Origin of the sequence: Listeria sp. PSOL-1 (assembly GCF_902806445.1) — a bacterium.
GTDB lineage: Bacteria > Bacillota > Bacilli > Lactobacillales > Listeriaceae > Listeria.
In genome coordinates this window covers 1,268,771-1,326,441 of sequence record NZ_LR760298.1, presented here as the reverse complement: position 1 = coordinate 1,326,441, position 57,671 = coordinate 1,268,771, and the positions used below count along the sequence as shown (strand labels likewise).

The 57,671-nt window shown below is 37.5% G+C and carries 56 protein-coding genes and 1 other annotated feature (1 of these 57 cut by a window edge); of the genes, 33 read left to right on the top strand and 23 right to left on the bottom strand.

Features of this window, described 5'->3' with window-relative positions:
- On the bottom strand, nucleotides 1-1,281 hold the 5' portion of the coding sequence (gene hcp / locus G6Q10_RS06445) for a hydroxylamine reductase (protein ID WP_163654384.1). It extends 294 nt beyond the left edge of the window; only the first 1,281 of its 1,575 coding nucleotides appear in the window; the start codon lies at nucleotides 1,279-1,281; its stop codon lies beyond the left edge, outside the window.
- A gap of 101 nt (nucleotides 1,282-1,382) precedes the next feature.
- On the opposite strand from hcp, the gene G6Q10_RS06440 reads away from it, so the two are divergent.
- Nucleotides 1,383-2,045 (top strand): Crp/Fnr family transcriptional regulator, encoded by a 663-nt coding sequence (locus tag G6Q10_RS06440; RefSeq protein ID WP_163654382.1) that lies wholly within the window; start codon nucleotides 1,383-1,385, stop codon nucleotides 2,043-2,045.
- 13 nt (nucleotides 2,046-2,058) lie between these two features.
- Here G6Q10_RS06440 and G6Q10_RS06435 read toward each other — a convergent pair whose 3' ends face one another.
- Nucleotides 2,059-3,225 (bottom strand): nucleotidyltransferase, encoded by a 1,167-nt coding sequence (locus tag G6Q10_RS06435; protein WP_163654379.1) that lies wholly within the window; start codon nucleotides 3,223-3,225, stop codon nucleotides 2,059-2,061.
- Between the two features lie 272 nt (nucleotides 3,226-3,497).
- Here G6Q10_RS06435 and G6Q10_RS06430 point away from each other — a divergent pair, with 272 nt between their 5' ends.
- From G6Q10_RS06430 to G6Q10_RS06305, 26 genes are all read left to right on the top strand, one after another.
- A complete protein-coding gene (locus G6Q10_RS06430; protein WP_163655783.1) occupies nucleotides 3,498-4,034 on the top strand; it encodes a YceD family protein in 537 nt (178 codons plus the stop codon).
- A gap of 75 nt (nucleotides 4,035-4,109) precedes the next feature.
- The gene (rpmF, locus tag G6Q10_RS06425) at nucleotides 4,110-4,286 is read left to right on the top strand and encodes a 50S ribosomal protein L32 (protein WP_163654377.1); all 177 of its coding nucleotides are present in this window, start codon (nucleotides 4,110-4,112) and stop codon (nucleotides 4,284-4,286) included.
- Between the two features lie 110 nt (nucleotides 4,287-4,396).
- The gene (locus G6Q10_RS06420; RefSeq protein ID WP_163654375.1) at nucleotides 4,397-5,272 is read left to right on the top strand and encodes a 2-dehydropantoate 2-reductase; all 876 of its coding nucleotides are present in this window, start codon (nucleotides 4,397-4,399) and stop codon (nucleotides 5,270-5,272) included.
- Nucleotides 5,266-5,655, top strand: a complete 390-nt coding sequence (locus G6Q10_RS06415; RefSeq protein WP_163654374.1) for a DUF3397 domain-containing protein — start codon at nucleotides 5,266-5,268, stop codon at nucleotides 5,653-5,655. The genes G6Q10_RS06420 and G6Q10_RS06415 overlap by 7 nt, the downstream gene beginning before the upstream one ends.
- A 294-nt stretch (nucleotides 5,656-5,949) precedes the next feature.
- Nucleotides 5,950-6,381: a division/cell wall cluster transcriptional repressor MraZ gene (gene mraZ, locus G6Q10_RS06410; protein ID WP_163654372.1), complete on the top strand. Its 432-nt coding sequence runs from the start codon at nucleotides 5,950-5,952 to the stop codon at nucleotides 6,379-6,381.
- A 14-nt stretch (nucleotides 6,382-6,395) separates the two neighbouring features.
- A complete protein-coding gene (gene rsmH / locus G6Q10_RS06405; RefSeq protein WP_163654370.1) occupies nucleotides 6,396-7,325 on the top strand; it encodes a 16S rRNA (cytosine(1402)-N(4))-methyltransferase RsmH in 930 nt (309 codons plus the stop codon).
- Between the two features lie 19 nt (nucleotides 7,326-7,344).
- On the top strand, nucleotides 7,345-7,701 hold the full coding sequence (ftsL, locus tag G6Q10_RS06400; RefSeq protein ID WP_163654368.1) for a cell division protein FtsL: 357 nt from the start codon (nucleotides 7,345-7,347) through the stop codon (nucleotides 7,699-7,701).
- On the top strand, nucleotides 7,698-9,965 hold the full coding sequence (locus G6Q10_RS06395) for a penicillin-binding protein (RefSeq protein WP_163654366.1): 2,268 nt from the start codon (nucleotides 7,698-7,700) through the stop codon (nucleotides 9,963-9,965). The genes ftsL and G6Q10_RS06395 overlap by 4 nt, the downstream gene beginning before the upstream one ends.
- Before the next feature lie 217 nt (nucleotides 9,966-10,182).
- Nucleotides 10,183-11,655: a UDP-N-acetylmuramoyl-L-alanyl-D-glutamate--2,6-diaminopimelate ligase gene (locus tag G6Q10_RS06390; protein WP_163654364.1), complete on the top strand. Its 1,473-nt coding sequence runs from the start codon at nucleotides 10,183-10,185 to the stop codon at nucleotides 11,653-11,655.
- An 81-nt stretch (nucleotides 11,656-11,736) separates the two neighbouring features.
- Entirely contained in the window at nucleotides 11,737-12,717 is a 981-nt protein-coding gene (gene mraY / locus G6Q10_RS06385) for a phospho-N-acetylmuramoyl-pentapeptide-transferase (RefSeq protein WP_232057794.1), read from the top strand.
- Between the two features lie 70 nt (nucleotides 12,718-12,787).
- Nucleotides 12,788-14,155, top strand: coding sequence for a UDP-N-acetylmuramoyl-L-alanine--D-glutamate ligase (gene murD, locus G6Q10_RS06380; protein ID WP_163654362.1), 1,368 nt, complete (start codon nucleotides 12,788-12,790; stop codon nucleotides 14,153-14,155).
- On the top strand, nucleotides 14,152-15,243 hold the full coding sequence (gene murG, locus G6Q10_RS06375; RefSeq protein WP_163654360.1) for an undecaprenyldiphospho-muramoylpentapeptide beta-N-acetylglucosaminyltransferase: 1,092 nt from the start codon (nucleotides 14,152-14,154) through the stop codon (nucleotides 15,241-15,243). Before murD ends, murG begins: the two co-directional genes overlap by 4 nt.
- Before the next feature lie 27 nt (nucleotides 15,244-15,270).
- On the top strand, nucleotides 15,271-16,059 hold the full coding sequence (locus tag G6Q10_RS06370) for a cell division protein FtsQ/DivIB (protein ID WP_163654358.1): 789 nt from the start codon (nucleotides 15,271-15,273) through the stop codon (nucleotides 16,057-16,059).
- Between the two features lie 257 nt (nucleotides 16,060-16,316).
- Complete coding sequence (gene ftsA, locus G6Q10_RS06365; protein ID WP_163654356.1) at nucleotides 16,317-17,600, top strand: cell division protein FtsA; 1,284 nt, start codon at nucleotides 16,317-16,319, stop codon at nucleotides 17,598-17,600.
- A gap of 50 nt (nucleotides 17,601-17,650) precedes the next feature.
- Entirely contained in the window at nucleotides 17,651-18,790 is a 1,140-nt protein-coding gene (gene ftsZ, locus G6Q10_RS06360; protein ID WP_163654354.1) for a cell division protein FtsZ, read from the top strand.
- 88 nt (nucleotides 18,791-18,878) lie between these two features.
- Nucleotides 18,879-19,553 (top strand): YggS family pyridoxal phosphate-dependent enzyme, encoded by a 675-nt coding sequence (locus G6Q10_RS06355; protein WP_163654352.1) that lies wholly within the window; start codon nucleotides 18,879-18,881, stop codon nucleotides 19,551-19,553.
- Nucleotides 19,554-19,571: 18 nt separating this feature from the next.
- Entirely contained in the window at nucleotides 19,572-20,024 is a 453-nt protein-coding gene (locus G6Q10_RS06350; RefSeq protein WP_163654350.1) for a cell division protein SepF, read from the top strand.
- A gap of 19 nt (nucleotides 20,025-20,043) precedes the next feature.
- On the top strand, nucleotides 20,044-20,334 hold the full coding sequence (locus G6Q10_RS06345; RefSeq protein ID WP_163654348.1) for a YggT family protein: 291 nt from the start codon (nucleotides 20,044-20,046) through the stop codon (nucleotides 20,332-20,334).
- Between the two features lie 96 nt (nucleotides 20,335-20,430).
- On the top strand, nucleotides 20,431-21,207 hold the full coding sequence (locus G6Q10_RS06340) for a YlmH family RNA-binding protein (RefSeq protein ID WP_197914103.1): 777 nt from the start codon (nucleotides 20,431-20,433) through the stop codon (nucleotides 21,205-21,207).
- 158 nt (nucleotides 21,208-21,365) lie between these two features.
- Nucleotides 21,366-21,899 (top strand): DivIVA domain-containing protein, encoded by a 534-nt coding sequence (locus G6Q10_RS06335; RefSeq protein ID WP_163654343.1) that lies wholly within the window; start codon nucleotides 21,366-21,368, stop codon nucleotides 21,897-21,899.
- Nucleotides 21,896-22,118 (top strand) — a binding site (T-box leader). Its footprint overlaps the gene before it by 4 nt.
- Nucleotides 22,119-22,169: 51 nt before the next feature.
- Nucleotides 22,170-24,935 carry an isoleucine--tRNA ligase gene (gene ileS / locus G6Q10_RS06330; protein WP_163654341.1) on the top strand — a complete coding sequence of 922 codons (2,766 nt, stop codon included), beginning with the start codon at nucleotides 22,170-22,172 and terminating at the stop codon, nucleotides 24,933-24,935.
- A 140-nt stretch (nucleotides 24,936-25,075) separates the two neighbouring features.
- Nucleotides 25,076-26,065: a diaminopimelate epimerase gene (gene dapF, locus G6Q10_RS06325; RefSeq protein WP_163654340.1), complete on the top strand. Its 990-nt coding sequence runs from the start codon at nucleotides 25,076-25,078 to the stop codon at nucleotides 26,063-26,065.
- A 10-nt stretch (nucleotides 26,066-26,075) separates the two neighbouring features.
- A complete protein-coding gene (locus G6Q10_RS06320) occupies nucleotides 26,076-26,768 on the top strand; it encodes a phosphatase PAP2 family protein (protein WP_163654338.1) in 693 nt (230 codons plus the stop codon).
- Nucleotides 26,769-27,078: 310 nt separating this feature from the next.
- A complete protein-coding gene (gene cspD, locus G6Q10_RS06315) occupies nucleotides 27,079-27,279 on the top strand; it encodes a cold-shock protein CspD (RefSeq protein ID WP_163654336.1) in 201 nt (66 codons plus the stop codon).
- 123 nt (nucleotides 27,280-27,402) lie between these two features.
- Nucleotides 27,403-28,065: a deoxyribose-phosphate aldolase gene (deoC, locus tag G6Q10_RS06310; protein WP_163654334.1), complete on the top strand. Its 663-nt coding sequence runs from the start codon at nucleotides 27,403-27,405 to the stop codon at nucleotides 28,063-28,065.
- Between the two features lie 41 nt (nucleotides 28,066-28,106).
- Nucleotides 28,107-29,411, top strand: coding sequence for a pyrimidine-nucleoside phosphorylase (locus G6Q10_RS06305; protein WP_163654332.1), 1,305 nt, complete (start codon nucleotides 28,107-28,109; stop codon nucleotides 29,409-29,411).
- A gap of 132 nt (nucleotides 29,412-29,543) precedes the next feature.
- Here the strand turns inward: G6Q10_RS06305 and budA are convergent, their stop codons facing one another.
- The 10 genes from budA to ilvD all read right to left on the bottom strand — a co-directional run bounded on the left by budA (nucleotide 29,544) and on the right by ilvD (nucleotide 41,131).
- Nucleotides 29,544-30,263, bottom strand: a complete 720-nt coding sequence (budA, locus tag G6Q10_RS06300) for an acetolactate decarboxylase (protein ID WP_163654330.1) — start codon at nucleotides 30,261-30,263, stop codon at nucleotides 29,544-29,546.
- Nucleotides 30,264-30,331: 68 nt separating this feature from the next.
- On the bottom strand, nucleotides 30,332-31,600 hold the full coding sequence (gene ilvA / locus G6Q10_RS06295; protein ID WP_163654328.1) for a threonine ammonia-lyase IlvA: 1,269 nt from the start codon (nucleotides 31,598-31,600) through the stop codon (nucleotides 30,332-30,334).
- Nucleotides 31,601-31,602: 2 nt separating this feature from the next.
- Nucleotides 31,603-32,190 carry a 3-isopropylmalate dehydratase small subunit gene (gene leuD / locus G6Q10_RS06290; RefSeq protein ID WP_163654326.1) on the bottom strand — a complete coding sequence of 196 codons (588 nt, stop codon included), beginning with the start codon at nucleotides 32,188-32,190 and terminating at the stop codon, nucleotides 31,603-31,605.
- Nucleotides 32,168-33,565, bottom strand: coding sequence for a 3-isopropylmalate dehydratase large subunit (gene leuC, locus G6Q10_RS06285; protein WP_163654324.1), 1,398 nt, complete (start codon nucleotides 33,563-33,565; stop codon nucleotides 32,168-32,170). The genes leuD and leuC overlap by 23 nt, the downstream gene beginning before the upstream one ends.
- Complete coding sequence (gene leuB, locus G6Q10_RS06280; protein ID WP_163654322.1) at nucleotides 33,546-34,622, bottom strand: 3-isopropylmalate dehydrogenase; 1,077 nt, start codon at nucleotides 34,620-34,622, stop codon at nucleotides 33,546-33,548. Before leuB ends, leuC begins: the two co-directional genes overlap by 20 nt.
- 1 nt (nucleotide 34,623) lies before the next feature.
- Nucleotides 34,624-36,150, bottom strand: a complete 1,527-nt coding sequence (locus G6Q10_RS06275) for a 2-isopropylmalate synthase (RefSeq protein ID WP_163654319.1) — start codon at nucleotides 36,148-36,150, stop codon at nucleotides 34,624-34,626.
- 33 nt (nucleotides 36,151-36,183) lie between these two features.
- A complete protein-coding gene (gene ilvC, locus G6Q10_RS06270; RefSeq protein WP_163654316.1) occupies nucleotides 36,184-37,179 on the bottom strand; it encodes a ketol-acid reductoisomerase in 996 nt (331 codons plus the stop codon).
- A 49-nt stretch (nucleotides 37,180-37,228) separates the two neighbouring features.
- On the bottom strand, nucleotides 37,229-37,717 hold the full coding sequence (gene ilvN, locus G6Q10_RS06265; protein WP_163654313.1) for an acetolactate synthase small subunit: 489 nt from the start codon (nucleotides 37,715-37,717) through the stop codon (nucleotides 37,229-37,231).
- 1 nt (nucleotide 37,718) lies between these two features.
- A complete protein-coding gene (ilvB, locus tag G6Q10_RS06260) occupies nucleotides 37,719-39,419 on the bottom strand; it encodes a biosynthetic-type acetolactate synthase large subunit (RefSeq protein ID WP_163654310.1) in 1,701 nt (566 codons plus the stop codon).
- A complete protein-coding gene (gene ilvD / locus G6Q10_RS06255; protein ID WP_163654307.1) occupies nucleotides 39,419-41,131 on the bottom strand; it encodes a dihydroxy-acid dehydratase in 1,713 nt (570 codons plus the stop codon). The genes ilvB and ilvD overlap by 1 nt, the downstream gene beginning before the upstream one ends.
- Before the next feature lie 545 nt (nucleotides 41,132-41,676).
- On the opposite strand from ilvD, the gene G6Q10_RS06250 reads away from it, so the two are divergent.
- The gene (locus G6Q10_RS06250) at nucleotides 41,677-42,216 is read left to right on the top strand and encodes a GNAT family N-acetyltransferase (protein WP_163654304.1); all 540 of its coding nucleotides are present in this window, start codon (nucleotides 41,677-41,679) and stop codon (nucleotides 42,214-42,216) included.
- Complete coding sequence (locus G6Q10_RS06245; protein ID WP_163654301.1) at nucleotides 42,210-42,692, top strand: DUF6884 domain-containing protein; 483 nt, start codon at nucleotides 42,210-42,212, stop codon at nucleotides 42,690-42,692. The genes G6Q10_RS06250 and G6Q10_RS06245 overlap by 7 nt, the downstream gene beginning before the upstream one ends.
- Here G6Q10_RS06245 and G6Q10_RS06240 read toward each other — a convergent pair.
- The 7 genes from G6Q10_RS06240 to zwf form a co-directional block, all read right to left on the bottom strand.
- Nucleotides 42,660-42,800, bottom strand: a complete 141-nt coding sequence (locus tag G6Q10_RS06240; RefSeq protein WP_163654299.1) for a hypothetical protein — start codon at nucleotides 42,798-42,800, stop codon at nucleotides 42,660-42,662. The genes G6Q10_RS06245 and G6Q10_RS06240 overlap by 33 nt on opposite strands.
- A gap of 59 nt (nucleotides 42,801-42,859) precedes the next feature.
- A complete protein-coding gene (locus tag G6Q10_RS06235) occupies nucleotides 42,860-43,243 on the bottom strand; it encodes a TIGR02328 family protein (protein ID WP_163654295.1) in 384 nt (127 codons plus the stop codon).
- A 601-nt stretch (nucleotides 43,244-43,844) separates the two neighbouring features.
- Nucleotides 43,845-44,072 carry an LPXTG cell wall anchor domain-containing protein gene (locus G6Q10_RS06230; RefSeq protein WP_163654292.1) on the bottom strand — a complete coding sequence of 76 codons (228 nt, stop codon included), beginning with the start codon at nucleotides 44,070-44,072 and terminating at the stop codon, nucleotides 43,845-43,847.
- 5 nt (nucleotides 44,073-44,077) lie between these two features.
- Nucleotides 44,078-45,112 (bottom strand): WxLIP family cell surface protein, encoded by a 1,035-nt coding sequence (locus G6Q10_RS06225; protein ID WP_163654289.1) that lies wholly within the window; start codon nucleotides 45,110-45,112, stop codon nucleotides 44,078-44,080.
- The gene (locus tag G6Q10_RS06220) at nucleotides 45,113-45,802 is read right to left on the bottom strand and encodes a WxL domain-containing protein (RefSeq protein WP_163654286.1); all 690 of its coding nucleotides are present in this window, start codon (nucleotides 45,800-45,802) and stop codon (nucleotides 45,113-45,115) included.
- Nucleotides 45,803-45,831: 29 nt separating this feature from the next.
- Complete coding sequence (locus G6Q10_RS06215; protein ID WP_163654283.1) at nucleotides 45,832-47,541, bottom strand: hypothetical protein; 1,710 nt, start codon at nucleotides 47,539-47,541, stop codon at nucleotides 45,832-45,834.
- Nucleotides 47,542-47,979: 438 nt separating this feature from the next.
- Nucleotides 47,980-49,455: a glucose-6-phosphate dehydrogenase gene (gene zwf, locus G6Q10_RS06210; RefSeq protein ID WP_163654279.1), complete on the bottom strand. Its 1,476-nt coding sequence runs from the start codon at nucleotides 49,453-49,455 to the stop codon at nucleotides 47,980-47,982.
- Nucleotides 49,456-49,665: 210 nt separating this feature from the next.
- Between zwf and rnz the strand changes: the two genes are divergently transcribed.
- The 3 genes from rnz (at nucleotide 49,666) to dinB (ending at nucleotide 52,534) form a co-directional block, all read left to right on the top strand.
- A complete protein-coding gene (rnz, locus tag G6Q10_RS06205) occupies nucleotides 49,666-50,598 on the top strand; it encodes a ribonuclease Z (protein ID WP_163654277.1) in 933 nt (310 codons plus the stop codon).
- Nucleotides 50,595-51,386, top strand: coding sequence for an SDR family NAD(P)-dependent oxidoreductase (locus tag G6Q10_RS06200; protein ID WP_163654274.1), 792 nt, complete (start codon nucleotides 50,595-50,597; stop codon nucleotides 51,384-51,386). Before rnz ends, G6Q10_RS06200 begins: the two co-directional genes overlap by 4 nt.
- Nucleotides 51,387-51,466: 80 nt before the next feature.
- Nucleotides 51,467-52,534, top strand: a complete 1,068-nt coding sequence (gene dinB / locus G6Q10_RS06195; RefSeq protein ID WP_163654271.1) for a DNA polymerase IV — start codon at nucleotides 51,467-51,469, stop codon at nucleotides 52,532-52,534.
- Nucleotides 52,535-52,649: 115 nt separating this feature from the next.
- On the opposite strand, the gene G6Q10_RS06190 is transcribed toward dinB, so the two are convergent.
- The 3 genes from G6Q10_RS06190 to G6Q10_RS06180 form a co-directional block, all read right to left on the bottom strand.
- Nucleotides 52,650-53,552: a hypothetical protein gene (locus G6Q10_RS06190; RefSeq protein ID WP_163654268.1), complete on the bottom strand. Its 903-nt coding sequence runs from the start codon at nucleotides 53,550-53,552 to the stop codon at nucleotides 52,650-52,652.
- A gap of 351 nt (nucleotides 53,553-53,903) precedes the next feature.
- Nucleotides 53,904-55,064 carry a toxic anion resistance protein gene (locus tag G6Q10_RS06185; RefSeq protein ID WP_163654265.1) on the bottom strand — a complete coding sequence of 387 codons (1,161 nt, stop codon included), beginning with the start codon at nucleotides 55,062-55,064 and terminating at the stop codon, nucleotides 53,904-53,906.
- Nucleotides 55,061-55,705, bottom strand: coding sequence for a 5-bromo-4-chloroindolyl phosphate hydrolysis family protein (locus tag G6Q10_RS06180; protein ID WP_163654262.1), 645 nt, complete (start codon nucleotides 55,703-55,705; stop codon nucleotides 55,061-55,063). The genes G6Q10_RS06185 and G6Q10_RS06180 overlap by 4 nt, the downstream gene beginning before the upstream one ends.
- Before the next feature lie 187 nt (nucleotides 55,706-55,892).
- Between G6Q10_RS06180 and G6Q10_RS06175 the strand changes: the two genes are divergently transcribed.
- Nucleotides 55,893-56,438 (top strand): NUDIX domain-containing protein, encoded by a 546-nt coding sequence (locus G6Q10_RS06175; RefSeq protein WP_163654259.1) that lies wholly within the window; start codon nucleotides 55,893-55,895, stop codon nucleotides 56,436-56,438.
- A gap of 64 nt (nucleotides 56,439-56,502) precedes the next feature.
- On the opposite strand, the gene G6Q10_RS06170 is transcribed toward G6Q10_RS06175, so the two are convergent.
- The gene (locus G6Q10_RS06170) at nucleotides 56,503-57,351 is read right to left on the bottom strand and encodes an ABC transporter ATP-binding protein (protein WP_163654256.1); all 849 of its coding nucleotides are present in this window, start codon (nucleotides 57,349-57,351) and stop codon (nucleotides 56,503-56,505) included.
- Nucleotides 57,352-57,671 lie beyond the last annotated feature (320 nt).

Here is a 57,671-nt window from a genome sequence, read left to right as displayed (position 1 = left end):
AATTCTTGGAAAAGGGCCAATTTGTCCCAAATCTAAATCGTTAAAGCGGTATTTTCCACAAGCTAAAGTTAAAATGACCGAATCTTCAGGAGCTTGTTTGACAAACTCGGTATAGTAATTACGGCCAGGATTTGCCCCGTCGCAGCCGCCAACTAAGAAAAATTGTTTGATCGCGCCACTTTTTACTGCCTCAATGATTGTTGGCGCATTATCTAAAATCGTTTGTCGGCCAAAGCCAGTGATCGTTTTTTTGCCGCCATTGATCCCGGTAAATGGTTGCTTTTCTTTAAAACCACCAAGAGCAAGCGCTTGTTCAATCATTGGTGTGAAATCTTTAGTTCCATTTTTTTCATCTGGAATATGCTTCATTTCTGGATAGGAAACGACAGACGTTGTGTAAACGCGGTCAGCATAACTACTTTTTGGTGGCATTAAACAATTTGTTGTAAATAAGATAGGTGCAGGTAAATTTTTAAATTCCTTTTGCTGGTTTTGCCAAGCTGTTCCAAAATTTCCTTTCAAATGAGGATAAGCCTTGAGCTTAGGATAAGCGTGTGCAGGAAGCATTTCGCTATGAGTGTAAATCGCTACGCCTGTATCTTTTGTTTGTTCTAAAAGCATTTTTAAGTCGTGCAAATCATGTCCAGTAACAACGATAAAAGGTCCAGGCTCTACTTCAAAAAGGACTTCTGTTGGCACTTGATCTCCGTAACTTTCTGTATTGGCACGGTCAAGAAGTGCCATACAAGAAAGGTTCGCTTTTCCGCATTCCATGAGTAGATCAAGCCAGTCCGTTGTAGAATGTTCTTTGCCTAAAGCCGCCATTCCTTTGATAAACCAATAGTCAACATCTTCATCTCGAAATCCAAGCATTCGAGCATGGTGAGCATAAGCCGCCATTCCTCTTAGGCCAAATAAAAGCGTGGATTTTAGTGAAATTTCATTTTCTTCCCCATGAAACAAATCATAGGGAGGAAGAACCTCGGTACCGTTTAATTTGTTGCGTAGCGTTTTGATTCGATTGGATAAAAGTGCTTCTGTAAAAGCGTTGAAGCTCACATTTGTTACTGTTGTAAAGAGGCCATCAACCAATAAATCTGTTACTTCTTTTTGATGAATTGAATCTCCTATTTTGCTGGCTGCGGTTGCAAGCGCAATCATTTCACAAGTTAGTAGGTCTTGCGCGTGGGAGACTTCAGGGAGTTTCCCACAAACACCTGAAGTTGTACAGGCTATTCCTTTAGCCGTTTGTTCACATTGAAAGCATAACATTTTTTCCATTATCTCATCTCCATTTGGTTATCCATGTTTGATTTGTCACTAACCAGTATACTATACTAAGAAAAGATTATTCTGTTGTTTTTGCAACGAAAGGAGCTTTTATGGAAACAGTTCAACAAATTGCGGCTCGTTCTGCCCTGTTTAAAGGAATCCCAGCTAAAGAAATTCCTGTTTTTTTTCGTAAACTAGACCCTTCTTTAAAAAGATACGATAAAAATCAGCAAATTATTACAGAAAGTTCATCAATTAAAGCCATTGGATTGGTTATTTCTGGGAAGGTTTTTGTCAAGCAGGAAGATGTTTGGGGAAATCTAGCTATTTTAGCTCAAATTGGTCAAGGAGATTTATTTGCCGAAGCTTATGCGTGTGCTGGAATCACAAAATCACCGGTTAATGTAGTAGCTAGCGAAAAAAGTGAAGTTTTATTTTTTGATTTTCATCATTTGCTCACTTGTTGCAGCAGCCAGCCACTACACACGAAGTTGATCGGCAATATGTTAAATATTATCGCTCGTAAAAACGTTTATTTAGTGGAAAAAATGTATTTTTTAACGAGGCGAACGATTCGCGAAAAAGTATTTGCTTATTTATCAAGCGAAGCAAAAAAACATAAGCAAAATACATTTAACATTCCCTTTAATCGGCAAGAATTAGCAGATTTTCTGGCCGTTGACCGTTCAGCTTTATCAAAAGAATTAGCGACTATGCAAAAAGAAGGTCTGCTTTCTTTTAATAAGAATCAATTTTGCCTGAAGCTCCTTTAAAAAAGGAAAGGCTTTACTGTTTTAAAATAATCGGGCTGCGAAAGTCTTGTTTTAAGTCAAAAGAAGGGCCCTCAAGAAGATTATAGGTACGACTAGCGCGAATATCTTTTATGACAAGGTCTTTTGGAGCTTTTGAAATGGTTGAAATGAGTGGATAGTTAAGCCCTTTTTTTATGTGAGAAAGATATCCTTGTCCGGTTCGTGTCATTCCTAAAATGTGATGATATGGCTTTTGAATATCGGCCTGCCTATTTTGTAAAATAATTTGGGTGCCAATCCGTTTAATCCGGGACGTGCTATAACGCTTCGTCGTCATAAACGATAGGAAATCAACATAGCGATTATTGTCCTTTGCTGCTTGAATTAAGCGATGTTCAATTCCTTCTGATATGCTATTAATCGATTTAAGGTGTTTTAGAGAATCAGTGATTAGTCGGTAACGAAGCAGAGGCCAAACCGCTTCTTCCGGTAGAAAGTTCCCTTGATAATGAAAAAGTTCAGAAAAAGCAAAATCAGGCATATATGTAGATATCACTCGCCAGTTTTTTGTTAAAATCATTTTTCGAAGCGCTGTTGCACTAGTGATCGAATGTTCTTTTGGCACAAGTTCATGGTAATCATTTTCGCGTTTAAGCGTTTGAATGTTGATATTTAAGCCCAGTTTTTTAATGGCTAAAGCATAATGAAAACCAAGAATGTTATTAGGATTGGTTAAGTTTAATTTTAAACGAGGAGCAATATTCGCACATGCTTTTGTAAAAGCAGTGCCGTAACTATTCTTTTTATCTTCTAGGGCTTGCTTTAATTGAAGCTGAAATTCTTTTTTCATTGTCATTTCGGCAAGATAGGTAAAGTCACTACTTATCCCATGCTCACTACCAAAAACAATATCTTGCACTTGCAAGTCACCCAGCAAACGTATCGCTTCAGTTGCAAAGATTTCGGCATGTTGTACTGTAAAGGATACAGGGAGTTCAAGAATTAAGTCTACACCGGCTTGCAGTGCCATCTTTGCTCGACTCCATTTGGAAATGATTGCTGGTTCACCACGTTGCATAAAGTTTCCGCTCATAACGGCAATGACAACATCTGCTTGTGTGCGTTTTCGTGCTTCTTTTAAGTGGTATAAGTGCCCGTTATGAAACGGATTGTATTCCACGATAATCCCTACCGCTTTCATAGTTTCACCATCCATTTTAATATGTCTTTTTCTTTTATTTTAGCATAAAATAAGTGTTAGCGTAGCAGTTTCATATTAAATGCTTGAAAGAAAGGTAGAACGCTTAGATGTTAAAATTTATTAAGGTTTAAATCCATCCAAAAAGAATGGGAAAAGACCGCTGAAAAACGCACCTCCAAACTAAAAATATATATAAAATGACTTTCTCAAAAGATTGACAAAATGGATTTAAAAAGCTATAATACTCCTTGTTGCGCTTGGGGTGATAAATGATGAAATGGTCGTTAAGTCAATTAAAAAAATCAGCTGATGACCGGTTGAAAATTGATGAAATGGTTGATTTAAAAAGTTTTTTACAAAAAAGCAATAAAGATGTACGTGATGCAAGTCTAGTTCATGTGGTAGGAGAGCAGCGTATCAAAAACAATGAAGTTACGGCTGACTTCACCTTATCTGGGACTTGGACGCTTCCGTGTGCGCGTACACTCGTTGACGTTGTTTATCCTTACGAGATTTTTGCGCATGAAACATTTGTTCAAAAGAAAGAGCAGCTTATGGATGAATCTTGGCATTTAATTGAACAAGATCGCATCGATTTACTTCCTGTTATTGAGGAGCTCTTGCTTGTTGAAATTCCAATGCAAGTATTTAGTGAAGAAGCGCTAAATGAAAAAGACTTGCCAAAAGGAAATGACTGGGAGCTCAAAACAGAAGAAGAAAACCTAGCAGAACGAAAGAAGAACGAGCCAAAAGTAGATCCTCGTCTTGCGAACCTAGCTGATTTTTTTAACAAAGATCAAGATTCGTAAAGCTGGAATATATATTAAGGAATTTGTCCTTAAAAGTTGAGACATGTTAACTTGTCTCTAAGGAGGTGTAAGGAAATGGCAGTACCTTTTAGAAGAACTTCAAAAACCAAAAAACGCAAACGTCGCACTCATTTCAAATTACAAGTTCCTGGTATGAACGAATGTTCTAACTGCGGCGAAATGAAATTGTCCCACCGTGTATGTCCTGAATGTGGTCATTACGATGGTAAAGAAGTCGTTCAACATAGTTAATTTTGCGGACAACAAGTGAAACGTACACTTGTTTTAATTAAAACCCGAAGAGATGCCATGGATCTCTTCGGGTTTTTACTATATAATAGGAAGAACTGAGGTGAAGGGACATGAAAATTGGAATGGTTGGTGCTGGTGCATTAGGTTTATTATATAGCGCCAAGCTCATGGATACTGCTGATGTTACACTTTTTGCTAGACGAAGCAAGCAAGTCGATGTATTAAAAAGAGAAGGCATTCGGTTAGATGAAGCTACGTTTAATGTTAATGTTGCATGTAGTTCTGATGTTTCTTTGCTTGCTCAAATGGATTTTTTAATCATGACAGTCAAAGCCTATCAATTAGAGAGTTTGTTGCCTATCTTAAAGCAACTTCCGATAAATCTCCCCGTTCTGTTCTTACAAAATGGTAAAGCGCATTTCCCGATGCTTTTAAAGCTACCCTTAAACATAATTTTTGTGGGGACCAGTGAACATGGAGCTTTGCGTCAAGGTGAAAATCATGTTTTCCATAAGGGAGAGGGAAAAACAAATTTTGCGAGATGGCGCGGGAAATCTGATAAGATAGAAACTTTTTTAAATGGAGGTTCTACTTTTCCGTTTACATATGTTGAAAATTATCAAGAAATGATTGATAAAAAATGGCTCGTTAATTTAATTGTTAATCCGCTAACTGCTGTTTTAGATGTACGAAATGGTGAGTTGATTTCAAATCCAATTTACTTTGCTTTTGTGCAAGACTTAATAGAAGAAGTGAGCCCTCTTCTTATGGTTAAAGATCCACTTGGAATTATACAAGCCATTTGTTCTCAGACAGCTGAAAATTATTCTTCAATGGCTATCGATGTCAAATTAAAACGTGAAACAGAGCTTGATGCAATTCTTTTGCCTCTTTTAGAGATGGGTGCCAAAAAAAAGGTGGAACTTCCAAAGTTTAGTAAGCTTTACCATGCGCTTCATTATTTGAAAGGAGAGAACGGATGTTGAGTGCTCTATTTAATTCGACAGCATTACTGATTGTTTTCCCGCTATTTGTATTTTTTTTAATAACATTATTAGGTCAAAAAATCTTTAAAAGGCCAAAAGCAAGCATGCAAATGGCTGCTGATTTTTCGACGTTCTTTTTTATTTTGGCTGTTTGTTTATTTGCGCATTTATTATTTGGGAAGTCCATTTTATTATATATGTTGCTCCTTCTTTTTTTACTAGGAATTACGGTTGTCCTTTTCTATGCAAAGAAACATGGCGAAATCAATTTTATAAAAGTGCTTAGAATCTATTGGCGTCTTTGTTTTGTGCTCGTTGTTTTGTGTTATATTGTCTTATTCGTGATTGGAGTGGTTCTAAGCCTCATGCAGCTAATAAAATAATATCAATTCTTTTCGTTCGTTTTTCCAGACAATCTTTTGCTATTTTATTTGATAGCAGAAGGTTGTCTTTTTTTTGTGGATGATGAGCAAATTCAAAATATACTATTTTTGATTTCAGACTTAATTTCTTTAAAAAATGGTTTTTATCCCCACTTATTTAAAAATAGCTTAATAACAATAAATATAGCTATTTTTAAAAGTGAAAATAGAACTTTTTAAACAAATTTATAGTTTTAAGTGGTACAAAGTGGGGAGATGTGGTAAAGTGGGAAGTAAGAAAGTGGGGGAAGTCTAATGTTCATGGGTGAATATCGGCATAACATTGATATAAAGGGCCGCTTAATCGTGCCAGCTAAATTCCGTGAACTATTAGGAGAAAACTTTGTTGTAACACGGGGACTTGATAAGTGTTTATTTGCTTATCCACGTTCAGAGTGGGCAAAACTAGAAGCAAAGCTCCAGACTTTACCACTAACTAAAAAGGATGCTCGTTCTTTTACGCGTTTCTTCTTCTCAGGTGCTTCAGAATGCGAACTAGATAAACAAGGACGGATCAACATTCCATCTAATTTAGCGAAATATGCCGACCTTGAAAAAGAAACAGTCATTATTGGTGTTTCGAATCGTATTGAAATTTGGAGTGAAACAGAGTGGGGAATCGTGTTTGAAGAAGCGGAAGAGTCTTTCTCCGAGATTGCTGAAAACATGATTGATTTCAATATTTAAGGAGGAGGAAGTTGATGTTTAACCATGAAACTGTACTTTTACATGAAACAGTGGATATGCTTAATGTAAAAGAAGATGGGATTTATGTTGACTGCACGCTTGGTGGAGCAGGACATACAAGTTACTTACTTTCAAAATTAAAAAATGGACACGTCTATGCGTTTGATCAAGATATGACAGCACTACAAAATGCAGAAATTGTGCTCGATTCAAAAACACAAAATGTCACGTTTATTAAAGCAAATTTTCGTAATATAAAGAGTGAACTAGAGGCGCGTGGCATAACTAAGGTGGATGGAATTCTTTATGATTTAGGTGTTTCTTCACCACAACTAGATGTCACTCTCCGCGGATTTAGCTACCATAATGATGCACCGCTTGATATGCGAATGGATCAGACGAGTGAGTTAACAGCGAAAGAAGTGATTAATGAATGGAGTTACCAAGATTTAGTGAAAATATTCTTCCGTTACGGAGAAGAAAAGTTTTCTAAACAAGTCGCACGTGCGATTGAAAAACAAAGACAGGTGGCACCGATCAACACGACCCTGGAGCTTGTTGAGGTGATTAAACAAGCGATTCCAGCACCAGCTAGAAGAAAAGGAGGACATCCTGCTAAAAGAGTTTTTCAAGCAGTACGGATTGCTGTAAATGACGAATTAGGAGCTGTTGAGACTTCTTTACAGCAGGCGCTTACTTTATTAACGCATGGTGGACGAATCAGCGTGATTACTTTTCATTCGCTTGAGGATCGGATTACAAAGCAGCTTTTTAAAGAAGCGTGTACGGGTCCTGAAGTTCCTATAGGTCTTCCAATTATACCTGACGAATACAAGCCTGATTATAGATTGGCTGTAAAAAAGCCCATTATCCCAAATGAAGCTGAAATTAAAGCAAATAATCGCGCACGTTCAGCGAAATTACGAGTGATTGAACGAATTTAAGAAGTAGGAGTTGATAAGTATGAGCAATGTTGCCTACAAAAGTCATTTGGAAAGAGAGCAAATACATACCGAAAAGCCAAAAAAACAAATTTTAAAACGTGGTCAAGTAACATTAGGAGAAAAAATAATTATCGTAGTAGCAGCTCTAGTTATTGCTTTCTTAGCATTCCAAATTATTGGCATGCAAGCATCTATGTATAATGTAAATAAGGATATTCAAGCAAGTGAAGCAAAAGTTACTGACCAACAGAAACAAAACAGTGAATTAAACACGCAGGTGAAAGACCTTAGCAAATATGAAAGAATCTTAAAAAAAGCAAAAGAAAAAGGTTTAAAACTTAACGAAAATAACGTGAAAGTAGTGGGTGGCAAGTGAAACGGCGTATAGGAAACATGAGGAGAGGGGCACTTGTACTTTTTAGTTTTTTTGCCGCACTTTTCTTGATTGTAACTGGCCGTTTTCTTTATTTACAAATTACCGGCTATGCAAATGGGCAGCCTCTAGCAGCAGAAGCAGCTAAACAACACAGAAACAGTGAAGTAATTGAAGCAAAACGAGGTTCAATTTTGGATCAAAAAGGTGCAGTGATTGCAGAGGATACGACCACTTATACGTTAGCTGCAGTCGTTGCTAATAAGACACAAGATGGCAAGAAAAATCCAATGTATGTTAAAGACAAAGAAAAAACAGCAGAAGTTTTAGCAAAAAATATTTCAATGAGCCAATCAGAAATTCTAAAAAAATTAAATAAAAAAGACGTTTATCAGGTAGAATTTGGTAAAGCTGGTAAAAATATTTCGATTGAAACCAAAAATAAAATTGATCAAGCAAAATTACAGGGTTTACTTTTCACTAAAACACCACAGCGTTTTTACCCAAATGGAACTTTTGCGACACAGTTAATTGGCTTTGCTCAGCAAGAAGAAAAGAAAAATGGTGAAATTTCTCTTTCTGGAAAAATGGGGCTTGAAAAAAGCTACGACCATATTCTTGCGGGGAAAAATGGCAAAGTTAACTTTAACACGGATAGTTCTGGTTATATTTTACCTAATGCCAAAAAAAATGTCACCAAGGCAAAAGACGGTAGCGATATTAAGCTTACGATCGACAAAAAGATTCAGACATTCCTAGAGGATACAATGACTGCGGCGAATGCAAAATATCAGCCAGCAAATATGATGGCTGTTGTGATGAATCCCAAAACGGGTGAAATCTTAGCGTTAAGCCAAAGACCATCCTTTAACCCAGCGGACCGGTCTGGTTTAAATAACAGTTCAGCTGGTGTTTGGCAAGATTTACCTGTAGAATCCGCTTATGAACCTGGTTCTGTTATGAAAATCTTTTCTCTAGCTTCTGCCATTAGCTTAGGTGTCTACAATCCGAAAGAATATTATCAATCAGGGATTTATAAAGTAGGGGACATTTCTATTCATGACCACAATAATGGCGTGGGTTGGGGATCGATCCCGTTTGAAGAAGGAGTAGAGCGCTCAAGTAACGTTGCTTTTGCGAAGTTGCTTAACAAGATGGGGACCGACAAATTTAAAGATTATTTAAGTAAGTTTGGTTTTGGTCAAAAAACAGGGATTCGACTTCCAAATGAAGCTAGTGGAAGAATCTTGTATAAGTATCCTGTTGAAAAAGTAACAACAGTTTTTGGACAAGGAACAACGGTTTCGATGATGCAAATGTTGCAAGGAGCATCTGCCATTGCAAGCGATGGTAAAATGAAACTTCCATACGTTGTTTCTTCTATTAAAGATCCAAATACAAATAAAGAAACAAAAACAGCACCGAAAACAACTGGTGAACCCATCTCGGCGGAAACAGCGAAAAAGACGCGAGCAGAGTTGGAAAAGGTTGTTAGCGGGGAGCATGGAACTGGTAAGCTGTATGCTCTCCCAGGCTATAAAGTAGCTGGGAAAACAGGAACATCACAAATTCCTGATCCTAAAACAGGAAAATATATGACAGGCTCAGATAATTATATTTTTTCTTTCATGGGGATGGCACCAGCAGATGATCCAGAGATTGTTATGTATGTCACGATGCAACAGCCTAAACTAAACGGAAGTGAAACAGGTGGGCAAGCGGTTGCGGATGTTTTTAATCCAGTAATGAAAAATAGTTTGCAGTATATGAATATTAAGCCTACAGAGCAAAAAAAATTGGCAACAAAAGACGTGCCTAAAGTAACATCCAAAACAGTTGATGAGGCTAAAAAAGCCATTGAAAAACAGGATCTGACGCCGATTATTATCGGAAGTGGAAAGAAAATTGTTCAGCAACTTCCAGCTGAAAATAGTAAGGTTTTACAAAATCAACGCGTGATTCTCATGACGGACGGTGAAATGACGGTCCCAAATATGATGAATTGGCCAAAAGATGATGTCCTTAAAGTCTCAGAGATCACCGGCATCCCATTTACTTTTAAAGGAAGTGGCTATGTCGCGAAACAAAGCGTTTCAGCTGGAACAGTGATGAACACGAGCACTAAAATGGCTATTGAATTAGGAGAGCCAGAAGAACTAGCTATTTTTAATCAAAATAAAGATAGCAATGATGTCGAAAAAAACAAACGTGATACAGATATTCAAGAAAATCAAGGATTAGGCGATTTACTAACTGGTGGTGGGTAATTTTTGCGAAATATAAATGAAATAAACCGAGTGAAGGCGTCTTGTTTTAAGCTTTGTTTTGCAAGTGTGACGCTTGATATCGGTTTATTTCATTTATAATTAACCTTTGAAAATCAACCGTTGTTTTTGCTAAGATAGAAAAGGATCTTTATTTAGCTTCTTTATTTTAGCAAAAACAACCTGCTTGTAAAATAAACTTAGAGGAGATGTAATCGTTGTGAAATTAAAAGATTTGCTTAAGGCATTACCGCTTTATTACGGAAAGGTTAATCTTGAAATGGAAATTAGCAAGATTGAACAAGATAGTAGGCTAGTAACAGCAGGAACACTTTTTATTTGTATTGACGGAGAAGTTGTGGATGGCCATCAGTTTGCTGAACAAGCAGCTAAAAATGGGGCAGCATTAATCCTTGCAGAAAGACCAGTAGATGTTTCTGCGCCTGTTCTAATTGTTCGTGATACAAAGCGTGTGATGGCCATTCTAGCAGATCGCTTTTATAATCAACCAAGCCAGAAGATGACATTAGTTGGCATTACAGGCACAAATGGGAAAACAACTGTTAGCCATCTAGTGGAACAAATTTTGGTAGATAGTGGTGAAATCACCGGTTTAATTGGAACAATGTATCGCAAAATTGCTGGCGAGATTTATCATACAAAAAATACAACGCCGGATAGTTTGACTTTACAAAAAACATTTCGCGAAATGCTTGATAAAAAGGTGACAAGTAGTGTTATGGAAGTTTCATCACATGCGCTTGTTCAAAGTCGAGTGTATGGTAGTGATTATGATGTAGCTGTTTTTACTAATCTATCGCAGGATCACTTAGATTATCATCAAACAATGGAAGAATATGCTTACGCGAAGAGCCTGCTTTTTGCGCAACTTGGCAATCGTTATCAAGAGGTTCACCCTAAATATGCCGTTTTAAATGCGGATGATCCTGTTTCAAAAACGATGCAAAGAGCAACGAGTGCGCCTATTGTTACTTATGCGGTTGATTCTGATGCGGATTTTAGAGCTGTGAATATTCGCACCACAGGAGAGGGCTCTACATTTGAACTTTTGACACCAGTTGGTAAAAAAAATATGCACGCGCAGATGATTGGTAAGTTTAGTATTTATAATATTTTAGCTGCTTTAGCGACTGCTTTTGTACTCAAGAAAGATATCGATCAAGCGATGCAATCTTTGAGTAAAATAAAAGGTGTGGCTGGTCGCTTTGAACTTGTACATGCCGGACAGGATTTTCCAGTTATTGTTGATTATGCGCATACGCCAGATGGTCTATTGAATGTGCTTGAAACAGTGAAAGAATTTGCTAACGGACGAATTTTTGTTGTTGTAGGTTGTGGTGGGGATCGTGATAAGGGGAAACGTCCTAAGATGGCTCAGATTGCTGTAAAATATGCGACAGATCCAATTTTTACTTCTGACAATCCTCGTACGGAAAATCCACGAACGATTATTGATGATATGATAGCTGGCGTACCAGATAATTCTTATATTGTGCGCAAGGAGAGACGTGAAGCGATTGAATACGCTATTCGTGAAGCGAAGCACGGCGATGTGGTTTTAATTGCGGGAAAAGGGCATGAAGATTATCAAATCATTGGCACGGAAAAAATCAATTTTGATGATCGAGTTGTGGCTAAAGAAGCCATTTTAAAAAAGCAGACTTTGGAATAACAACATTTGGTTAGAACTAAATGTTATAATAGTTTTATCGTAAGTAAAAATTGATTTATTTAAAAAGTTAGGAGAGATATTGTGTCATTATACATGTTCGTATCAGCATTTGCGATTGCCTTTATTATTACTGTGATTGGTGTACCGCTGTTTATTCCTTTTTTAGTTAAATTAAAATTCGGGCAAAGCATTCGCGAAGAAGGGCCAAAACTGCATGAAAAAAAATCCGGAACACCAACAATGGGGGCCGTCGTTTACTTAATAGCGATTGTATTAAGTTATTTTCTTATTTCATTTGCTGGTGGAATGTTTACAGCTGCTACCTGGCTTTTACTACTTGCACTTGTCTTTTTTGGATTCCTAGGTTTTGCTGATGATTACATTAAAGTTGTGAAAAAGCGCAATCTTGGTTTAACATCAAAACAAAAATTTCTCGGGCAAGTAGCGATTTCCGTTTGTTTTTATATTGGCTACCTGTTGGCGGGTTATCCAAATACAATTAACATTCCATTTACTGCTATTCAAGTCAACTTAGGCTACTTTTTTATCTTATTTGTTTTATTCTGGTTAGTTGGCTTTTCAAATGCTGTCAATTTAACAGATGGCCTTGATGGTCTCGTTTCTGGTTTAGCTAGTATTTCATTTGCTGTTTTTGGGATCATTGCGGTTTATCAAAATCAACAAGCGATTGCTTTATTTTGCTTTGCGGTTGTTGGGGGAATGCTTGCTTTTCTTGTTTTTAATAAAAATCCAGCAAAAATTTTCATGGGAGATACAGGATCACTTGCACTTGGGGGAGCTCTTGCAGCTGTATCGCTTTTATTAAAGCAAGAATGGCTACTGTTGTTAGTGGGGCTTGTATTTGTTATTGAAACAGCTTCTGTTATTTTACAAGTTCTTTATTTTAAAGCTACGGGGGGAAAACGGCTTTTTAAAATGGCACCCATTCATCATCACTTTGAACTTTCTGGATTAAGTGAGTGGAGCGTTGTGCTTTTATTTTGGAGCGTTGGCTTAATTACAGGTATTGGTGCTGTTTTTTGGGTTGTTTTATCGAGTTAACTAAACCGTGTAGCTGATGCTTTTGATCATTCTAACCGTTTTTATTAAATTTAGTTAGGGGAACAATAAAATGAAAAATATTGAACTTTATTACCATAAAAAAATACTTGTCCTTGGTCTAGCTAAAAGTGGGGTTTCAGCAGCAGGATTATTACATAAATTAGGTGCCTTTGTCACAGTCAATGATCGCTTGCCATTTAGTGAAAATCCAGAAGCACAGGGATTGCTAGAACAAGGGATTAAAGTTGTATGTGGTAGCCATCCGATTGAACTTTTAGATGAAGGTTTTGAGTTAGTTGTTAAAAATCCGGGGATTCCCTATGATAATCCGATGATCGAAAAAGCCTTGCAGCTCAAGATTCCTGTTATTACAGAAGTAGAGCTAGCTTATCAAATTTCGGAAGCACCGATTATTGGGATTACTGGAACAAATGGGAAAACGACAACAACAACAATCATTCATCAGATGCTGAATGAAATGAAAGAAGGACAATCACTTCTTGCGGGTAATATTGGATTTCCAGCTTCTACAGTCGCCGAAAATGCAACAAATGATCAATATATTACAATGGAGCTTTCATCATTTCAACTGATGGGTGTCGAAACTTTTCATCCGCACATTTCGGTTATTACGAATATTTATGAAGCGCACCTTGACTACCATAAAACGCGTAATGAGTATGTTTCTGCTAAATGGAACATCCAGAAAAACCAAACAGCTGATGATTTTCTTGTCATCAATTGGGATCAAGATGAATTAAAAAGTTTAACGAAAAAAACAAAGGCGAAAATCATTCCGTTTTCAACGACCCAACGATTAGGGAAAGGAAGCTACGTGAAGAATGGCCAGCTAATGTTTAATGATGAAGTGATTGGTCAACGGGATGATATTTTATTACCAGGAAATCACAATCTGGAAAATATTTTAGCAGCCATTGCGACAGCCAAATTGATTGGTGTTACAAATGAAGCCATTGTAAATGTATTAAAAACATTTAAAGGAGTACCACACCGAACACAGCTCGTTACGGAATTAAATGGGCGAACGTTTTATAACGATTCAAAGGCAACGAACATTTTAGCAACACAAAGTGCTTTAAAAGGTTTTAAAGCTCCAGTTATTCTTCTTGCTGGAGGGCTTGATCGCGGAAATGACTTTGATGAGCTAAGACCATTTTTAAGACATGTCAAAGCGCTAATTGTATTTGGTGAAACAGCTGAAAAAATTGCACATGTGGGGAAAGAAGCTGGGGTTATGGTCCATTATGTCAAAGATGTTGAAGCAGCTGTTCCGCTTTCTTATCAACTTTCAGATTCAGGAGACATTATTTTACTCTCACCTGCTTGTGCTAGCTGGGATCAGTACCGAACTTTTGAAGTACGAGGAAATGCTTTTATCGAAGCAATTAATCAGCTAGCTGAAGAGGTGGAAAAATGAAAGTAGTTGTTAGTGGTGGTGGAACAGGTGGGCATATCTATCCTGCTTTAGCTTTTATCCGTGAATTTAAAAAGCAATATAAAGAAGCGGAGTTCCTTTATATTGGGACAACAAAGGGTCTTGAAGCTGATATTGTTACGCGGGCAGGCATCCCATTTGAAGCGATTGAAATTACCGGCTTTAAAAGAAAGCTCTCGTTTGAAAACATCAGAACGATGCAGCGTTTTTTTACAGGGACGAAAAAATGCAAAAAAATCTTGCGTGAATTCCAACCAGATGTCGTTGTTGGAACGGGAGGATATGTTTGTGGCCCTGTCGTATACTCTGCTGCCAAACTAGGCATTCCAACTTTGATTCATGAACAAAATAGTGTAGCTGGTCTTACAAATCGTTTTTTAAGTCGTTATGTTAAAAAAATAGCCATTTGTTTTGAAGAAGTTAGCGATTCATTTGCTTCAGAAAAAATCGTCTTTACTGGGAATCCGCGTGCATCTGAAGTTGTTTCAGTAGATCCATCAGGTGTTCTTAGCGAATATAATTTAGAAGAAGATAAAGAAACCGTGCTGATTTTTGGTGGAAGTAGGGGGGCACGAGGTTTAAATGAGGCGGTTGAGAGAGCCCTAGCTGGATGGCATCATCGTGATTATCAATTGCTCTATGTGACAGGTGAAGCTCATTATGATCAAGTAAAGGAAAAGGCTTCTCGTTTAAATTTAGATCATCGTGTCAGTATTCAGCCGTTTGTTTACGATATGCCAAAAGTTCTTAATGCAGTGACACTTGTTGTTTCACGCGCAGGGGCAACAACGCTTGCTGAATTAACAGCACTTGGTGTTCCTAGCATTCTAATCCCAAGTCCGTATGTCACCGCCAATCATCAAGAAAATAATGCTCGTTCACTGGAAAAAAAAGGTGCGGCTGTTGTTATTACTGAAAAAGCGCTACCAACGATTAATTTATTAGCTGAAATTGATGCTATTATTGGAAATAAAGAACGATTACACGATATGCAGTTTCGTGCAAAAGCTTTGGGTCGACCAGATGCTGCAAAAGATTTAGTTAAAGTGGCTCTCAGTATTATGAAATAGGTAAAATAGAAAGAAGGTCCGAATAATATGGCTGAAAATAAAAAGATCGTTTCCATCGAAAAGCGCATCCCGGAATTAAGGAAATATCGCAAAAAAAAGCTCGTTCGCCATCTTGCCATTTTAATCGGTTTCTTTGCTATTTTAATTTTGATTACATTGTATTTCTTATCGCCTTTTAGTAAAGTGGGCGGCATTTATGTTAATGGAACAAAACAATTGACAGAAAATGAAGTTCGCGCAGAAAGTGGTATCAAAGAAAAGCAATTTGTTTTCGCCATTAACAATAAGAAAGTAAGTCAAACATTACAAAAAAATAAGTTAATTAAAAAAGCTGAAGTCAAAAAAGAAGGGATTAATCATTATCAGATTAATATTACTGAAAACAATACGATCGGCTATCAGCAAAAAGGCGCTTTATACTATGATATTTTAGAAAATGGCTATTTAATGAATTCGCGTGCACGCAAGTTTCCAATTGGGAATCAAATGATTTTCGTGGGTTTTAAAAATGGTGAAACGCTTAAAGCGATGGTGAAAGAATTGAAACAACTACCAGAAGATGTGAAACAAGCTATTTCAGAAATCCATTTACAACCAGAAAAAAATGATAAGGAGCGCATTTTACTTTACATGAATGACGGGAATAAAGTTTCTGCTACTATTTCTTCTTTTGCTGAAAAGATGAAATATTACCCGTCAATTGTTGGCCAATTAAAGCCTGGACAAAAAGGTACGATTGACTTAGAGGTAGGCTCATATTTCCAAAGCTATTACAAACAAAATCAAGAAAATAAAGAGCAGGAAAAAAAGAAGTAATGCTATAGAAAAGAACGTACGTTTGCCTTTTGTGAAATAATTCTAAAAAGTTGTTAAAAATTATTCTTTGTGCTTTAATTACACGTATTCTTAGTGTAGACTGTAAATAAGTGAATTTGACAATATCATAATGTAGATGATTTACGCTGGCACCTAAAGAAGAAAGAATGTTTGTGTTTTGCATAGATTCAGGATGAAAACTGATAAAATAGAACAGAATAGGCTAATTTGAAAATGGATAAAGGAGGTGCCGATAAATGGGAGATAGTGAAATCTATGTAAGTTTAGACATAGGAACGTCGGCAATAAAAGTCATTATTGCTGAGATGGCAGATGATCAGCTCAATATTATCGGTGTGGGAAATGTTAAGTCGCAAGGAGTAAAAAAAGGAATTATCATTGATATCGATAAAACTGTGGATTCTATAAAAAAAGCAATTGTCCAAGCTGAACGTATGGTTGGCGTAGAAATTTCTCAGGTCATTGTTGGGATTTCTTCAAGTCAGGTCACGCTTGAACCGTGTCGGGGCATTGTAGCTGTGAACAGTGAAAATAAGGAAATTGGGGACGAGGATATCTGGAATGTAATGGATGCAGCTCAAGTCGTTCCGCTTAGCCCAGAACGTGAGATCATCAGTATTATTCCTGAACAATTTGTTGTTGATGGCCTTGATGGGATAACAGATCCTCATGGAATGATTGGCGTACGTCTAGAAATGGAAGGAACTTTGATTACAGGTTCAAAAACAATTTTACATAATACATTAAGATGTGTTGAGCGTGCAGGCCTTGAAATTACTGAAATTGCGATAGAACCGCTTGCTGAAGCTGCGATTTCAATGACAGATGATGACAAGGATTTTGGGACAGCTTTAATTAACGTAGGTGCTGGAACAACCACAATCAGTGCTTTTCAAAATGGTAAGCTTATCTATACCTCAACCATTCCAGTTGGCGGGGATAATGTTACCAAGGACCTTTCGCTTGGTCTCAATACATCGACTACAAACGCTGAAAAAGTAAAATTAGAACATGGCTATGCTTTTTATGATGATGCATCGCCTGATGAAGTTTTTGCAACGGATGTTATTGGCTCAGATCAGGTGCAACATTTTACACAAGTGGAAATAGCTGATATGATCGAAGCGCGCATGGAAGAAATTTTTCAATTAGTTATGCAAGAATTAGAACAAGCTAATATCAGGCATTTGCCAGGAGGATTCGTATTAACTGGCGGGGCAATGGCTATCCCTGGTGCTGTTGATGTAGCTGCAAAGACACTTGGTGCGCATGTTCGCCTTGCTATGCCGGACTATATTGGTGTTCGTGATCCTTCTTATACAACAGCTGTTGGTTTAATCAAGTACGTTTACCAGCTTGCTGAAATAGAAGGTAGAAATCTTAGTACAGGAGCTGAAGCAACTTCATATGACGATTCAGAAGTAGAGTCTAGAGCACCCAAACAGCCTAAAGCTAAAAAAGCAGATGATGAAAAAGTCACTGCAAAAGTGAAAAAATTCTTTGGTGCATTTTTTGAATAGCTAGATCGACTTAAAATATAAAAACGGTATGTAATTAGGAGGAAGTAAGTATGTTAGAATTTGACATGAGTTCTGAAAGCTTAGCGACAATTAAAGTAATTGGTGTCGGTGGTGGCGGGAATAATGCTGTAAACCGAATGATTGAGCATGGCGTGCAAGGCGTAGAATTTATTTCAGTTAACACTGACGCACAAGCTTTAAATTTAGCTAAAGCAGAAACAAAGTTGCAAATCGGTACAAAATTAACACGTGGTTTAGGCGCAGGAGCAGTTCCAGAAATTGGGAAAAAAGCTGCTGAAGAAAGCCGTGAACAAATTGAAGAAGCCCTAAAAGGTGCGGATATGGTTTTTGTCACTGCAGGAATGGGCGGAGGAACAGGAACTGGAGCTGCACCGGTTATTGCTTCTATCGCAAAAGAACTAGGTGCCTTAACAGTCGGTGTTGTCACTCGACCATTTACTTTTGAAGGACCAAAGCGTTCTAAACAAGCAGGCGTTGGAACAGACAACATGAAGGAATCTGTTGACACCTTAATCACTATTCCAAATAATCGTCTGCTTGAGATTGTTGATAAAAATACACCAATGCTTGAAGCCTTCCGCGAAGCAGATAATGTTCTTCGCCAAGGTGTACAAGGGATTTCTGACTTAATTGCCGTTCCAGGTTTGATTAATTTGGATTTTGCCGATGTTAAAACAATCATGACAAATCGCGGTTCTGCGCTGATGGGGATCGGTATTGCTACTGGTGAAAATCGTGCGGCTGAAGCTGCGAAAAAAGCCATTTCTTCACCGCTTCTTGAGACGACAATTGACGGAGCAAAAGGCGTTTTGATGAATATCACTGGTGGTTCTAATTTGAGCTTATATGAAGTACAAGAGGCAGCTAGTATCGTATCTGGTGCTTCAGATGAAGAAGTAAATATGATTTTTGGTTCAGTCATTAATGACGAGTTAAAAGATGAGATCATTGTTACTGTTATTGCAACAGGATTTGACGAAGCAAAACAAGCCCAAAAACAAGATGCAAATTCGCGTAGACAAAATCCACAAATCCAAGTCAATCGCCCAAATTATGCGCAAACAGAAGAACAAAAACCAGCTCATCAAGAAAAAGTAAACGAACAAGCGCAAAATAATCACGATGTTGATGTTCCCGCATTTATCAGAAACCGCAATCGTCGCGGTTGATCATAAGGAGTAATCGCCTAGCCTAAATAAGCAGATGCTCCGTTTTGTCTTAAAAAAATAGGGAATGACTTAAAAAAGGTGATAACGAGTGACAAAAGAAATGAATTTACAAAAGATCGAAAAAAAGATCCAAATGGCCTGTCGCACGAGCAAACGTAAGGCTACTGATATTAAACTAATTGCAGTCACCAAAACAATTGATGCTTTGGAGATGGAAGAGTTATATCAGCTAGGCCTTCGTGATTTTGGTGAAAATCGCACGGATAGCTTTTTAGCAAAAACAGCTTTTTTAGCTGCTAAAAAGGACATTACTTGGCATTTTATTGGAACTTTACAAACGCGTAAGGTAAAAGATATTTTAACAAAAATAGATTATTTACATTCATTAGATCGCCTTTCCCTAGCAAAAGAGATTGAAAAACGTGCAACAACAAAAATAAAATGTTTCCTCGAAATAAATATTTCTGGCGAGGAAAAAAAGCATGGATTTACAAAAGAAGCAGCCATCCAATTTGTTAAGACATTTTCTTTTCAGCACATTGAAATTGTAGGTCTGATGGCAATGGCGCCTTTTACACAAGATCAAAAGGAGCTGCACCAAGTATTTCGGGATTTAAAACAAGTACAGCTTGAAATTGAAGCTTTGAAGTTACCTCATGTCCCGTGTCATGAACTTTCAATGGGGATGACCAATGATTATCCCATTGCGATAGAAGAAGGTGCGACATCTATTCGAATTGGAAGAGCTTTAGTTAATGATTAGTAAATGGAGGGAACTAAGATGGGATTAACCAATAAGTTTAAAACTTTTTTCTTCTTAGATGAAGAAGGCGATGAATATTATGAAGAAGAACCTATAAGAAAAGAGCAACCAACAATGAAAAAAAATAAAAAAGAACAAAGTCGCCTCCAAACTGTAAAAGAGCCTGAGCAGAAGGTAGTAAGTATGCAAGGCGCACAGTATTCTAGTAAAATGGTGCTTGTTGAGCCACGAGTATATGCTGAAGCACAAGAGCTAGCTGATCATTTGAAGGAATATAAAACACTCGTCGTGAATTTACAGCGTGTCAATCACGATCAAGCCATTCGTATCGTTGACTTTTTGAGTGGTACTGTATATGCTTTAGGTGGAGATATTCAACGTGTTGGGAATAACATTTTCCTTTGCACACCAGAAAATGTGGAAGTGGATGGCTCTATTTCAGAAATGCTAGAAGGACAAGACTTATTCTAAAGCGAGAGGTGCAACCAATTTGACAATATTTCTTTATCATCTGGTAAATGTCGTTTTACTGATTATTCGTTATTTACCTACAGTGATGTTTATTTACTTCTTAATGAGTTGGTTTCCAGGAGCCAGAGAATCAAAAATTGGTTATTTTTTGAGCAGAATTTTTGAACCAATACTTGAACCATTTAGAAAGATCATCCCGCCGATTGGGATGTTTGATATTTCTTCACTTGTCGCATTTATCGTCTTTCAATATGCGATGTCGGTACTGACTACATTGATTTATCGTTATGTCGTACCCATGTTATTTTAACCAAAAAATGAGAGTTATGTATTTGCCTTTAGCATCTGCATAACTTTTTTCATTTATGTTATAATAAAAAATATAGAGTTGAAAGGGAGAAAAATGATGGACGGGATTTATCAGCATTTTCGGACAGAAGAATATCCTTTTATTGATCAGGTAGTTAGTTTAGCAATAAATGTTCAAGATGAATATGCGCCAAGATTAACGCATTTTTTAGATCCAAGGCAATGTTTTATTTTGCAAACGGTTATTGGTGGCTATCCGCAGTTAAAAGTCGATTTCTTTGGTGGGAATGACACAACTGAACGAAAGCGAGCTTTCATTTACCCAGATTATTATACGCCAGCGCACGCTGATTTTGATATTGCCTTATTTCAAATTCGTTATCCAGTAAAATTTAGTACGCTTACGCATCAGCACATCCTCGGCGCGTTATTATCGCTTGGAATAAAACGCGAGCTATTTGGCGATATTATGAATTTTGGAGAGGTTTGGCAGTTTTTTGTTGCAGCTGAGATGAAGCAGTATATCATAGGGCAGCTTGAGAAAATTGGCAAAGTCAGTGTAAGGCTTGAAGAACATGATCTTACGGATGCACTAAAAGTACGTCTTGTTTGGGAAGAAAAGGTCATTACGTTAAGTAGCATGCGACTTGATGCAGTGTTAGCAAGCAGCCATAATCTTTCAAGGCAAAAAACAAAGCAACTCATTCAATCTGGACTTGTGAAAGTAAACTGGATGATAGCAACCAACCCTGATTTTGAATGCGAGGAAGAAGATATTTTATCTGTTCGTGGCTATGGACGCATTAAAGTGCGTCAGATAAATGGGCGAACAAAAAAAGATAAAATTCGCGTGGATATTTGTTATTTGAAATGAATGAAAAGCATGCTTGAGCACAGAATTTTTGTATAAGAATACTATGAAAAAGTTCAGAGTTATGTTAAAATGGAATTTAGTTAATTGTAAAAATAAACAGTTTTTCGGGGGAAGAAGCTGGATATATTTTCTCCAAAATTTTTCGGAGGTGTAAAATTATGTCATTATCTCCACTAGATATACATAATAAAGAGTTTTCGCGTGCTTTTAGAGGTTATGATGAAGATGAAGTTAACGATTTTCTTGACGAAATTATTAAAATGCTTGAGCAGCTACTCAAAGAAAAGAAACGTTTAGAAGATTCTTTAAATAATCACGAAGAGCGTTTAGGGCATTTTGTAAATATTGAAGAAACGCTTAATAAATCGCTGATCGTTGCTCAAACAACAGCAGAAGAAGTAAAGCAATCTGCTGAAAAAGAAGCTAAACTCATTGTACGCGAATCAGAAAAGAACGCTGATCGTATTTTAAATGAGGCGCTTTCTAAAGCGCGTAAGATTGCCATCGAAATTGAAGATTTGAAGCGCCAATCCAAAGTCTTCCGCGAGCGTTTACGTTTGCTTGTTGAAGCACAGATGGATTTAATCAAAAGTGATGATTGGCAAAAGCTGATGGAATACGATGTAGATGCAACTGAGCTTTCATCGATTAAAGAAATAGAAGAAGCTGAAGTTAAAGAACAGATTAATTAAAAACGATGACGAAGATAAGTAGTTTATAAAGCAAAAGGTTTAAAGCGAGCTGGTGATGGTGTGAGATCGGTAACCTTTTTGTAAATGAAATCACTTCTAAGTTCTGCCACTGAAATAAATAGTAAGTGGTAGCGTATGCTAGGCGTTAACTGGAGTCTAAGGGGGTAAATAAATCATATTTACCAACAAGGGTGGTACCGCGATGATCTCGTCCCTTTTTAGGGAGGAGATTTTTTACTTTTAAAAGAAACGAAACAAGGAGCGAAATAAATGGATTATAAAGACACATTACTCATGCCAAAAACAGCTTTTCCAATGCGAGGGAATTTACCAAATAAAGAACCAGAATGGCAAGCTAAATGGGAAAAAGAAAATCTTTATCACAAAATTCAAGAAAAAAATGCTGGACGGAAGCCTTATATTTTACATGATGGGCCTCCGTATGCAAATGGCGAGCTTCATATGGGACACGCGATGAATAAAACGATTAAAGATTTCATTGTTCGTTATAAAGCAATGGCTGGTTTTAGAGCGCCTTATGTTCCAGGATGGGATACGCACGGGCTTCCCATTGAAACGGCTTTGGCAAAAAAAGGTGTGAAGCGAAAAGAAATTTCTGTTGCGGAATTTCGTGAGCGTTGCGCAGAATATGCTTATAAGCAAGTAGACATTCAACGTGCTGGCTTTAAGCGTTTAGGTGTAACCGGGGATTGGGAAAATCCTTATATCACTTTAACACCAGATTATGAGGCAGAGCAAATTAAGGTTTTTGGTGAAATGGCTAAAAAAGGTTATATTTATAAAGGAAAAAAACCTGTGTATTGGTCACCTTCCAGTGAGTCAGCTTTGGCAGAAGCCGAGATTGAATATCATGATAAAGTGTCTGCTTCCATCTATGTTGCCTTTGAAGTAACAGATGGCAAAGGGGTTTTAGAACCGGGAACAAAAATTGTGATTTGGACGACGACACCATGGACAATTCCAGCAAATATGGCCATTACTGTTAATCCTGATCTAAACTATGTGGTAGCTCAGGTGAACGGCACTGATTACGTTGTTGCTGAAAGTTTACTTCCATCTTTAAAAGAACAGCTCGGTTGGGAGAGCGCAAAAGTTACGAAAACGGTTCGTGGTAAAGAGCTCGAACACGTTGTAACTAAACATCCATTTTATGACCGGGATTCATTGGTTATAAATGGGGAGCATGCAACTGCTGATGCGGGGACTGGGGCTGTCCATACTGCTCCTGGTCACGGGGAAGATGACTTTATTGTCGGTCAAAAATATGGATTAGAAATTCTAGCCCCGCTCGATGAACGTGGCGTGTTGACTGATGAAGCTCCAGGGTTTGAAGGAATGTTTTACGATGATGCAAATAAAGCTGTAACTGAAAAGCTAAAAGAAAACGGCGCTTTATTGAAGATCGATTTTATTACACACTCCTATCCACATGATTGGCGTACTAAAAAACCCGTTATTTTCCGTGCAACTGCCCAGTGGTTCGCTTCGATTGATAAATTCCGTCAAGATTTGTTAACAGCTGTTGAAAGTGTCAATTGGACACCTGCGTGGGGAGAAACGCGTCTTTATAATATGATTCGTGATCGAGGGGATTGGGTTATTTCAAGACAACGCGCCTGGGGAGTTCCGTTACCAATTTTTTACGGTGAAAATGGCGAGCCCATCATTACCGATGAAACGATCTCTCATATTTCAAATCTTTTCCGTGAAAATGGTTCGAATATCTGGTTTGAGCGAGAGGCTAAAGACTTATTGCCAGAAGGATTTACACACCCATCTAGTCCAAATGGTGAGTTTACCAAAGAAAATGATATTATGGACGTGTGGTTTGATTCAGGGTCTAGCCATCAAGCAGTACTTGCTTCAAGACCAGAATTAAATCGCCCAGCTGATTTGTATATGGAAGGATCTGACCAATATCGTGGTTGGTTCAATTCTTCTTTAACAACAAGTGTGGCGATTACTGGTGAGGCCCCTTATCGTAATCTTTTAAGTCATGGTTTTGCGTTAGACGGAGAAGGGCGCAAGATGAGTAAATCCCTTGGCAATACGATTTTGCCTGGCAAGGTGATCAACCAGCTTGGCGCGGATATTGTTCGTCTTTGGGTAGCTTCTGTTGATTATCAAGCTGATGTTCGAATTAGCGATGACATTTTAAAACAGGTATCAGAAGTTTATCGTAAAATTCGTAATACAATGCGTTTTCTGTTAGGGAATATTAGCGATTTCGATCCAGCAAAGGACCGCGTTGCTTTTCAGAATTTACGTGAAGTCGATCAATATTTAGAAATAAAACTGAACCATCTCGTTGACCAAGTAAGAACAAGCTATGAAAAATTTGAATTTGCAGCAATCTACCATCAAATTAACAATTTCTGTACACAATTGTTAAGCCAATTTTATATGGATTTTGCTAAAGATGTTGTTTATATTGAAGCAGCAAATAGTAAAGATCGGCGCGCTATGCAAACGGTTTTCTATGATGCAACGACGGTTTTGGCTCGCCTACTTGCTCCTATTTTGCCACATACAGCTGATGAAATCTGGCTTCACTTAAACGGGGAAGAAACAACTAGTATTCATTTAGAAGACTTGCCAGAAGTTCTTGATTACAGCAGTGCTTTACCTCTTGAAGAAAAATGGGATCAATTCATGGATGTGCGTAGTATCGTTCAAAAAGCATTAGAAGAAGCCCGTAATGAAAAATTGATTGGTAAATCAATGCTTGCTAAAGTCACATTATACGTGGATGAACAAGCAGAAGCATTGTTCCATTCACTTGAAGGTGATTTAGCTCAACTATTTATCGTCTCTGATTTTGAAATGGTTCAAGGGCTCGACTTGGCTAAAGAAAATGGCGTAACTTCTGAGCATGTCGCTGTAAGTATTTCCATTGCAGAAGGCGAAACTTGTGAACGTTGTCGTGCTGTGAAAAAAGATGTTGGCGAAGATCCACACCATTCAACATTATGCGCGCGCTGTGCCGATATTGTAACGAAACATTATGATCATTAAAGTGTAAGTACAAAATACGAAGCGATCAATAAAAGGGGTTGAATTCTGTTACAGACAGAACTCAATCCTTTTCATTTATTTAACTTAAATAAACATGATACAATAAATAAAGCAACTGAGTTTTGTAAGGAGATGAATTTGTGGAAATATCTTTTATCAAAGTACACGGATCACAAAATGATTTTTTTATTATTGATGAAATAGAAAATAAAATTTCTTTTTGGGATGATGATAAACGAAGAAAATTAGCGCGTTCTTTATGTCAACGAGATGGACTGCTTAGTGGGGCAGATGGAGTCCTTTATATCAGCTCTGCTACAACAGAAGAAGCTATAAATAAAATGCGTGTGTTTAATGCAGATGGTTCTGAAGCTTCGATGTGCGGGAATGGTTTACGAACAGTAGCCCGTTATCTTCTAGAAAAAACGAAGAAAACAAGCGCTCGAATTGAAACAATGAAAGCTGTACTTGAAGTCAAACAAAGCGAATCGCTTGGCTATCATATCCCTACATATCAAGTGGAAATTTCACCAGTATATTTTGCTTTAAAAGCTTTGCCATTTCAATATAACGCGGAACAACTGATCAATCAACCAATCCCTGAATTAGATGAAAAATTAGCTTTTTCAGCAGTTGCAGTACCTAATCCACATTTAATTACGTTTGTTACCAAAGAGGTCTTAGAATCAAAGAAGCAAGAGAACTTAGCAAATTATTTAAATCAAGAAAATCCCTATTTTCCTGATGGTGTTAACGTTAGTTTTGTCCAAAAATTAGCGAAAAATGCTATTTTTGTAAGAACGTATGAGCGTGGGGTCGGTTTTACAAATGCTTGTGGAACAGCGATGTCCGCCGCAAGTCTGATAAAAAAAATCATGGATCATGATATATTAGAAAAAGAGTTAGATGTGTATAATGATGGTGGGCGCGTTCGAGTGTCGGCTACGCAAAATCGTGCCGGTCATTATAAACTTGCTTTAATCGGTAATGCGACATTTACTGCGCGAGGGATCATTACACTAGATTCAGAATTTAACTACGAACTTCTTGAAATGAACCCAACAGAGGAACAAGAGGCCTATGATCAAATGAAAACAGCAGTTAAACAATTTTTAATGGAAAATAGATAAGGAGAATTTCATGAAAACGAATCAAAAAAAAGCAATGCCTTTACTAACTATCGGAGGAATCGCACTTATTTTGTTCATCATCGAGGCTTTTTCAGTAGCAACTGAGAAGAACTGGGTGGCTAAGTTTGATTTAAGGTGGATTGATGCTATTCGCAGTCATATCGAGCCTGCCAAAACAAGTGTGATTAAGTTTTTAACGAATTTTGGATCAGCGGAATATGTGATTATTATGACGGTTATTTTAGTGGTGATTTTATTTATTTTACGTAAGTTTGTTGTTGGTTTGTGGTTTGGCGGGACTGTTTTATTTTGCGCTGTTGTTCTAAACTACATATTGAAGCATGTCATTGGACGCAACCGACCAGATACTAAAAATTGGCTGGTTTCAGAGACTGGCTTTAGTTTCCCAAGTGGTCATGCTACTGCTTCTACAGTCTTTTATGGCTTAGCCGCTTTGTTCATTATTTTTATGATACGTCAATTATGGCTAAAGCTGGTTGTTGGTTTTGTTGGTTTGGTCATCATCCTTTTTATGATGTATGCGCGTATTTATCTTGGTGTACATTACCCAACCGATGTATTGGGTGGCTTTTTGTTCGGTTTAGCCGCAATTTTTCTTTCAACAGGCATTTATTTTTACGCTCGTAAACCACTTCAAGGGCTACTTAAAAAAATGAGGATAAATGATAAAAGCATTGTTTAACTGATAATGAACATTCTCTTTTTTGGACTTTTGTACTGAAAAAGAGAATGTTTATTTTAAATGTAAACGCCATACATTTTTGCTTGCATTCAAAGTAGGAAAGAGTTAATATAAAGGTATTAAAAAAATATGTTTTCTTATTTAGAAGTAAATTCACATGTTATAAAGGGTATCCATGCTTTATCATTTGAATACCTTTTATAATATGTGAATTTTTTTATCGAAAATCTAGGAAAGTTTGTTGTTAGACATTTTTGCCAGTTTTTTGTTAAAAGGACATATTAAGAAAATTTTGGGAGGTTTGCAAAATATGCAAGGTAGAGTAAAGTGGTTTAACGCTGAAAAAGGCTTTGGCTTCATTGAAGTTGAAGGCGGCGGCGACGATGTATTTGTACACTTCAGCGCTATTCAAGACGAAGGATACAGATCATTGGAAGAAGGACAAAGTGTGGAGTTTGAAATTGTAGAAGGCGATCGTGGTCCACAAGCTGACAACGTTGTAAAACTTTAATTTCTCATCTTCTCATGAAGCGAAAAAGAACAGTGAAGGCCACGTGCTGCTGTTCTTTTTTGTTTGTATTTAAATGGAGAAATAAGTTATGATGATACTATCAAATATAAAGGAGTTTTTTAAGTGAAACTTGCGAAGTTAATTGATCATACTGCATTAAAACCAGAGACAACGAGAGAACAAATTCTAACCCTAATTAAAGAGGCAAAAGAGTATCATTTTTGTTCTGTATGTATAAACCCTACTTGGGTAGCGCTTGCTAGTAAAGAGCTTGCAGGGACGGATGTGGAAGTTTGTACAGTTATTGGCTTTCCCTTAGGCGCAAATACTTCAACTGTGAAAGCTTTTGAAACGAAAGACGCCATTTCAAACGGGGCAACAGAAATTGATATGGTCATTAATGTTGGGGCTTTAAAAGCAGGGGACTACCCGTTTGTTGAAGAAGATATCCGTGCTGTTGTTAAGGCGGCAGAAGGAACGTTAGTTAAAGTGATTATTGAAACTTGTTTACTAACGGATGAAGAAAAAGTCATTGCCTGTGAACTTGCTGTAAAAGCAGGTGCTCATTTTGTTAAAACGTCTACTGGTTTTTCTTCAGGTGGAGCGACAACCGAAGATATCGCTTTAATGCGAAAAACAGTTGGGCCTGATATTGGCGTTAAAGCTTCAGGTGGGATTCGTTCAAAAGAAGATGTTTTAAAAATGGTAGATGCAGGAGCCACAAGGATTGGTGCAAGTGCTGGAGTAGCGATTATTTCGGGTGAAGTAAGCAACAGCGATTATTAATTTTAAACGGTTTACAACCATTTAGAAGGAGCGAATAAAAAATGAGAATGATTGATATTATTGCCAAAAAACGTGACGGCAAAGCGCTCAGTACAGAAGAAATTCAATTTTTTGTTGATGGCTATACCAAAGGAGAAATCCCTGATTATCAAGTAAGTAGTCTGCTTATGGCCATTTACTTTGAAGATATGAACGATGATGAACGTGCTAATCTCACAATGGCGATGGTGCATTCTGGTGATATGATTGACCTTTCCGCCATTTCTGGTATTAAAGTTGATAAGCATTCAACTGGAGGAGTTGGTGATACGACAACGCTTGTGCTGGCACCACTTGTTGCAGCACTTGATATTCCTGTTGCTAAAATGTCTGGCCGTGGATTAGGGCATACAGGAGGAACAATTGATAAATTAGAATCTGTTGCCGGTTTTCACGTTGAGCTAACAAAAAATGAATTCATTGATTTAGTTAATCGTGATAAGGTAGCAGTAGTTGGGCAAAGCGGGAATTTAACACCTGCTGATAAAAAATTATATGCATTGCGTGATGTAACTGCTACGGTTAATTCCATTCCGCTTATTGCCAGTTCAATTATGAGCAAAAAAATTGCGGCTGGTGCAGATGCTATTGTTTTAGATGTAAAGACAGGTGCAGGCGCCTTTATGAAAACAGAAGAAGATGCGAGAGAACTTGCTTTAGCTATGGTTAGAATTGGGACAAACGTTGGGCGTAAAACAATGGCGGTGATTTCTGATATGTCACAACCGCTTGGCTTCGCTATTGGTAATGCCCTTGAAGTAAAAGAAGCCATTGCTACGTTAAAAGGCGAGGGCCCAGAAGATCTAACTGAACTCGTTTTAACACTTGGTAGTCAAATGGCTCTTCTTGCTCAAAAAGCAACCACACTTGAAGGGGCACGTCAAAAACTACTTGAAGTGATTCAAAATGGTACCGCTTTAAATAAGTTTAAGGAATTTTTAACAAATCAAGGTGGAGATGCGAGTGTTGTTGATCATCCTGAAAAGTTGCCACAAGCCGCATTTCAAATTGCCGTCCCTGCCAAGTCATCAGGTGTTATCAAGCAAATTGTTGCAGATGAAATTGGCGTTGCTGCGATGTGGCTCGGTGCTGGTCGAGCAACGAAAGAAGATGAAATTGATCTTGCAGTAGGGATTATGCTTCATAAAAAAGTGGGGGAACAGGTGAAACAAGGCGATCCACTTGTTACAATTTATAGCAATAAGAAAGATGTAAGCGAAGTGATGGAAAAAATTTATGCTAACATTAAAATTGCAGATCATGCAGAAAAACCAACTTTAATTCACCAAATTATTACTAATGAATAGAAATATACCATGCGATTCAGCAAAAAATAGGATTAGCGTAGGTGCTACGATAAATCGAGCGAAATAAAAAGGTTTGCCAGAAGCTGGCGTACGTGAGTACCAGGATTCTGGCAAACTTCTTTATGTTTTAGGTTATTTTTCTGCTGCATCAATTTGTTCAAGCATATTTGGTGTGTTCAAATCACTTCGCAAAAACTCAGAGGTTTGTGGGAGCTGTAATTCAAAACCCGTTTGTTGCGCTACTTCAACGACTCCATCAAGCAACGCATAATCATATACATGCCCACCAAGCGTTCGCATATCATCAATAAAGTGAAGATGGTAACCTGTTACACCAATACCCGTAATATAAAGCGGCGTAAAGAAGCCAACGATAGTTCCTGTAATATAATCAAATTGATAGGTTGGCTGAGCCTTTACCGCTTCAATTAAAGGGGGATAGGGGCGCTTTTGTTTAGGAACAACACGCGTATTTACTGTACGAAAATTCCCACTAATTTTGATCGCGTAAAAGACGTTAGCTCCTTGCGTCTGTGAAGCTATTTTACGTTCAATTTGTGCTTTTGTTTCTAAGTCGCAAATCGTAAACTGCACATCTGGTTCAAAATAAGTAATGCTTGCAAAAGGTGTTGTATCATTTGCCTTGATTTTATAAGCTTTACCATCTTGACGTATCTGGAATGGCTCACCATCTAGAATAACAAGTTCTCCGTCAAATTCATCCAGCGTACCAATACCTAAATTCCCATGTTTCATTAACTCCTTAAATGTCGTTGTCCCGCTAAATAAACCATGAGCTAAAGCGGCCATTGTCGAATGTTGATAAAGATAATTCTTTCGTTTCTTATCCACCTTAAAACACTCCTTTATGCTTTATGTACTTGTCATATGTTTTCCTTTTACTGCTTTATTAAAACATATTATACAAGAAGTGTATAGAGTGTTTGATTATCATTGATGGGGATAAAGTTCGGATCAAATTGAGCAATGCGCTTAAGTAGAGCAGGATAATCATGCTTATCGTGAAGCAACACACCAATAATAACAGGGCCATTATTCCGATTGACTTTTTTTGTATATTCAAATTTTGTAATATCATCTTGTGGACCTAAGCATTCGTTAACAAATTCTTTTAAGGCACCGGGACGCTGTGGGAAATTAACGATAAAGTAATATTTCAAACCTTCAAATAGCAAAGAACGTTCTTCAATTTCTTGCATGCGGTTAATATCGTTATTACCACCACTTATAATGCAGATGACGGTTTTACCTTGAATCTCTTCTTTACAATGTGCTAGAGCTGCAACGCTTAAAGCTCCAGCTGGCTCAGCCACAATCGCTTGTTTTGTGTAAAGTTCGAGGATCGCTGAACAAACTTCACCTTCAGGAACTAGCTTAACCTCATCAACAAATTCTTTTGTATGATGATAATTGAGCTTTCCCACTTGTTTGACAGCAGCACCATCAACAAATTTATCAATCGTTGGTAAAGTAACAACTTCACCAGCTGCTAAAGATTTCGTCATAGAAGGAGCACCAGCTGGTTCAACACCAATTATTTTTGTTTTCGGGCTTGCTTCTTTAACATAACTTGCAATGCCAGAAATTAGGCCCCCACCACCAATTGCTGCAAAACAGTAATCCGCTTCTAAGCCTTCATTTGCTAGATCTTGCAACATTTCAACTGCAAGCGTGCCTTGACCGGCGATGATATGAGGATTGTCAAAAGGAGCGATAAATGTTGAATGGTGTTCTTTTGTGAAAAGCTTTGCCGCTTGTTGGGCAGCATCAAATGTGTCTCCTGTTAAAACTACATCAACATAATCACCACCAAAAAACGTTACCTGTGACACTTTTTGCTGCGGTGTTGTCGTTGGCATGAAAATCGTTGCTTTTACTTTCATTTTTTGGCAAGTATAAGCGACGCCTTGTGCGTGGTTACCCGCACTTGCACAAGTGACCCCTTTTTTTAATTCTTTTTTAGTTAAACTTTGAATAGCATAATAAGCTCCGCGCAACTTAAACGAACGAACCCACTGTAAATCTTCACGTTTTAAGTAAACATGACAATCAAACTTTTGCGAAAGATAATGATCATATTGTAAGGGGGTTTTTTTAACGATTGGTTTAAGTACGTGATGCGCTTTTTCTACATCTGCTTTTGAGATAAATAAATTAGTTAATCCCATATTCAACACAATCCTTTATCTATATTTTTTTCAAATGAAGTGATATCTTCAATATGGCTTAGTGTAATGGCAATATCATCAAGGCCGTGAAGGAGCTTATGTTTCCAAGTTGAATCAATCGTAAAAGCATAATTCCAAGTGGAGCTGCTAACCTTTTGTTTCGGTAAATCAATCACAATTTCAGCAGCAGCATTTAAAGAAGCAAGGTTTTCGCGGGCTTCTTTTGATAGTACGATGGGTAAAATCCCATTTTTGGTACAATTCATATAAAAAATATCACTAAAACTACCAGCAATAATCACACGAAAACGATAATCTGAAAGCGCCCAAGCAGCATGTTCGCGTGAAGAACCGCAACCAAAGTTATCACCTGTAATTAAAATCGTTGCTTCTTGTCTTGAGGGATCATTTAATGGAAATGTTGGATTTAGCTGGCGATTTGGTAAATAGCGCCATTCATCAAATAAAAATTCGCCAAATCCTGTTTTTTCAATCCGCTTTAAAAAGCTTTTGGGAATAATTTGATCGGTATCAATATTGTCATTCATCAATGCGACGGTTTTTCCTTTATGAATGGTAATGGCTTCCATTTGCGTTTACCTCCTTACGAATATCAATAAAGTGTCCATGAATAGCTGCTGCTGCTGCCATAGCAGGAGAAACGAGATGCGTTCTTGCCCCTTTACCTTGCCTTCCTTCAAAATTTCGATTGGACGTAGAGGCGCAGTGTACACCTGCTGGAACTTGATCAGGGTTCATTCCAAGGCACATTGAGCAACCAGGTTCGCGCCATTCAAAACCAGCATCTTTAAAAATTTGATCCAGGGAAGCTTTTTCTGCAGCAAGACGAACTTGTCTTGAACCAGGGACGACTAAAGCACGAATGCCATCTTTTACTTGTTTACCTTGAACAATGGCTGCCGCTTCTTTTAAATCAGAAAGACGAGCATTTGTGCAAGAACCAATAAAAACATAACCTAGCTTGATATCTTCAGGTTTTTGCCCTGGTGAAAGGCCCATATATTGATAAGCTCGTTTGTCATTGATATTGTTTATTTCTGGAAAACTTTGATTGAAAGGAACCGCCATGCTGGGGTTCGTTCCCCAAGTAATATACGGGGCAAGCGTTGAGACATCTACTTCATAAAGCACGTCATAGTGGGCATCTTCATCTGTAGATAAACTTTCCCAAATTGAAATCGCTTTTTCGATATCTTTTGGAGCAAATTCACGACCACGCAAGTATTCATAAGTTTTCGCATCTGGAGCAATCATTCCCATTTTTGCACCGCCTTCGATGGCCATGTTGCAAATGGTCATTCTTTCTTCCATAGAAAGATTCGTAATGGTTTCGCCAAAATATTCAATGGCATAACCCGTCCCAAATGAAACGCCATAAGTTGCAATAAGGTGTAAAATAATATCTTTTGCATAAACACCTGGATTAAGCTGGCCGGTAATTTTAATCCCCATTGACTTAGGCTTTTGCTGCCAAATGGTCTGTGTTGCAAAGACGTGTTCGACTTCACTTGAGCCAATGCCAAAGCTAAGCGCTCCAAAAGCGCCATGTGTTGCTGTATGTGAATCCCCACAAACAATTACTTTCCCAGGTTGTGTGAGCCCCATTTCAGGACCTACCATGTGAACAATTCCTTGATCAAGACTACCAATGTCTGCTAATCTAATACCGAAGTCTAAGCAGTTTTTGCGCAGAGTTTCAATTTGTTTTTTAGCGATCACATCTTGAATATTAAAAATATCGCTTGTTGGTACATTATGATCCATTGTGGCAAACGTCTTATCTGGACGTCTAATAGTGCGAGAAGCCGCGCGCAAACCTTCAAAGGCTTGAGGAGAAGTGACTTCATGAATTAAATGCAGGTCAACATATAATAATTGTGGTTCACCTTCTTTGCCAAGAATCACGTGTTGATCCCATAGTTTATCAAAAAGTGTCTGCTGCATCTTTTTTTGCTCCTTCCCGAATAAAATGAATCACTTGATTTGTAAAGGCAGTCGTTGTTGTATCACCACCAAGATCTTTTGTTAAAAAGCCCTCTGTTAGTGTATTTTCTACAGCTTGTTTAATCACAGCGCTCTCCTTAGTAAGGTGGAAAGATTGCTCTAACATCATGCTGACAGATAGAATCATCGAGATCGGGTTGGCAACATTTTCCCCTGCGATATTTGGGGCGGATCCGTGAATAGGTTCATATAATGACACGAAAGCTTCACCATGACTTGCAGAAGGAAGCACGCCAAGTGAGCCAACGATAACAGAAGCTTCATCACTTAAAATATCGCCAAATAGATTTTCTGTAACAATGACGTCGAAATGTTGTGGTTCTTTAATAATATGCATAGCTGCTGCGTCAACGTAGAGATGCTCTAGTGTGATTTCTGGATAATTTTTGGCAATACGGTCCGCTGTTTTTCGCCATAATTTACTTGAGGCTAGGACATTCGCTTTATCAACGGACGTGACTTTTTTTCGGCGTTTTTTAGCGAGTTCAAAAGCTTGAATTAAAATGCGTTCAATCTCTAAACTGCTATAAGAAAGTGTATCAATCGCTTTTTTTTCATTCCAATATTTTGGTTCACCAAAATAAAGGCCACCAGTTAGTTCGCGCACGACAACAAAATCACTGCCAGCTACAACTTCTTTTTTTAAAGGGGAGAGGTGTGCGATATGCTCTGATATGCTGATTGGACGAATATTGGCAAAAAGGCCAAGTTCTTTTCGAAGCGCAAGTAAGCCGTCTTCAGGACGAGAGGGTGCTAGATCCCATTTTGGCCCACCAATGGCTGCTAGTAAAATAGCATCTGCATGCTTACAAGCAGTAAGTGTTTTTTCAGGAAGGGGCTTACCGGTCAAATCGATTGCTGCACCGCCAAATGCGTGTTCTTCTAACTTAAAGTCATGTTGAAAGTATTGCCCCACTGTTTTTAAAACAGCGATTCCACTTGACATAATTTCTGGCCCAATCCCATCACCTGGCAAAACTGTGATCAAATAACTCAATTTATTTAACCTCCTTTAAAACGAAATGCTTATTTTTACTGCTTGCTTGAAGGTAAGCTTTAGCGCTTGCGGTTAATACATCATGATCAATTCCAATCCCATGGAATTGTTCGTGATTTTGGTTTTGAATGATCACATGGACTTCTGCTTGGGCATCTTTTCCAGCTGTAATCGCTTGAATTCGGTAATCCGTCAGTGAAACTTCTTGATTTAGCAGTCGATTCATTGTTTGATAGATGGCAGCGATACTTCCGCTTCCAGTTGCAGCATCTTCTAAGATAGAACCGTCTGCTTGCTCAATTCGAATAATAGCACCTTGCGCGCCACCTGTTACAAATTGTAGTTGTAGGTGACTTAGTTTTAAAGAAGGATCCGTTTCTTGTGTTTGTCCAAGAATAAGTGCATGCAAGTCATCTTCTGTAATCTCTTTTTTGACATCTGCCAGCTGTTTGAAACGCTTGAAGGCTTCAAACAGTTCTTCTTTTGAAAGGCTATAACCAAGTGTTTCCATACGTGTATGGAAGGCATGTCGTCCAGATAATTTGCCAAGAGGTAGCGAGTTGGTTTTTACACCAACAAGTGCAGGTGTAATAATTTCATACGTATCAGGATTTTTAAGCACACCATCTTGATGAATGCCTGACTCATGTGCATAAGCATTACCACCGATAATCGCTTTGTTTTTTGGAACAGCAAGACCAGATAAACGACTAATGACATCACTTGTCGCTTTAATTTGGTCGAGCACGATATTCGTTTTTGCTTGATAAAAGTCCTTTCGAATATGTAATGCAACAGCTATTTCCTCAAGTGCTGTATTACCAGCACGTTCGCCAATCCCATTGATTGTTCCTTCGACACGGGTCGCTCCGTTTTCAATAGCGGCGAGCGAATTAGCGACTGCCATACCTAAATCATCATGACAATGTGATGAAAAGGTAACTTGATCAAATTGGGAAATATTTTCTTTAAGGTCACGGAAAAGTTGACCAAATTCAGTAGGATTCGTGTAACCAACTGTATCTGGGATATTGATAATCGTTGCTCCTGCATCGATTGCTGTTTGTACTGCTTGAATTAGGAATTTTCGCTCAGTACGAGTCGCGTCTTCTGGCGAAAATTGAACGGTTTGGAAATACTTTTTTGCATAGGTAACATGTTCTTTAATTGCAGCTAGCACTTCGGAACGCGTCATTTTTAGTTTATATTTCATATGGACATCACTTGTTGCTAAGAAGACATGAATTTGCGGGGAATAGGCGTTTTCAAGTGCTTCTTTCGCACGGTCAATGTCATTTTTTACACAACGGGCTAATGCAGTAACCGTTGTACTTGTTATTTTTTCAGCAATCTGCTTTACGCATTCAAAGTCTCCTTGCGAAGAAATTGGAAAGCCTGCTTCAATCACATCAACGCCCAGCTTTTCTAGTTGTAAAGCAATTTGAACTTTTTCTTTTGTATTAAAATTTACGCCAGGTGTTTGTTCACCGTCGCGTAATGTTGTGTCAAAGAATTGAATTTTTTTCATTTGCTGATTTCACCTCATTCTTTTTAGATTACTTTAGCGATTTTGGCCGACAAATGGCATCATTTTACGGAGTTCTGCACCAACTTTCTCAATTTGGTGACCTTTTTGTTCAGCTCGCAATCGGTGAAATTCTTTGAAACCATTTTTATTATCATCAATGAAAGACTTGGCAAATTTTCCATTTTGGATGTCAGTTAGTACTTCTTTCATAGCTTGTTTTGTTTCCTTTGTAATGACGCGTGGACCAGAAACATAATCGCCATATTCTGCAGTATTAGAAATGGAGTAACGCATTTTTTCCATACCACCTTCATACATCAAATCGACAATCAACTTCATTTCATGTAATACTTCAAAGTAAGCAAGCTCTGGTTGGTACCCAGCTTCAACGAGTGTTTCAAATCCAGCTTGAATCAAATGTGTCGCGCCACCGCAAAGGACGGCTTGTTCACCAAATAAATCTGTTTCTGTTTCTTCTTTAAAGCTTGTTTCAATCACACCTGCTCGTGTGGCACCAATCCCTTTTGCATAAGATAAAGCCATGTTGCGAGCATTTCCGCTTGCATCTTGATGAATGGCAAAAAGTGACGGCACAGCACCACCTTGAACAAATGTCCGGCGAACCAAGTGGCCTGGGCCTTTTGGAGCAACAAGGAAAATATCGAGCTCTTGAGCTGGCTTAATCACATTAAAGTGAATGTTAAAACCGTGAGCAAACGCAACGGCATTTCCGGAAACTAAATTTGGTGCAATGTCTTTTTCATAAATGCTCCCTTGGTTTTCATCTGGCAATAAGAGCATAACAACATCTGCTTGTTTGCTAGCTTCACTTACTGAAAAAACATCGAACCCATCTTCGCGAGCTGTTTTCGCTGAGTTTCCTTCACGGATACCAATGATGACATGGTTTCCGTTATCACGTAAATTCTTTGCATGGGCGTGTCCTTGAGAGCCGTAACCAATAATGGCTATCGTCTTACCTTCCAGGGCGTTTTCTTTTACTGCATCTTCATAATATACTTTTGTCATGTTATAAACCTCCAAATTTTTTATTGATTACGTATGTTGCCATACGGAATTAATTTTCTTTTGTACTTCTTTTAAATCCAGTAACACCGGTTCGTGCCATTTGTTTAATGCCATAAGGACGAATAATATTTGTAAAAGCGTCAATTTTTTCGCTGGTTCCTGTGACTTCAATGACAATGTTTTTTGAACCGACATCAACAATCGTTCCGCGAAAGGGTTCAATAATTGTACAGAGTTCAGAACGAATCTGCGGTGGTGCGTTTACCTTTATGATAGCCAGTTCGCGTTCGACATGCGGGTCATCTGTAATATCACTTACTTTTAAAACATCAATCTGTTTATTTAGATGTTTTTCGATTTGTTCAATTTCATAAAGTGAGTCGACATGAACAACGATGGTAATGCGTGAGACATTGGCTATTTCAGTCCAACCAACAGAAATGCTATCAATATTAAATTGTCTTCTGGAAATAACGCCTGTAACGCGATTTAGTACACCGGATGAATTATTGACAGTCGCTGTAATAATACGACGCATACTATTCGACTCCTTCCATCTGATGATTTGGCTTGCCACTTGGTACCATTGGCAAAACAAGTTCATTTTGAGGAATGAGGACATCAACAACAATGGGGCCAGCATAGAGAAATGCTTTTTGCAGTTCTTTTTCAAGCGTGGCTGGATTTGAAAGGCGAACAGCCTTTACCCCGTAAGCTTCACCTAATTTAACAAAATCCGGTTGTGCATCGAAAAGAGAATGAGAATAACGTTCATTATGAAATTTTTCTTGCCATTGTCTTACCATACCAAGTGCACGATTGTTTAAAATAATGATTTTTGCATTAATTTTATATTCATTTAAAATTGCGAGTTCTTGTGTAGTCATTTGAAAGCCACCATCGCCGACAAAACAAACGATCGTCTTATTTGGAAAGGCTAAACTTGCCCCAATAGCAGCAGGTAAACCAAAACCCATTGTCCCAAGGCCACCACTTGTAATGATTTGATGGTCAAACTGAAATGGATAAAACTGTGCGACCCACATTTGATGTTGGCCAACATCGGTTGTAACAAGCGCTTTACCTTGTGTTATTTGTCCAATGATTTCAATGACTTTTTGTGGTTTAATTTCGGTTGTGGCTTGTTTGTTATAAGAAAAGGGGTGACGGTGTTTTCTTGTCATATTTAGCTTCACCCAATGTTCGCTATTGATTGTTTCATTCATTTTTATTTGTAAAATTTGCTTTAATGTGGTGCGGATATCGGCTACAATTGGTATTTGTGTAGGAATCACTTTGCCAATTTCAGCTGGATCAATATCGATGTGAGCGATGACTGCATTTGTAGCAAATTCTTTAGGTGAGCTAGCCAAACGATCATCAAAACGCGAGCCAAAATTAATAAGTAAATCACAATCAGTCAAAGCCATGTTAGCTGCATAAGAGCCATGCATGCCACCCATTCCTAAAAAGAGCTCATGATCATGCGGAATACTCCCTAGTCCTAGTAACGTATTGACAACTGGAATTTGATAACGACTAGCAAAAGCTAATAATTCGGTTGTCGCGTTTGAATGATTCACACCAGCACCAGCGATAATGAGCGGTTTTTTTGAAACAGCTAAGGCTTGGATTAATTTTTCAACTTGAAGTGGATTTGGTATATAAGTTGGTTGATATCCTGGTAAATTTGGTTTGTTTTCTGTTAATTTAGTTGTTGTTTGTACAAGTCCGATGTTTTTAGGAATATCAACAACGACAGGCCCTTTACGCCCAGTATTGGCAATATGAAAGGCTTCGCTAACAATTCGTGGTAAATCGCGAACATCACGCACTTGATAATTATATTTTGTAATTGGAATCGTTAAACCAAGCATATCCGCTTCTTGAAAGGCATCTTTTCCGATACCAGGCATATGTACTTGCCCTGTAAAAACTACAAGCGGAATCGAGTCGCTCATCGCGTCGGCAATACCAGTAAGTGCGTTCGTTGCTCCTGGACCGCTTGTTACGATAACAACACCTGGTTTGCCAGAAGCTTTAGCATAGCCTTCAGCAGCATGAATTGCACCTTGTTCATGCCGTGTTAAAATATGAGGGATTTCAGAATCATAAAGCGCATCGTAAAGAGGTAATACAGCTCCACCAGGATAGCCGAAAATAAATTCAACTGCTTGCTGTTTTAAGGATTCGATTAGTAGTTCAGCACCGCTTTTTGTTTGTGATTTTACTTTTTCCATCACTTTTCTGCCACCTCTTTTTTATTTAATAAATTTTCTGGAATTTCCATAACACCACCAGTATTTGCTGATGTAACAAGTGCTGCATAACGGGCGAGATAGCCGCTTTTCACTTTGGCTGTAAAGTTAGGCAGTTCCTTTTGTCGCTTGTTTAATTCCATCATGGAGACTTCAGCATTTAATGTTCGATTAAATAAATCAATGGTAATTACATCACCATCTTGAATGAGAGCGATTGGTCCACCACTAGCGGCTTCAGGTGAAATATGACCAATAGCAATCCCACGTGTAGCTCCTGAAAAACGGCCATCAGTAATTAAAGCGACTTCTTTCCCAAGACCACGTCCAACGATGCTTGAAGTGGGAGCAAGCATCTCTGGCATTCCTGGTCCACCTTTTGGCCCCTCATAGCGAATGACAACAACATGTCCTTCTTTAACAATATGGTTATCAATAGCAGCAACCGCTTCATCATGGGAATTAAAACAGATGGCTATACCGCGGAAGACTTGAATAGAGGGATCGACGCCGCCTACTTTAATTGCAGCTCCATCCGGTGCAATGTTGCCAAATAAAATAGAAAGTCCACCAACAGGGCTGTAGGGCAATTCTTTAGGATGAATAACCGCTTCATTTTTAATGGAAGCTGCTGCAACATTCTCACGGAGCGTTTTTCCCGTCACTGTGATTCGATCCGGATGGATTGCTTCGTTTAAATCAACAAGTTCTTTAATAATAGCTGAAACACCACCGGCTTGATGAACATCGTGCATAGAATAAGCAGAAGAAGGGGCAATTTTGGAAAGATAGGGTACCCGCTTAGCAATTTCATTGATCTGATTTAAATGGTAATCAATTCCGGCTTCGTTTGCCAAAGCAAGTGTATGAAGAACGGTATTTGTTGATCCACCCATCGCCATATCTAATGCAAAAGCGTCATCAATCGCTTCTTTTGTGATGATATCAAGAGGTCTAATATCTTTTTTGACAAGATCCATCAAGTGGAAGGCAGATTTGCGAATTAATTGCCGTCTTTCCTTGGAAACAGCAAGCGTTGTCCCATTTCCTGGAAGCGCTAGACCAAGGATTTCAAGCAAACAATTCATCGAGTTTGCAGTAAACATTCCGGCACAAGAGCCACATGTAGGACAAGCATTCGCTTCAAGGTCAAGAAATTGTTCTTTAGAAAGGGAGCCTTCTTTAAAAGCACCAACAGCTTCAAACATTGAAGAAAGTGTCAATGCTTTTCCCTCACTTGAAAGACCTGCTTTCATCGGCCCCCCAGAACAAAAGATGGCTGGAACATTCGTCCGAACGGAAGCAAGGAGCATTCCTGGTGTAATTTTGTCACAATTTGGTATGTAAAAAACACCATCGAACCAGTGTGCATTGATGACTGTTTCAGCTGAATCAGCAATAAGTTCCCGGCTTGGCAAAGAATAGCGCATACCAATATGTCCCATTGCGATCCCATCATCTACACCGATTGTATTAAATTCAAAAGGAATACCGCCTGCTTCACGAATCGCTTCTTTAGCAATATCAGCGAGTTCGCGCAAATGGACATGCCCAGGAACAATATCAATATACGAATTACAAATCGCAATAAATGGCTTATCCATATCTTCCGGTTTCCTAATTTGTCCAGTTGCATGTAGCAAACTTCGGGCAGGTGCTTGTTCAATTCCTTTTTTTATTTTGTCACTACGCATGAATTTAACCCCATTTCTTTTTTATTATAAATCTTTTGAAAAAGGAAAATAATATCCGATAAATTTTGATTTCCATTTTTCAGGATAAAAGAAAAAGCACCCCATTTAAATAAAAATGGGATGCTTTGTAAGAATCCCATTTAAAACAGGACTCAAACAACTGCAATTTCTTACAGTGTTCAAAGCCCTTCTAGAGTAATAAAATTGTAATGACGTTATAATTTATTGTGGTTTTCATAGTCATTAACTCCTCGTTTTTTGAGATTCATTATCTTTTTCAAAAATAATATTATTAACAATATAAACGTTTGTGTATCTTCTGTCAACTAATATAAAAAATTTTTCCGTCTATTTAGATTGTTTTCATAATACAGCTACTTATAAAACCTACCGCTAGCTCCATTAGAAGAAGATTAATCAGAATAATTTTATTTTTATCTTATATTTTTCAAATAATTTCTTCTGAATGAAATAATTTGCAACTTATTGGCAGTTTCTGCTAAGTTTAAGTTATTAAATTATCGAGCGGAAGTTAGGGAAGCTACATGGAAAAGTTAAAAACCGAACGCCTTTTATTAATTGAATATGAATACAAGATGATTCAGGCAACGATAGTAGGGATTCAAGAGCTTGAATATACGTCGGGGTATCAAGTTTCAGCCAATTGGCCTGGTATCGATTTCTTTTTCTATTTACCCTTTGTATTAGAGAATATCCAAAGAAAGCCGTGGATGACTAGGTGGACAAGGCTCATCGTTTTACAATCAGAAAACAAGATCATTGGTGAAATTGGGGGACAAGGTGATCCTGATCAGACAGGGGAAATTGAATTAGGCTATAGTATTGTTCCAGAATATCAGCGTCGTGGCTACATGCAAGAAGCGCTTCAAGCGATGCTGATTTGGTTAACAAAGCAAGCAGAAATAAAGCGAATTTTCGCTCGTTGTTATGAACAAAATCAAGCATCCATTCATGTTTTACAAAAAACAGGTTTTATCCATTTGAGCGAACAAGACAAAATTGAAGTAGGGAGGAAAGTGATGATGTGGGAGTTTTCAGGAAAGATAGAGCGAGATCCATGTTAATTATTCCATCAGGTAAACCTAAGATCTGGGATAAAAATCCAGACTATGGACCTACTCGTGCAAAATATGCTTATACAGGAACGTTTCATTGCCTTGCCAAAACTTATGCAGAAATGTTTTCACCTGATGATTATCTGATTTTATCTCCTAAATACGGCTTTTTATATCCAGAAGATTGGGTCAAAAAGACCTATGATGTGCGCTTTACATTAAATGGTGTGAATCAACACACCATCAGTTTAGCTGACTTGAAAAAAAGCTGGCAAGAAAAAACAGCGCAACGAAAAATAGCCGAAATCATTATGATTGGTGGAAAAAAATATTTGCCCTTAATGGAGCAAGTTTTAGCAGCAAAAATAAAGATCAGCTTACCACTTGCTGGCTCATCTGGTATTGGTATTATGCAGCAAAAATTAAAAAAAGCGATTCAAGAAAGAGAACCGCTAGCCGATCGTACTCAAAATAAACAAAGCTAAGGTGATAAACAAAAACATCACGCCCATATCTATATTTTTGCGAATAAAAAAGTAAGCTGTTTGAAGTAGCAATAAAATAGCTAGTGAAATGACAATAATATGCAACATGCGTTCTCCTCCCTTACTTAAATATTTGCTTTATTTTCGATAAAAGTGACTTATCTTGTCTAGGTTATTTTGGTTGCTATATGAATCCCTTTTTGCCTTAAATTTTCGAGGCAGGCTTTGAAATAGGCAGAGTCATGTTCTGGATAAGTAGGGGAGGTTTCTTTTAATAAAAGTAGATCTGTTGGAAGGTAAGAGGGACAGTTTTTGCCACGATAATAGGGATTGTACCATAGTGAAGTCACGGCATATCCCCTTTTTGTCATCTCGTCCATGACCTTTTTATGGTACTGAAATAACCGATAAGGAGGATGAGTGAAGATATAATTAACAGTGGAGTGTGATTTCCCCCATCCGTTACCTCTTAAGGCACAACATTCTCTGTGTTGCCCAAGTAATTGTTGACGAGGTAATAATGGAATAAGCTGTTCGTGCCACAAACGCATAGTATAACCCGCCTTCTGTTTATTAGTATTAGTAAGTTTTGTTCTTTAATAAACCTTAAATACTAGTTATAACAAAAACTAGTATTTAAGATTTTATTATTTATAGTAGCTATAAGATAATCAGTATATTTGTAGATAGATCTACATGTAGATGTCATTTTCTTTTTTCTCATATATAGAGATTATAGATCTTAATTCTCGCTTTTCATTAGAAGTGAGTGTGACTTCATGTTCATCTAATAATACATCTAGTACTTCATCAACAGATACTAAACTTTTTATGTTTACTAAAGCGTTGAGTCTATCTTTATTTCTATAGGACAACCCTGTAGCAGTTTTTCATTTTTTTTCAGGTTGAATAGCTTGTGTTTTATTGTAAAAATTTTTTCTCTAATAGCCATCGAAAATGCCCCCGTCCTTAAGTTTTTCTTCTTGTTTATTGTATCAAATTTAATAAAAAAATAAAATGGGTAGGAGTCCTTTTAAGCACGACAAATCAAGCGAAAGCAAAAAGCTTGTCGCTTGATTATTTGTCTCAAACGGCTATCTAGTACGTGGTTTGAGAATAACTTTCCCTTAAAATGACAAAGGAACAAATCGCTTAGTTCATCAATTTAGCACCTATTTTCCGAAGAACTACTGCTAAAATACAAAGAAAACCGATACTAACAATAAAGGCAGGAGGAAGAGACTGGTCACCTGTTTTTGGTAAACGTGCTTCACTTGGGGTTAGCACGATTTTTTGTGTGGCTACCTCAGTCAAATCTCCATTTTCCACAATAGGATTTGGATTAGGGTTCAGTTTTATCGTTGTATTTGTCTCTGTCATCTCAATCACTTCCTTTTTCTGCGTAAAATAATGATGACTAATATAATGACGGTGATCGCAAGCAAACCAAGTAGCCAGTAAATGATCATAGAAGGGGACTTCTCTTCTGCAAAGGGTGTGCCTTCCGCTTTTAAGAGGGCGTTGTCATCCTTAGAGATTGAAAATTTCTTTTTGAATAGCCATTTTTCTTGGCCAGACGTGACTTCAATATCTACTTCATAATCACCAGGTTTCATTTCTGCTGCAGACCAAGGAATAAATAACTTAAACCGGTCGCTTGGTGCAAAGCGCATCTGTTGTTTTTGCAATGTTTTATATACTGACTTTTCTCCTGATCGATAAATTTTCATTTTAAGAGAAACGTTATTTAAAATGTTAGGCCGGATGTTTTCCATATCGAGCTTAAGTGTTGCTTGTGCTTCATTTGGTGTAGGCTGAATCTTGTACAGCTGCACCTTGCTGCCTCCTTTATAAGGCACTTCTTCTTGAAGCACAACCGCCATAGCGTAGGCTAATTGTTGATTAAATCCAATTCCGGATTTGGAGTTAGAAGCATCTTTAGCTGAAGCTGTATTTATTTCAGTAACATATACACCGCCTAAAACGATACCTTGGAATTTTTGTTTTGGAAGCTTGACTGTAAATGTGACTTCCTTTTTTCCTTGGGCGGGTACGGTCACTTCTTGCTCACGTTCATTTACCATTTGATTAAAATCATGAGGTACTTTTTTTTTACTTTGTATACTGTAATCAATAAAACCATTTTTATTCGTTACGGCGCGGTTCAATTGAACTTTAAAGCGCGCCTCTGAATTTGAATGATTGATAATATCAAAAGAAAAAGTTTTCGTTTCATTTGGCTTTACTTCAGAGTAGAAATAATCAAGCCCTTTTTTCCCTGATTGGGGGTCTAAGTGTGGCTTAACTTCATATGATAAATCCACTGCATGGCTAGTTAAAGGAAACAAAAGAAGGAGAAGTAAAAAAAGTAAGAAACTTATACTGCTCTTTAGATATTTTTGTTTGACCAGTAAAGCCATTTAGCGGGCACCTTCAGGAGTGGCAGAAGATAGCGTCCACGTTATGGTAGATGTATAAGTACCTACTTTCGCTTGGTCACTATTAAAAGAAAGTTCCGCTTTATTGTCATCAAAGTTTTGATAATAAGTACCGCCACCTTCATTTTGTTCAGCTGCTAAAATAGGTTGAGCAGCAGTAGTTACTGTAACAGGAGCAGTAAGATTGCCTTTTAAAGTAACAGCTTCTTTGTTACTATTTTTTACAGTTCCTGGTGTTAATTGAAGCGTAGCAGGTAAAACATCATCCTTGTTTTTTAATTCTGTTTTTGCAACAGAAACAGTCCAACCAGCTAATGTTCCACGTCCATCTGTCACTTGTAAATTGCTTTCTTGACGTGTATTTTGAGCAGTGTGGTTTCCTGTCCCTACGCTAAAAGTTCCAAAGTGAAAGTTCGGTGCAATGTCAATACGAAGAGGTTCTGTGTTATTTGTTGGATCATCAGCACCATTTGGATCACTTGAATCATCTGGTGGAACTGGCGGTACAATTGGAGGAGTAGGTTCGTCATTTGTTTTAAATAAGACCGTTCCATTCGTTGTTGCGTTTTGATTATCGGTTGCTGCTTCAACTAAGACTGGCAGGGTAAGACTACTAACTAGTGGAGCTAAAAAAGCTACGCTACTTATTATCATGATTTTTTCTTTTTTCATTCTAAAAAACCTCTTTCTTTTTTTTATTATTATGGTCCAGTTTGTAAAACGAATTTAATGTTTCCTTGGTATTGCTGACCTGTTTTTACATTTGAAGAATTCATTTGTAAATAAATGCCTTCACCGCTTTTGAAATCAATAGGTTCAATGCTTCCTTGATTGACTTGTTGATTTTGATAAAGTGGTGTAAGGTTTGATGTGATTTCTACAGGTTGGTTAGAAGAATCATTGATGTAGAGATCTGCTGGTAGCTGTTCACCGGTTTCTGTTTGTAACGGCGAATCAATCATTGCAGATAGCGTCCAATTACGAAGAGAGGGGAAGGTATCTGTCACTTGAATTGAAAAAGGCTCTTGATTGTATAATTTCCCGCCAGGTTCAGGTATGAAATTTTCACCAAAATCAAAAGAGCTTGTTACGGCATCTAAATTTAATTCAGGTTCTAATATATTCACACGAACAGTTTGCTGCTGTTTAAGCCCATATTCATTTTCCGCTTCTAGTGTAACCGAATGGGTTCCAACGGGTAACTCAGGTAATGTAAGTTTTAACTCTTTTTCACTCTGATCAAAAGTTGCTAGCTTTTGAGGCTCGCCATCCTCTAATTGGTAATAAATTTGATTGTTTTTACCTTCTGTTTGTAATTCACCGGTTAATGTAACTGCCCCTGTTGTAGAAACTTCTGTTTGGTCTAGTGCAAATTTTAACGCGGTGTTTTGCGTGAAAGTAATAGGAACCGGACTAAGTGCCGTTCCATCTGAATCTTGACCTTTAAACGAATAAATTGTTTTCCGTTCAAGTTGAGGGGCGCCACTAGCATCATTAGAAAATGAGTCCGTTACCTGAGGAGGTGAAACAGCGCTAATACCAGAAGAATCACCTAAGATAGCTTCTTTAGTGAACAAATTTACGGTGCGCATGTAGTCTGTTGGATTAATCGTTTGTGTAATGGGCAATTCTACTAGACGATCTTTATACGTATCCCCATTTAAAACTCGATCGATCCCTGTTACTTCAGTCTGCCCGCCATCTTGCGTATCATCTTCTTTTCCATTTAACGCACTATTTGCTTGTTCCTCATTCCATGGTGAAATATAAGTATTCCAAGTAGCAAATGATGTATCCTGTTGTAATTCTAAGTCTCCTGTACGATTAAAGAATTCGCTGTGAATAGGGAGGTTCTTATCTTGAGTGGGAGGAAGTTTGCTAGTTGTTAATAGTTTCGTAAAAGCTGAGTCGCTAGCATTAGTCGACAATGTCCCAACATCAAATACTAAATGTGCTTGGATCTTCACATCCGATGAACCTAATAGGATATTTGCCAGCCATTTTAATAAAGCAAGCAAGTCAAATTTCTTTGTACTCATGGTATAAACGAGTTGATTATCTTTTACAACTAAATCATCTTTACTAAGTTGAATGGTCTGATCCCCTAGCTTTAGATTTGACTGACTGCTTAGTGCATTTAACCAAGCGTTAGCATCTCTAACAGTAGGGAGCTGCCAAACCATTTCAAAATCAACTGTTTGAGAGAGAATGGGGTTATAAGTAATATCGGAGCCTTTAACGTTTGCTGTATTATCAAAAGTGATTGTCCCACCTTGCCATGGGTCATTAGCCATATTAGCAGGAGCATAGGTTGCTTTTGAATCCATACTTGCCGCATGAACGTAGTTAGGGGAGCTTACTGCGAGCAGAATGAATATCCCAAGAAAGAAAAGCACCTTTCTTTTGCGCAATATTCATCACCTCCTTTTTATTTGAATAGTCAATATGAGAATTAAAATTAAAAAACATTGCGATGAAAGATTGGTTTATTTTATAAAGATACGGCTAGCTTGATGTAAATCTTTTTAAGCTCAGTTCTTTGTTTTGTGACTATCTTTTTATTTGCACATAAAAATTGATGAAGATCATCTATTTGAATCATACATCACTTTTGGCTTGGTATTTATGTGTGCAGCATAAAAATTCTCATACTGTGATATTGTTATTTCCCTAAATGAAGCATACTAAACCAAATAGAAAAAATAGAGTGAGTAAAATCCATCAAACGAAACACGAAAAATAGAGGGAAGTTGCTAATTCTTCTTTTGCTTAAATAAATTTAGTAACACAAAAAGCTTGCTTCCGGTAAAATATCGAAAACAAGCTTTTATTTAAAAAAGGATCATCATTTACTCAACCGAAAACCATTGAAAACCATCTTGCAGAAGCAAATCATCTGCTTCTTGAGGCCCCATTGTGCCAGGTTTATAATTAGGGAAATTTTCTTTTGTTCTTTCCCAAACCCCAGCTATATGGTCAATAAAATTCCATGATAAGCTTACTTCATCCCAATGTGAAAAGTAAGTTGCATCACCGCGTAAACAATCAAGAATTAATTTTTCATAGGCTTCGGGTGTATTCATCCCAACTTGTGATGAATGAGCATAATCAAGGTTTACCGGCATCGTTTCCATTCCTTGACCAGTTTTTTTAACGTTCATATGGAGTGTGATTCCTTCATTTGGTTGAATATGAATAACAAGAACATTTCCAGCAAGGGATTTTTGTTCGCTAAATAAGTTAAGTGGCACATCTTTAAAATGAATGGCAATTTGTGTAGCTTTTTTCGCTAAGCGTTTTCCTGTTCGTATGTAAAAAGGAACACCCGCCCAGCGGAAATTATCAATCATTAATTTAGCAGCAACAAACGTTTCTGTATTAGAATCAGAATCTACGTTATCTTCTTCGCGGTATCCAGCATGCTTTGTGCCATCTAATATACCAGGGCCATATTGACCACGCACAAAATTTTTGTGAACCGCATCTCCTTCATAAACACGAAGAGAGCGTAAAGCACGAACTTTTTCATGACGAATTTCATCAGTTGTAAGTTTGATAGGCACTTCCATGGCAAGAAGAGAGACGATTTGTAGAATATGGTTTTGGACCATATCGCGAAGTGCTCCACTTTCTTCATAGTAGCGACCACGATCTTCAACCCCAAGCACCTCGCTTAAAGTAACTTGAATATTGCTGATATAACGGTTATTCCAAAGCGATTCAATAATAGAGTTCGCAAAACGGATAACAGAAATATTTTGAATCATTTCCTTACCTAAGTAATGATCAATTCGATAGATTTCATCTTCTCTAAAAGCTTGACGCAGGGATTCATTTAATTCTTTAGCGCTAGCTAGATCATGTCCAAATGGCTTTTCAATGATTAAACGATGGAAGCCTTTTGTATCTACAAACCCTTCTGATTTGATGCGACTAGCGATTGTGCCAAAGAAGTTCGGCGCCATTGCTAGATAAAAAAGTCGATTTCCTTCAAGATGATATTTTTTATCCAATTCATCAGATAAATCTTTCAGCGTTACGTAAGACTCTTTATCCGTTACATCATGTGATTGATAGTAAAAGTGGGAAATAAAGTCATCAGCAAATTCATCTGAGCCTTTAATATCTTTAATTGCCTCTTTGATTTTTTCACGAAAAAATTCATTGCTCCATTTGCGGCGTGCTGTACCAATCACTGCAAAATGCTTGCTAAGAGAGCCTTTGCTGTATAAATGGTATAGCGAAGGGTAAAGTTTGCGATTAGCTAAATCTCCCGTACCGCCAAAAATGGTAATTAAAGCTTTTTGTTCTATCACATCTGTCATACTACGATTTACCCTCTTTCTGAAATTACTATTAGCCTATAGAAGCTTAAGAAGCACTCGATTATAATGAGGCAAGGCATTTCCATATTATTTTAGCCGTTAAAAACTGTTTGTGCAACTGATTGGTTTAAAGATTTTTCATGGTGTAAGTAAAACTATGGTAAAATAAAACAAAAGAAGCCATTTCATAATTTGAAAGGGATGGAGTTAATGGAATTATTTTTTTTAGGAACCGGAGCGGGCGTGCCTTCAAAGGGGCGAAATGTAAGCTCTGTTGCGCTTTCGATGTTAAATGAAAGAAATGCGATTTGGCTGTTTGATTGCGGTGAAGCAACCCAACACCAAATTTTAAAAAGTCCAGTCAAACTTGGAAAAATAAATACTATTTTTATTACACATATGCATGGAGATCATATTTTTGGTTTACCAGGATTACTTAGTAGTCGCTCTTTTCAAGGCGGGGAAAGTGAGCTTTTTATCTATGGCCCTAAAGGGATAGAAGCTTTTATCAGACAATCACTTGAACTAAGCGCGTCACGCCTTACTTATCCACTTACTGTGGTTGAACTTGAAAATGAAGGATCTTTTCAAAAAGATGACATCTATATTCATTATGCTGAACTTTATCATGGTGTAAAAAGCTATGGTTACCGGTTAGAGGAAGCAGATAAAGCAGGTGCGCTTGATGCTGAACGTTTGAAAGAGGAGGGAGTCACTCCAGGACCTCTTTTTAGTCGTTTAAAAAAGGGCGAACAAGTCATGCTTCCAGATGGACGAATGATTGATGGGAAAGACTACATTGGAGCGCCGCAAAAAGGAAAAATCGTGGCTATCTTTGGAGACACTAGACAAACGGAAGCGGAACTAGACCTCGCTCATGGTGCTGATGTTGTTGTCCATGAAGCTACATTTTCAGGAGACAAAAAGGAATTGGCACATGAATATTGGCATTCAACAACATATGAGGCAGCAACTTTAGCAGAAAAGGCAGAGGCAAAGCAGTTGATTTTAACACATATTAGCTCGCGTTATGATAAAGAAGCAAGCAAGGAGTTGCTTCTTGAGGCACGTGAAATTTTTCCAAACACAGAGATGGCTTATGATTTTTCAACATTTATAGTAGGTGGTGCAAAAGAAGAATGAATACGTTTGTTGAAGGAAAGTATGTTTTGATTACAGGTGCCTCAAGTGGTTTAGGCAAAGAGATTGCATTTGAAGTAGCTAGGCTTCGTGGAGTGCCTATTTTACTTTCACGTAGTAGTGAGAAACTCGCAGCAATTTCAGAAGAGATCCGACAAGTTTACGGGATTGACGTACCTTATTATCGTTTCGATGTTACTGATTTTGAACAAATGGAAGCGCTCATAGCACAAATAACTGATAAATATTCACTTTCGGTCTTAATAAATTGTGCGGGCTTTGGTTTGTTTGAGCTGGCAGTTGATACACCTTTTGCAGTTACAGAGAAAATGTTTCAAACAAACGTCCTTGGCTTAATTAAATTAACACAGCTTATCTTACCTGAATTAAATAAAAGAAAGCAAGCGCACATTGTCAATATCGCTTCACAAGCTGGGAAAATTGCCACACCAAAATCAGCTGTTTATTCAGCAACAAAATTTGCTGTATTAGGTTATTCTAATGCTTTAAGAATGGAAATTAGCAGCAAAAAAATTTATCTCACTTGTATTAATCCTGGACCTATTCGAACGAATTTTTTCAATACAGCGGATAAATCTGGAGACTATTTAGAAAAAGTGAATCATTTTGTTTTATCTCCGAACAAAGTTGCACGCAAAACAGTTGCTATATTGGGGAAAAAACGACGTGAGCTCAATTTGCCGTTCAGTATGAATATCGTTTCGCGTCTTTATCAAGTAATGCCCCAAGTAATCGAGTTCTTAGGGAAAAACGCCTTTTTAAAAAAATAAAAGATGACTTGCTTAAAAGCTTTCTTTCGTGTAAAATAAAAAGCGAACATAAGTTCTTTTTTGTAAGAAGGTGAAGTAAAATGGATACATCAAGAAAGATTATCCATATTGATATGGATGCGTTTTATGCTTCTGTTGAGCAACGTGATCATCCAAAATATCGTGGGAAGCCGATCATTATTGGTGGCGATCCAAATAAAAGAGGTGTGGTTGCAACCTGTTCCTATGAGGCGCGTAAGTATGGTGTTCATTCAGCGATGCCAACTAAACAAGCAGCAAAGCTCTGTCCGCAGGGGATTTTTGTACACGGCAATATGGAGCATTATCGACAAATATCGGAGCAAATTCGTGCCATTTTTAGACGTTATACAGATTTAATCGAACCACTTTCTTTAGACGAAGCCTATCTTGACGTGACTGAGAACAAAAAACAAATGAAGTCTGCCACTTTTATTGCACGTGAAATCCAGCAGTCTATTTATCACGAGCTACAATTAACCGCTTCTGCTGGCGTTTCTTATAATAAATTTATTGCAAAGATTGCTTCAGATTTCCGTAAACCAGCTGGACTTACAGTGGTCACACCAGAAGAAGCAGAAATGTTTTTAGAGCAGATCCCGATCAATAAATTTTACGGCGTTGGCAAAGTCACAAGCCAAAAAATGAATCGTTTAGGCATAAAAACAGGCGCCGATTTAAAGCGTTTTAGTGAATGGGATTTAATCCATGAGTTTCATAAACAGGGGTATTATTTGTATCGTCATGTGCGTGGAGAATCTAGTAACATCGTTAATCCTAATCGTGATCGTAAGTCGGTCGGTAAAGAAACTACGTATGAACAAAACATTCGTGATCAACGCATTTTACAACAAAGTCTAATGGAATTTGCAGCAAAAATTGAAACAAGACTCTCTAAGATCCAAAAACATGGAAAAACAGTTGTTTTGAAATTGCGTTATAGTGATTTTAAAACGTTAACGAAAAGAATAACGTTAGCTGATTATATTCATGATAAGCATTTAATTTATCAAGCAGGCTTGGCACTGCTTACGAATATTTATTCAGGTGTTGAGCCGATTCGTTTGATTGGACTTACTGTTACAAATTTAAAACCGATTCATTTCGAGAATTTGCGGCTCGATATTTAAGAGGTTTGCCAGACTTCCGCTTCCGGTTTCTGGCAAACCTCTTATTTTGCTTGATTTGTCATAGAATCTAGGCACTATTTTTAAGCTGAAGCACATGATGTCTGAGCCTTACTTGCTAGTAAATAAAGACAACAAGGATAACAGCTATGATGTAGGCACATGACATAAGTGCTGCTCTAACTAAGCGAGATTGCCCAATTTTAATGTCTTTATATGGATTTAAAATTAAATAAATAAAGATAATATGAAGTGGCATATGGGCCATGATCTCGCTAACACCAAAAATAAGATTTGTTGCTAAAAACACAAGCGTTAAAGCAAAAGAAATAATTTTTCGAAAGTAACCAGTGATCAAAACAAAACCGATAACCATCTCTACTAATGCAGCACAGATAACAAAGTGCTTTTGGCTAAAACCAAATGTGTATAATGAATAGTGATGAATAATATCCAGCGACATATTGCTATAAACCATTTTTTCCGCTGCTACCCAAAGGAGCGAAAGCCCTGTTAATATTTCAAGAGGCCTAACTTTCCATTTTGTTTTATTGATTAAAAAGGCAAATAAAGTAACCATAATTCCTATGAAAAAGAGATAATCAACTGAATTATGAATTCCTAAAGTAAAAATATTCCAAATAAACAAAAAGAGAATAAGCAATAAGCTGAACCATTGTGTTATCTTTGTTTGAATGATGAGCCCTAGTGCAGAAATAGCCATGATAATATAAAGCAGTAACGAGCCATGTACATCCGGCACTAAAACATGCTTTGTTAACATACTAATAATAAGTGCGAATGCAATCCCAACGCGAAAAACCGTTTCTCGATTGATACGATTGATAAATTTGCCATTTAGAAACTTTAATTTAGCGAGGTAGGGGGCAAATGCGTATAGTAAAAAAATAAAAATTAATGATAATGAAAATAAAAATAGTGTGTCTAGTGTCCAGATGTCTTTTAAATTGTTTCTAACAGGTTCTACTGTTGTAAACCATTTCACATGACCTAAAACCATTTTTTCAACTCCTAAGTTAATTATGCGATATAAGCTTCATATAAAATGTCTTTTTTATTACAAAGCTAAATCATGTTTTATCATTCTACACTAGGAGGGGTTAATTTGTACACGGTACAAAAAACCTAAAAAGGGTGACATTTTAACACCCTAATTGTAATTTTACTGGTCTTTTAGTCATGAAGAAAAAAATTTAAGGGTAATTAGACGCACGATCATCTAGTTAAATGAGCAAAATTAGCTCCTAAAAAATGGAAAATGGTTATAAAATTTTTAATGTAATAAGCCAAAAGTTAAATGAAAAAAAGAGCCGATCAATGATAAGATTGATCAAGCTCAAGGATTTATCGATTATTTTAGTTCAATCAAGCGTTCTTTCAGTTCTTGTTCCATTGTAACAAGTTCTTTTTCAGCAACAGCGCGTTTAGCACGGCCTTCTTGCTGGATCTTAAGCGTTTCTTGCAGGGTCTCAATTAGACTTGATTGCGTTTCTTTTAGTGTTTCGATATCGACAATACCGCGTTCATTTTCACGAGCCGTTTCAATGGCATTTGTTTTTAGCATATCAGCATTTCGCTTTAACAGTTCATTTGTTGTTTCAGATACTTGACGTTGCGCTTGAACAGCTTGTTGTTGCCGTAATAAAGTGAGTGCTATCGCTACTTGGTTTTTCCAAAGGGGAATGGCTGTCATAATAGAAGATTGGATTTTTTCTGCAAGTGCCTGGTTGGTGTTTTGGATTAAACGGATTTGTGGTGCTTGCTGAATCGTAATTTGACGACTTAGCTTTAAGTCGTGAACACGCTTTTCTAAGCGGTCAGCAAATTGAGTTAAATCATGTACTTCTTGAAAAGCCATCTGATCACCAGTTTCTTCTGCTTTTTTCCGAAGTTCAGGAAGAAGCTGTGTGTTGATTTCTTCTATTTTTACTTCACCTGCAGCAATATAAATATTGAGTGCTTGGAAGTAGTCTTTATTTTTATCATAAAGTTGTTCTAAAAATGAGTTATCCTCTATTAAACGCTTTTTCGAATGCTCTAATTTGAGTGCGATGCGATCAATTTGAGTTCCGATTTTTTGGTATTTTGAGGTAATTTCGTTGATGGATTGTTTGACACGATGAAACATCTTCGTAAATACGTTGCGATTTCGAGCAGCAAGTTCATCGGGATCAGCTTCTTGTAAACGATACATTAAGTCGCCAATAATGTCCCCAATTGGTCCTACATCTTGTTTTTGGACATGGGCAAGCATTGAATGGGAGAAGTCATGTAGTTTCGCTTGAGCTGGAGCTCCGTAGCTGAGTATAGCAGATTGGTTTCCAGGTTCAATTTGTTTGCTTAGTTCTATGGCTTGGCGCTTATTATTTTCAGGAAGCATATCGATTAAGCGTGGCGCTTTTTCATCATTATTTGTTATCGCCGTTTCATTCCCAAATGGATTTGTTAGTAAATCATCAAGGGTTTGATTCATTTCTTTTTCAAGTAATTCGTTTGTTCTTTTTTCACTCATTCTTTATTGCTCCTTTCGAATTTTTGCTGCTGTTTTGAGATTGAATTTTTTGCCACTTCGAGTTCGAAATCAAGGCTATTTATATCTTGATTTAGGAGGATAAATAAATCCTTTTCAATTACCCGACTGAGATCATTTAATAAAGAACGAGTATCAGAAAGTGTTTGATAGATTTTTTTATCTTTTACTGGCTGCTTTTCAAGGAAAGCATATTTTTCTGTAAGCTCTACTAGTGAATCAAGGTGAGAAAAGAAGAAGTCCTCGGCTTCATAAAAGCGTTTGGGTTGTTCACGGACGATGCCGAAAATTCGCTTGACTAAAAGAAGTGTTTTGTTTCTTTCTTGAAAAGAGTAGAGAGTTTTATGTGTGCTCATCGTCTTTTGTAAACGAATAATTTTTGTGCGTGCTTCATCTAAGTTGTTGCGAATGTATTTGTATTCTTTTTTTGTTAGACCTGTTTTTTCAGTTAATGCTTGGTCACCAGCTTTTGAAGAAAAGAAGAATAGCAAAGCAGCTACAAACAGTGTGGTTAAAGTGATGAATAGCCAGTGATTATAAAAAATGGCTGATAAAATGCCAAATAGCACACAAACAATTAGGAAAGAACCAGTAAAGGCCATCAATTTTTTAAATAAAGTCATTATTCATCTTCTCCTTCAGTTACCAGTCTAAGGTATATCAAAACATGCTTTCATAAGAAACGTTAGAAAGATGTTTGCTCATGAATTCATCATACCATAGGAACAAAAAAGATGTTATCAGTCGCACGACGTAAATTAATCTCGGACCTTATGTTATACTGAAGAAAAAAGAGGATGTGTTGATCGCATGGAAAATCTTGAAGAGAAGACAATCGCTAAAGAGACCATTTTTAAAGGGAAAGTTATCGAATTAGAGTTGCTGGATGTAGAATTGCCAAATGGTGAAAAAAGCAAACGAGAGATTATTAAGCATCCCGGTGCAGTAGCGATTATTCCACTGCTTAGTGATGGGCGTCTGGTTCTTGTTGAGCAATTCCGTAAGCCACTTGAACGTACTATTCTTGAAATTCCAGCGGGAAAAATGGAACAGGGGGAAGCTCAAGAAGTCACGGCGATTAGAGAGCTAGAGGAAGAGACAGGTTATTCGTCGGATAATTTTTGTTATCTTACTTCTTTTTATACAGCACCAGGTTTTGCAGATGAGATTTTACATATTTATGTAGCACATGAGTTAAAAGTTGTGGAAAAAAGACGAAAAATGGATGCAGACGAATTTATTAATCTTGTAAGTGTCACATTGGAAGAAGCGAAACAACTTATTTCAGAACAATTAATTATTGATGCAAAAACAATGTATGCCATCCAATATTTAGAATTGCAGTTAAATTTGTAACGAAGCCCCATGAAATATAAGGGCTTGCTTCACTCGGGCGCAATAAATTTACGCTGCCAATCTGTTAAATAGTTACCTCGCTTGTAATCGCTATATCTGCTTCTTTGACCACATCGCGTATTTCACAGCCGTTACATGTTTCATAAGGTAAACAGAGAGGAACGCCGCTTCGTGGATCGATCAAAATATCTGCTTTCACGTTAAAAACATCTTCTAACATCGTTTCTGTCATCACTTCTGTTGGTGTGCCGGAAGCTGCCATTTGTCCCTCTTTAATGGCGATCATATGACTTGCATAGCGGGAAGCAAGATTTAAATCATGCACGACCATAACGATTGTCCGTTTTTCAAGTTCGTTAAGCTGTTTTAAAATGTTCATGACATCTAGTTGGTGCGTCATATCAAGGAATGTTGTTGGTTCATCAAGGAATAAAATCGGCGTATCTTGTGCAAGTAATGTAGCAATCCAAGCACGCTGTCTTTGGCCGCCAGATAGATTTTCGATTGGATGATCAGCAAAATTTTCTAAATTCGTCATTCGAATCGCCCAGTCTATTAGCTTCCGGTCTTCTTGGTTCAATGTGCTAAATCCTTTTTGATGAGGTGTTCTTCCGTAAGTTACTAAATCGTAAACAGTTAAGCCTCCTGGAGCAGAAGGGCTTTGTGGTAAAATTGCCAGCTCCTTGGCGATTTCTTTAGTGGATTCATGGTGGATTTTTTTTCCATCTAAAATGACAGCACCGCTACTTGGTTTCATTAAGCGTGACATTGTTTTTAAAATGGTTGATTTTCCGGATCCGTTTGCTCCTACCAAGGCTGTAATTTTTCCAAGTGGGATGTCAAGATTTAATTGATCAACAATAATCCGTTTATCGTAAGCGATTTGCAAGTGTTCTGTGTATAAATTTTTCAAAGTGGGTCACTCCAATGCTTTATTGATAATGATTCTCAATTCAGTATAAAATTTTTATGAGGAAGATGCAAGTGTTTTTTTTGAAATTTATTTATAATTATTATAGATAATTAGCTTACTTTTATTTAATTGATAATCAACATAGACAGCTGAACTAAAATATGATATCTTAGTAAATATAGTAATATCAGTAAATAAATCTTTTTCTATAAAGAAAAATCAAGAATATTTTATTAATAATTATTCTAAAATATTCTTCCGATGAGATTGATAATGAGAATTAATTTATAGTAAAATTGATAAATGCGTTAAAGGAGGAA

Excerpts from the sequence above, each read along its gene's own strand:
- G6Q10_RS06440 (WP_163654382.1), top strand. The coding sequence starts at position 1,383 with ATGGAAACAGTTCAACAAATTGCGGCTCGTTCTGCCCTGTTTAAAGGA.
- G6Q10_RS06435 (WP_163654379.1), bottom strand. The coding sequence starts at position 3,225 with ATGAAAGCGGTAGGGATTATCGTGGAATACAATCCGTTTCATAACGGG.
- G6Q10_RS06430 (WP_163655783.1), top strand. The coding sequence starts at position 3,498 with ATGAAATGGTCGTTAAGTCAATTAAAAAAATCAGCTGATGACCGGTTG.
- rpmF (WP_163654377.1), top strand. The coding sequence starts at position 4,110 with ATGGCAGTACCTTTTAGAAGAACTTCAAAAACCAAAAAACGCAAACGT.
- G6Q10_RS06420 (WP_163654375.1), top strand. The coding sequence starts at position 4,397 with ATGAAAATTGGAATGGTTGGTGCTGGTGCATTAGGTTTATTATATAGC.
- G6Q10_RS06415 (WP_163654374.1), top strand. The coding sequence starts at position 5,266 with ATGTTGAGTGCTCTATTTAATTCGACAGCATTACTGATTGTTTTCCCG.
- mraZ (WP_163654372.1), top strand. The coding sequence starts at position 5,950 with ATGTTCATGGGTGAATATCGGCATAACATTGATATAAAGGGCCGCTTA.
- rsmH (WP_163654370.1), top strand. The coding sequence starts at position 6,396 with ATGTTTAACCATGAAACTGTACTTTTACATGAAACAGTGGATATGCTT.
- ftsL (WP_163654368.1), top strand. The coding sequence starts at position 7,345 with ATGAGCAATGTTGCCTACAAAAGTCATTTGGAAAGAGAGCAAATACAT.
- murD (WP_163654362.1), top strand. The coding sequence starts at position 12,788 with ATGAAAAATATTGAACTTTATTACCATAAAAAAATACTTGTCCTTGGT.
- murG (WP_163654360.1), top strand. The coding sequence starts at position 14,152 with ATGAAAGTAGTTGTTAGTGGTGGTGGAACAGGTGGGCATATCTATCCT.
- G6Q10_RS06370 (WP_163654358.1), top strand. The coding sequence starts at position 15,271 with ATGGCTGAAAATAAAAAGATCGTTTCCATCGAAAAGCGCATCCCGGAA.
- ftsA (WP_163654356.1), top strand. The coding sequence starts at position 16,317 with ATGGGAGATAGTGAAATCTATGTAAGTTTAGACATAGGAACGTCGGCA.
- ftsZ (WP_163654354.1), top strand. The coding sequence starts at position 17,651 with ATGTTAGAATTTGACATGAGTTCTGAAAGCTTAGCGACAATTAAAGTA.
- G6Q10_RS06350 (WP_163654350.1), top strand. The coding sequence starts at position 19,572 with ATGGGATTAACCAATAAGTTTAAAACTTTTTTCTTCTTAGATGAAGAA.
- G6Q10_RS06340 (WP_197914103.1), top strand. The coding sequence starts at position 20,431 with ATGGACGGGATTTATCAGCATTTTCGGACAGAAGAATATCCTTTTATT.
- G6Q10_RS06335 (WP_163654343.1), top strand. The coding sequence starts at position 21,366 with ATGTCATTATCTCCACTAGATATACATAATAAAGAGTTTTCGCGTGCT.
- ileS (WP_163654341.1), top strand. The coding sequence starts at position 22,170 with ATGGATTATAAAGACACATTACTCATGCCAAAAACAGCTTTTCCAATG.
- G6Q10_RS06320 (WP_163654338.1), top strand. The coding sequence starts at position 26,076 with ATGAAAACGAATCAAAAAAAAGCAATGCCTTTACTAACTATCGGAGGA.
- cspD (WP_163654336.1), top strand. The coding sequence starts at position 27,079 with ATGCAAGGTAGAGTAAAGTGGTTTAACGCTGAAAAAGGCTTTGGCTTC.
- G6Q10_RS06305 (WP_163654332.1), top strand. The coding sequence starts at position 28,107 with ATGAGAATGATTGATATTATTGCCAAAAAACGTGACGGCAAAGCGCTC.
- ilvA (WP_163654328.1), bottom strand. The coding sequence starts at position 31,600 with ATGGGATTAACTAATTTATTTATCTCAAAAGCAGATGTAGAAAAAGCG.
- leuD (WP_163654326.1), bottom strand. The coding sequence starts at position 32,190 with ATGGAAGCCATTACCATTCATAAAGGAAAAACCGTCGCATTGATGAAT.
- leuC (WP_163654324.1), bottom strand. The coding sequence starts at position 33,565 with ATGCAGCAGACACTTTTTGATAAACTATGGGATCAACACGTGATTCTT.
- G6Q10_RS06275 (WP_163654319.1), bottom strand. The coding sequence starts at position 36,150 with ATGAAAAAAATTCAATTCTTTGACACAACATTACGCGACGGTGAACAA.
- ilvC (WP_163654316.1), bottom strand. The coding sequence starts at position 37,179 with ATGACAAAAGTATATTATGAAGATGCAGTAAAAGAAAACGCCCTGGAA.
- ilvN (WP_163654313.1), bottom strand. The coding sequence starts at position 37,717 with ATGCGTCGTATTATTACAGCGACTGTCAATAATTCATCCGGTGTACTA.
- ilvB (WP_163654310.1), bottom strand. The coding sequence starts at position 39,419 with ATGGAAAAAGTAAAATCACAAACAAAAAGCGGTGCTGAACTACTAATC.
- ilvD (WP_163654307.1), bottom strand. The coding sequence starts at position 41,131 with ATGCGTAGTGACAAAATAAAAAAAGGAATTGAACAAGCACCTGCCCGA.
- G6Q10_RS06250 (WP_163654304.1), top strand. The coding sequence starts at position 41,677 with ATGGAAAAGTTAAAAACCGAACGCCTTTTATTAATTGAATATGAATAC.
- G6Q10_RS06245 (WP_163654301.1), top strand. The coding sequence starts at position 42,210 with ATGTTAATTATTCCATCAGGTAAACCTAAGATCTGGGATAAAAATCCA.
- G6Q10_RS06240 (WP_163654299.1), bottom strand. The coding sequence starts at position 42,800 with ATGTTGCATATTATTGTCATTTCACTAGCTATTTTATTGCTACTTCAA.
- G6Q10_RS06235 (WP_163654295.1), bottom strand. The coding sequence starts at position 43,243 with ATGCGTTTGTGGCACGAACAGCTTATTCCATTATTACCTCGTCAACAA.
- G6Q10_RS06230 (WP_163654292.1), bottom strand. The coding sequence starts at position 44,072 with ATGACAGAGACAAATACAACGATAAAACTGAACCCTAATCCAAATCCT.
- G6Q10_RS06225 (WP_163654289.1), bottom strand. The coding sequence starts at position 45,112 with ATGGCTTTACTGGTCAAACAAAAATATCTAAAGAGCAGTATAAGTTTC.
- G6Q10_RS06220 (WP_163654286.1), bottom strand. The coding sequence starts at position 45,802 with ATGAAAAAAGAAAAAATCATGATAATAAGTAGCGTAGCTTTTTTAGCT.
- zwf (WP_163654279.1), bottom strand. The coding sequence starts at position 49,455 with ATGACAGATGTGATAGAACAAAAAGCTTTAATTACCATTTTTGGCGGT.
- rnz (WP_163654277.1), top strand. The coding sequence starts at position 49,666 with ATGGAATTATTTTTTTTAGGAACCGGAGCGGGCGTGCCTTCAAAGGGG.
- G6Q10_RS06200 (WP_163654274.1), top strand. The coding sequence starts at position 50,595 with ATGAATACGTTTGTTGAAGGAAAGTATGTTTTGATTACAGGTGCCTCA.
- dinB (WP_163654271.1), top strand. The coding sequence starts at position 51,467 with ATGGATACATCAAGAAAGATTATCCATATTGATATGGATGCGTTTTAT.
- G6Q10_RS06190 (WP_163654268.1), bottom strand. The coding sequence starts at position 53,552 with ATGGTTTTAGGTCATGTGAAATGGTTTACAACAGTAGAACCTGTTAGA.
- G6Q10_RS06185 (WP_163654265.1), bottom strand. The coding sequence starts at position 55,064 with ATGAGTGAAAAAAGAACAAACGAATTACTTGAAAAAGAAATGAATCAA.
- G6Q10_RS06180 (WP_163654262.1), bottom strand. The coding sequence starts at position 55,705 with ATGACTTTATTTAAAAAATTGATGGCCTTTACTGGTTCTTTCCTAATT.
- G6Q10_RS06175 (WP_163654259.1), top strand. The coding sequence starts at position 55,893 with ATGGAAAATCTTGAAGAGAAGACAATCGCTAAAGAGACCATTTTTAAA.